The organism is Neobacillus sp. C211 (assembly GCF_051842875.1).
Classification (GTDB): domain Bacteria; phylum Bacillota; class Bacilli; order Bacillales; family Cytobacillaceae; genus Neobacillus.
The window spans coordinates 115344-173014 of record NZ_JBPXRO010000008.1; the positions used below are offsets into that span (position 1 = coordinate 115344).

The 57671-nt window shown below is 40.1% G+C and carries 54 protein-coding genes, 1 pseudogene and 1 riboswitch (1 of these 56 only partly in view); of the genes and pseudogenes, 16 read left to right on the top strand and 39 right to left on the bottom strand.

What is annotated here, in order from left to right; translation table 11 throughout:
- The first annotated feature begins 5 nt into the window (after nucleotides 1-5).
- The gene (locus ACSU6B_RS09900) at nucleotides 6-374 is read left to right on the top strand and encodes an SET domain-containing protein (protein ID WP_410884792.1); all 369 of its coding nucleotides are present in this window, start codon (nucleotides 6-8) and stop codon (nucleotides 372-374) included.
- A gap of 168 nt (nucleotides 375-542) precedes the next feature.
- Here the strand turns inward: ACSU6B_RS09900 and ACSU6B_RS09905 are convergent, their stop codons facing one another.
- The 7 genes and pseudogenes from ACSU6B_RS09905 to ACSU6B_RS09935 form a co-directional block, all read right to left on the bottom strand.
- Entirely contained in the window at nucleotides 543-2789 is a 2247-nt protein-coding gene (locus ACSU6B_RS09905) for an outer membrane protein assembly factor BamB family protein (RefSeq protein WP_410884794.1), read from the bottom strand.
- Between the two features lie 141 nt (nucleotides 2790-2930).
- A complete protein-coding gene (gene metE / locus ACSU6B_RS09910; RefSeq protein WP_410884796.1) occupies nucleotides 2931-5222 on the bottom strand; it encodes a 5-methyltetrahydropteroyltriglutamate--homocysteine S-methyltransferase in 2292 nt (763 codons plus the stop codon).
- A 181-nt stretch (nucleotides 5223-5403) separates the two neighbouring features.
- Nucleotides 5404-5584, bottom strand: a riboswitch (cobalamin riboswitch).
- Nucleotides 5585-5679: 95 nt separating this feature from the next.
- Nucleotides 5680-6075, bottom strand: coding sequence for a VOC family protein (locus ACSU6B_RS09915; protein WP_410884798.1), 396 nt, complete (start codon nucleotides 6073-6075; stop codon nucleotides 5680-5682).
- A 791-nt stretch (nucleotides 6076-6866) separates the two neighbouring features.
- Nucleotides 6867-7196, bottom strand: coding sequence for a hypothetical protein (locus ACSU6B_RS09920; RefSeq protein ID WP_410884800.1), 330 nt, complete (start codon nucleotides 7194-7196; stop codon nucleotides 6867-6869).
- Between the two features lie 480 nt (nucleotides 7197-7676).
- Nucleotides 7677-8639 carry a tRNA dihydrouridine synthase gene (locus ACSU6B_RS09925; protein ID WP_410884802.1) on the bottom strand — a complete coding sequence of 321 codons (963 nt, stop codon included), beginning with the start codon at nucleotides 8637-8639 and terminating at the stop codon, nucleotides 7677-7679.
- Nucleotides 8640-9047: 408 nt separating this feature from the next.
- On the bottom strand, nucleotides 9048-9518 hold the full coding sequence (locus ACSU6B_RS09930) for a hypothetical protein (protein WP_410884803.1): 471 nt from the start codon (nucleotides 9516-9518) through the stop codon (nucleotides 9048-9050).
- Nucleotides 9519-9878: 360 nt separating this feature from the next.
- A pseudogene (locus ACSU6B_RS09935) lies at nucleotides 9879-10137 on the bottom strand (recombinase family protein); the annotation flags it as partial.
- Between the two features lie 145 nt (nucleotides 10138-10282).
- Between ACSU6B_RS09935 and ACSU6B_RS09940 the strand changes: the two are divergent.
- From ACSU6B_RS09940 to ACSU6B_RS09980, 9 genes are all read left to right on the top strand, one after another.
- The gene (locus tag ACSU6B_RS09940) at nucleotides 10283-11398 is read left to right on the top strand and encodes an ABC transporter substrate-binding protein (RefSeq protein ID WP_410884805.1); all 1116 of its coding nucleotides are present in this window, start codon (nucleotides 10283-10285) and stop codon (nucleotides 11396-11398) included.
- Nucleotides 11388-12221, top strand: a complete 834-nt coding sequence (locus ACSU6B_RS09945; protein ID WP_410884807.1) for an alkaline phosphatase family protein — start codon at nucleotides 11388-11390, stop codon at nucleotides 12219-12221. Before ACSU6B_RS09940 ends, ACSU6B_RS09945 begins: the two co-directional genes overlap by 11 nt.
- A 109-nt stretch (nucleotides 12222-12330) precedes the next feature.
- Nucleotides 12331-13185 (top strand): ABC transporter permease, encoded by an 855-nt coding sequence (locus ACSU6B_RS09950; RefSeq protein WP_410884809.1) that lies wholly within the window; start codon nucleotides 12331-12333, stop codon nucleotides 13183-13185.
- Nucleotides 13182-14042 (top strand): ABC transporter permease, encoded by an 861-nt coding sequence (locus ACSU6B_RS09955; RefSeq protein ID WP_410884811.1) that lies wholly within the window; start codon nucleotides 13182-13184, stop codon nucleotides 14040-14042. Before ACSU6B_RS09950 ends, ACSU6B_RS09955 begins: the two co-directional genes overlap by 4 nt.
- The gene (locus ACSU6B_RS09960; protein ID WP_410884813.1) at nucleotides 14039-15058 is read left to right on the top strand and encodes an ABC transporter ATP-binding protein; all 1020 of its coding nucleotides are present in this window, start codon (nucleotides 14039-14041) and stop codon (nucleotides 15056-15058) included. Before ACSU6B_RS09955 ends, ACSU6B_RS09960 begins: the two co-directional genes overlap by 4 nt.
- Nucleotides 15059-15122: 64 nt before the next feature.
- On the top strand, nucleotides 15123-15905 hold the full coding sequence (locus tag ACSU6B_RS09965) for a DeoR/GlpR family DNA-binding transcription regulator (RefSeq protein WP_410884815.1): 783 nt from the start codon (nucleotides 15123-15125) through the stop codon (nucleotides 15903-15905).
- 132 nt (nucleotides 15906-16037) lie between these two features.
- On the top strand, nucleotides 16038-16907 hold the full coding sequence (locus tag ACSU6B_RS09970; protein ID WP_410884817.1) for a Cof-type HAD-IIB family hydrolase: 870 nt from the start codon (nucleotides 16038-16040) through the stop codon (nucleotides 16905-16907).
- A gap of 32 nt (nucleotides 16908-16939) precedes the next feature.
- Nucleotides 16940-17269: a DMT family transporter gene (locus tag ACSU6B_RS09975; RefSeq protein WP_410884818.1), complete on the top strand. Its 330-nt coding sequence runs from the start codon at nucleotides 16940-16942 to the stop codon at nucleotides 17267-17269.
- A 40-nt stretch (nucleotides 17270-17309) separates the two neighbouring features.
- Complete coding sequence (locus ACSU6B_RS09980) at nucleotides 17310-17630, top strand: DMT family transporter (RefSeq protein ID WP_410884820.1); 321 nt, start codon at nucleotides 17310-17312, stop codon at nucleotides 17628-17630.
- Nucleotides 17631-18023: 393 nt separating this feature from the next.
- Here the strand turns inward: ACSU6B_RS09980 and rlmD are convergent, their stop codons facing one another.
- The gene (rlmD, locus tag ACSU6B_RS09985) at nucleotides 18024-19400 is read right to left on the bottom strand and encodes a 23S rRNA (uracil(1939)-C(5))-methyltransferase RlmD (RefSeq protein ID WP_410884822.1); all 1377 of its coding nucleotides are present in this window, start codon (nucleotides 19398-19400) and stop codon (nucleotides 18024-18026) included.
- 190 nt (nucleotides 19401-19590) lie between these two features.
- On the opposite strand from rlmD, the gene ACSU6B_RS09990 reads away from it, so the two are divergent.
- Nucleotides 19591-19908 carry a hypothetical protein gene (locus ACSU6B_RS09990; protein WP_410884824.1) on the top strand — a complete coding sequence of 106 codons (318 nt, stop codon included), beginning with the start codon at nucleotides 19591-19593 and terminating at the stop codon, nucleotides 19906-19908.
- A 219-nt stretch (nucleotides 19909-20127) separates the two neighbouring features.
- On the opposite strand, the gene ACSU6B_RS09995 is transcribed toward ACSU6B_RS09990, so the two are convergent.
- The 9 genes from ACSU6B_RS09995 to ACSU6B_RS10035 form a co-directional block, all read right to left on the bottom strand.
- On the bottom strand, nucleotides 20128-21591 hold the full coding sequence (locus ACSU6B_RS09995; RefSeq protein WP_410884826.1) for a nicotinate phosphoribosyltransferase: 1464 nt from the start codon (nucleotides 21589-21591) through the stop codon (nucleotides 20128-20130).
- 63 nt (nucleotides 21592-21654) lie between these two features.
- Complete coding sequence (locus ACSU6B_RS10000; RefSeq protein WP_214998070.1) at nucleotides 21655-22200, bottom strand: cysteine hydrolase family protein; 546 nt, start codon at nucleotides 22198-22200, stop codon at nucleotides 21655-21657.
- A gap of 108 nt (nucleotides 22201-22308) precedes the next feature.
- Nucleotides 22309-23250 (bottom strand): diacylglycerol kinase, encoded by a 942-nt coding sequence (locus ACSU6B_RS10005; protein WP_214998069.1) that lies wholly within the window; start codon nucleotides 23248-23250, stop codon nucleotides 22309-22311.
- 217 nt (nucleotides 23251-23467) lie between these two features.
- Nucleotides 23468-24388: a hypothetical protein gene (locus tag ACSU6B_RS10010; RefSeq protein WP_410884828.1), complete on the bottom strand. Its 921-nt coding sequence runs from the start codon at nucleotides 24386-24388 to the stop codon at nucleotides 23468-23470.
- Nucleotides 24389-24472: 84 nt separating this feature from the next.
- Nucleotides 24473-25552 carry a DUF6677 family protein gene (locus ACSU6B_RS10015; protein ID WP_410884830.1) on the bottom strand — a complete coding sequence of 360 codons (1080 nt, stop codon included), beginning with the start codon at nucleotides 25550-25552 and terminating at the stop codon, nucleotides 24473-24475.
- Nucleotides 25549-26082, bottom strand: a complete 534-nt coding sequence (locus ACSU6B_RS10020) for an anti-sigma factor family protein (protein WP_410884832.1) — start codon at nucleotides 26080-26082, stop codon at nucleotides 25549-25551. Before ACSU6B_RS10020 ends, ACSU6B_RS10015 begins: the two co-directional genes overlap by 4 nt.
- Nucleotides 26079-26594, bottom strand: coding sequence for a sigma-70 family RNA polymerase sigma factor (locus tag ACSU6B_RS10025; RefSeq protein WP_251033448.1), 516 nt, complete (start codon nucleotides 26592-26594; stop codon nucleotides 26079-26081). The genes ACSU6B_RS10020 and ACSU6B_RS10025 overlap by 4 nt, the downstream gene beginning before the upstream one ends.
- Nucleotides 26595-26814: 220 nt before the next feature.
- Nucleotides 26815-27453: a pentapeptide repeat-containing protein gene (locus tag ACSU6B_RS10030; RefSeq protein ID WP_410884834.1), complete on the bottom strand. Its 639-nt coding sequence runs from the start codon at nucleotides 27451-27453 to the stop codon at nucleotides 26815-26817.
- Between the two features lie 86 nt (nucleotides 27454-27539).
- Nucleotides 27540-28322, bottom strand: coding sequence for a class I SAM-dependent methyltransferase (locus ACSU6B_RS10035; RefSeq protein WP_410884836.1), 783 nt, complete (start codon nucleotides 28320-28322; stop codon nucleotides 27540-27542).
- 120 nt (nucleotides 28323-28442) lie between these two features.
- On the opposite strand from ACSU6B_RS10035, the gene plsY reads away from it, so the two are divergent.
- A complete protein-coding gene (plsY, locus tag ACSU6B_RS10040; RefSeq protein WP_410884838.1) occupies nucleotides 28443-29063 on the top strand; it encodes a glycerol-3-phosphate 1-O-acyltransferase PlsY in 621 nt (206 codons plus the stop codon).
- A 46-nt stretch (nucleotides 29064-29109) separates the two neighbouring features.
- On the opposite strand, the gene ACSU6B_RS10045 is transcribed toward plsY, so the two are convergent.
- Complete coding sequence (locus ACSU6B_RS10045) at nucleotides 29110-29661, bottom strand: thioredoxin family protein (protein WP_410884840.1); 552 nt, start codon at nucleotides 29659-29661, stop codon at nucleotides 29110-29112.
- A 226-nt stretch (nucleotides 29662-29887) separates the two neighbouring features.
- Here ACSU6B_RS10045 and putP point away from each other — a divergent pair, with 226 nt between their 5' ends.
- Complete coding sequence (gene putP, locus ACSU6B_RS10050) at nucleotides 29888-31366, top strand: sodium/proline symporter PutP (RefSeq protein WP_410884842.1); 1479 nt, start codon at nucleotides 29888-29890, stop codon at nucleotides 31364-31366.
- 39 nt (nucleotides 31367-31405) lie between these two features.
- Here the strand turns inward: putP and ACSU6B_RS10055 are convergent, their stop codons facing one another.
- Nucleotides 31406-31945 carry a DUF1697 domain-containing protein gene (locus ACSU6B_RS10055; protein ID WP_410884844.1) on the bottom strand — a complete coding sequence of 180 codons (540 nt, stop codon included), beginning with the start codon at nucleotides 31943-31945 and terminating at the stop codon, nucleotides 31406-31408.
- Nucleotides 31946-32103: 158 nt separating this feature from the next.
- Between ACSU6B_RS10055 and ACSU6B_RS10060 the strand changes: the two genes are divergently transcribed.
- Nucleotides 32104-32535, top strand: coding sequence for a VOC family protein (locus ACSU6B_RS10060; RefSeq protein WP_410884846.1), 432 nt, complete (start codon nucleotides 32104-32106; stop codon nucleotides 32533-32535).
- A gap of 690 nt (nucleotides 32536-33225) precedes the next feature.
- Here ACSU6B_RS10060 and gatB read toward each other — a convergent pair.
- Genes gatB through gatC form a run of 3 tightly spaced genes read right to left on the bottom strand, consistent with a single transcriptional unit; the run spans nucleotide 33226 to nucleotide 36425 of the window.
- A complete protein-coding gene (gene gatB, locus ACSU6B_RS10065) occupies nucleotides 33226-34653 on the bottom strand; it encodes an Asp-tRNA(Asn)/Glu-tRNA(Gln) amidotransferase subunit GatB (RefSeq protein WP_088085177.1) in 1428 nt (475 codons plus the stop codon).
- A 12-nt stretch (nucleotides 34654-34665) separates the two neighbouring features.
- On the bottom strand, nucleotides 34666-36123 hold the full coding sequence (gatA, locus tag ACSU6B_RS10070; protein WP_410884848.1) for an Asp-tRNA(Asn)/Glu-tRNA(Gln) amidotransferase subunit GatA: 1458 nt from the start codon (nucleotides 36121-36123) through the stop codon (nucleotides 34666-34668).
- A 2-nt stretch (nucleotides 36124-36125) separates the two neighbouring features.
- Complete coding sequence (gene gatC / locus ACSU6B_RS10075) at nucleotides 36126-36425, bottom strand: Asp-tRNA(Asn)/Glu-tRNA(Gln) amidotransferase subunit GatC (protein WP_088085175.1); 300 nt, start codon at nucleotides 36423-36425, stop codon at nucleotides 36126-36128.
- 236 nt (nucleotides 36426-36661) lie between these two features.
- On the opposite strand from gatC, the gene ACSU6B_RS10080 reads away from it, so the two are divergent.
- The gene (locus tag ACSU6B_RS10080; RefSeq protein WP_410884851.1) at nucleotides 36662-37318 is read left to right on the top strand and encodes a lysozyme family protein; all 657 of its coding nucleotides are present in this window, start codon (nucleotides 36662-36664) and stop codon (nucleotides 37316-37318) included.
- A 38-nt stretch (nucleotides 37319-37356) separates the two neighbouring features.
- Here the strand turns inward: ACSU6B_RS10080 and ACSU6B_RS10085 are convergent, their stop codons facing one another.
- Nucleotides 37357-37851: a VanZ family protein gene (locus ACSU6B_RS10085; protein ID WP_410884853.1), complete on the bottom strand. Its 495-nt coding sequence runs from the start codon at nucleotides 37849-37851 to the stop codon at nucleotides 37357-37359.
- 88 nt (nucleotides 37852-37939) lie between these two features.
- Here ACSU6B_RS10085 and ACSU6B_RS10090 point away from each other — a divergent pair, with 88 nt between their 5' ends.
- On the top strand, nucleotides 37940-38392 hold the full coding sequence (locus ACSU6B_RS10090) for an OsmC family protein (RefSeq protein WP_410884855.1): 453 nt from the start codon (nucleotides 37940-37942) through the stop codon (nucleotides 38390-38392).
- A gap of 199 nt (nucleotides 38393-38591) precedes the next feature.
- On the opposite strand, the gene ACSU6B_RS10095 is transcribed toward ACSU6B_RS10090, so the two are convergent.
- The 16 genes from ACSU6B_RS10095 to ACSU6B_RS10170 form a co-directional block, all read right to left on the bottom strand.
- The gene (locus ACSU6B_RS10095; RefSeq protein WP_410884857.1) at nucleotides 38592-39026 is read right to left on the bottom strand and encodes a YueI family protein; all 435 of its coding nucleotides are present in this window, start codon (nucleotides 39024-39026) and stop codon (nucleotides 38592-38594) included.
- A 303-nt stretch (nucleotides 39027-39329) separates the two neighbouring features.
- Entirely contained in the window at nucleotides 39330-40613 is a 1284-nt protein-coding gene (gene aceA / locus ACSU6B_RS10100; protein WP_410884859.1) for an isocitrate lyase, read from the bottom strand.
- 49 nt (nucleotides 40614-40662) lie between these two features.
- The gene (gene aceB, locus ACSU6B_RS10105) at nucleotides 40663-42255 is read right to left on the bottom strand and encodes a malate synthase A (RefSeq protein ID WP_410884861.1); all 1593 of its coding nucleotides are present in this window, start codon (nucleotides 42253-42255) and stop codon (nucleotides 40663-40665) included.
- 188 nt (nucleotides 42256-42443) lie between these two features.
- Nucleotides 42444-43076 (bottom strand): NAD(P)-binding protein, encoded by a 633-nt coding sequence (locus ACSU6B_RS10110; RefSeq protein ID WP_410884863.1) that lies wholly within the window; start codon nucleotides 43074-43076, stop codon nucleotides 42444-42446.
- 3 nt (nucleotides 43077-43079) lie between these two features.
- Nucleotides 43080-44528, bottom strand: a complete 1449-nt coding sequence (cobA, locus tag ACSU6B_RS10115; RefSeq protein ID WP_410884865.1) for a uroporphyrinogen-III C-methyltransferase — start codon at nucleotides 44526-44528, stop codon at nucleotides 43080-43082.
- Between the two features lie 27 nt (nucleotides 44529-44555).
- Nucleotides 44556-44876, bottom strand: a complete 321-nt coding sequence (nirD, locus tag ACSU6B_RS10120) for a nitrite reductase small subunit NirD (protein ID WP_410884866.1) — start codon at nucleotides 44874-44876, stop codon at nucleotides 44556-44558.
- Between the two features lie 208 nt (nucleotides 44877-45084).
- Nucleotides 45085-46071: a hypothetical protein gene (locus ACSU6B_RS10125; RefSeq protein ID WP_410884868.1), complete on the bottom strand. Its 987-nt coding sequence runs from the start codon at nucleotides 46069-46071 to the stop codon at nucleotides 45085-45087.
- Between the two features lie 23 nt (nucleotides 46072-46094).
- Nucleotides 46095-46322 carry a hypothetical protein gene (locus tag ACSU6B_RS10130; RefSeq protein ID WP_214998049.1) on the bottom strand — a complete coding sequence of 76 codons (228 nt, stop codon included), beginning with the start codon at nucleotides 46320-46322 and terminating at the stop codon, nucleotides 46095-46097.
- Nucleotides 46323-46587: 265 nt separating this feature from the next.
- Nucleotides 46588-48135, bottom strand: coding sequence for an L-glutamate gamma-semialdehyde dehydrogenase (gene pruA / locus ACSU6B_RS10135; protein ID WP_410884870.1), 1548 nt, complete (start codon nucleotides 48133-48135; stop codon nucleotides 46588-46590).
- A 120-nt stretch (nucleotides 48136-48255) separates the two neighbouring features.
- Complete coding sequence (locus tag ACSU6B_RS10140) at nucleotides 48256-49428, bottom strand: CamS family sex pheromone protein (RefSeq protein WP_410884872.1); 1173 nt, start codon at nucleotides 49426-49428, stop codon at nucleotides 48256-48258.
- 13 nt (nucleotides 49429-49441) lie between these two features.
- A complete protein-coding gene (gene ligA / locus ACSU6B_RS10145; RefSeq protein ID WP_410884874.1) occupies nucleotides 49442-51451 on the bottom strand; it encodes an NAD-dependent DNA ligase LigA in 2010 nt (669 codons plus the stop codon).
- Between the two features lie 76 nt (nucleotides 51452-51527).
- Nucleotides 51528-53795, bottom strand: a complete 2268-nt coding sequence (pcrA, locus tag ACSU6B_RS10150; RefSeq protein ID WP_410884876.1) for a DNA helicase PcrA — start codon at nucleotides 53793-53795, stop codon at nucleotides 51528-51530.
- A 57-nt stretch (nucleotides 53796-53852) separates the two neighbouring features.
- Nucleotides 53853-54548 carry a heptaprenylglyceryl phosphate synthase gene (locus tag ACSU6B_RS10155; protein WP_410884878.1) on the bottom strand — a complete coding sequence of 232 codons (696 nt, stop codon included), beginning with the start codon at nucleotides 54546-54548 and terminating at the stop codon, nucleotides 53853-53855.
- A gap of 150 nt (nucleotides 54549-54698) precedes the next feature.
- Entirely contained in the window at nucleotides 54699-55013 is a 315-nt protein-coding gene (locus ACSU6B_RS10160; protein ID WP_214998043.1) for a YerC/YecD family TrpR-related protein, read from the bottom strand.
- A gap of 26 nt (nucleotides 55014-55039) precedes the next feature.
- Nucleotides 55040-56089 carry a DUF3048 domain-containing protein gene (locus tag ACSU6B_RS10165; RefSeq protein WP_439276868.1) on the bottom strand — a complete coding sequence of 350 codons (1050 nt, stop codon included), beginning with the start codon at nucleotides 56087-56089 and terminating at the stop codon, nucleotides 55040-55042.
- Between the two features lie 75 nt (nucleotides 56090-56164).
- Nucleotides 56165-57671, bottom strand: the 3' portion of a protein-coding gene (locus ACSU6B_RS10170; RefSeq protein WP_410884882.1) for an adenine deaminase C-terminal domain-containing protein. Its footprint extends 239 nt past the window's final position; only the last 1507 of its 1746 coding nucleotides appear in the window; the start codon falls outside the window, past its right edge; it ends in the stop codon at nucleotides 56165-56167.

Sequence of the window (57671 nt, forward strand, 5' to 3'; positions counted from 1 at the left end):
GAAATATGCTGGAGGTTAGGCAATCTCAATACGGGAGAGGGATTTTCGCGACTCGTGATATTATGAAGGATGAACTTCTAGAGGTGTCACCCGTCATTGTATTCCCTAAAGATGAGTATAAGTATTTGAAAAAAACCAAGTTAATAGACTATGTCTTCTGGTGGGGAACAAATTATGATGACTGTGCATTAGCATTAGGAGTCGGGTCATTATTCAATCATTCCAGCGCACCTAATGCCATTTTTAAAAGAAAATTTAAAAAAGGGACAATCAAATTTTATGCCTATACCGACATTAAGGCAGGCGAGGAAATTAAGATAAATTACAATGGAGACCCTGATGATAAGACACCATTATGGTTTGAGGAAGATTAAAACATTGATATTAATTTATGCCCAGTCGTTAGACTGGGCAAATTTATTATATCTTTTAGGCAATTTACTTTTTCATAACCCGCAGACTAAAATTTGGATAAAAAGAAGCGTAAATAAAATTTCATCGAACGAAAAAGAGAGCACGTTTGCCCTCTTTTTTCACAAGTATTATTTAACTATAGTCAGTTTTTGGCCTATATAAAGAGGTTGATTGGGATCGAGGTTGTTGGCTTTGACGATGGAGTCAATCGTTACACCATTCTTCTGGGCAATCTTCCAGAGAGAATCGCCAGCAATAACGGTGTATACATAAGTTGATACAGTTGGAAGGGTAATAGTAAATTTTGCTACATACCCAGAATCCAAAGTCATGCTGTCTTTCTTGTATTCTATTGAATACCAGTCTCCGATTGCGGAATAAATTTTTATATCTGTATTCATCGGGAGCACGATCTTTGTATCATACTGAGTTCCAGGATAGGTTCTAACATTGACGTTTGTCCTTGTCTTAGCATTTTCGATTGCTTGAATCTCCTGATTGGATGGAACTTTGATTAACGGCTTGGAGACATATCCATTTAGCACCGCCGTAACAATCCTGTACTCTACCTGATACCAATCACCAGTCTCCCCTTTTATGATCACTTCTGAACCGGCAGGGATGGTCCGAAGGATTGTACTTTGAGTAGTAGCCGCCGTACGCAGGTTAGAATTTTTTACAGTCAAACCAAAACCTTCTGTAATCTGAATTAATTTATCACGTGCTTCATACACATTCATATTTCCTGCAAGATCTGTGAGTTTTACAATTGGATAGTAATTTCCACGGATGACATTAAAGCCACGGCTATTTTTTCCATCCCAATAAAAATTGGATGTACCCTTCAAGTGGCGTCCCCAACCGATGGTCTGAACTACCAGGCCGCTTTCATCAACAATGGTTACATCCATTTCTGCCGTTTCACTTATTGTAACTGGAATTTTAATTTGATTCTTCCCATCCTGAACAGAAAGCTGGCTGACTGCTGGTAAATCGATCGTTGCCGTTGGCTTTTCTGTATCTAGCTGGCTTATTTTTGGAACAGCGTACGTATAGAGAAATTGATTAGTCTCCGTTACAAAAATAGTATCTTTAATGACGCCGATTGGCCGTAGACCAGATGCGCCTGTAGTAGGTGTAAGCTGAAGAGTTGAATAAATAAGCTGCCCATTTGCTGAATTAAAGAATTTTATCTTGTTGTAATTTCCCAAAATAATTCTGTCTGAGGCTACGACCATACCGCTTGACCCTCTAATGGTCTGTAGTCCCCCGGCAACGAACTGCTCTGCGTACATGGTCTTCCATTTTTGTACTCCAGTATTTTTATCAATCGCCATGATATTGATCTCATCCAGGACAATTAAAGAATCATTCGTTACAGACAGAGGCTGTGTAAACATACCCGTTAGACTAAACTTCCATAATGTTCTTCCGGTTGCAGCATCCAATGCCCAAATGGTTCTAGTTGTTTTTTTCGTTTCGAAGTAAAGCTTCTCTTCTTTATAGACAGGAGCTCCGTAAATAGGCAAGCTTGAATCAAGATCAAATGTCCAGAGAACAGTGCCGGAAGAGGAATCGAATGCATACATTTTGGATGTCATTTGCACTGGATTCCGTATATTTGCATAAAGTCTATTTCCGCCAGCAGCAAAAACTCCTTCGATTTGCTCTTGGAATTTAAGGGGATAACTCCATTTCTTTTGACCCGTTTTTATATCTACTGTACCAATCGCATCCAGACCCTCGGTGGTTCTGGTGTAATAAAACAATGTATTTTGGTCTATTAAAAGCCTGTTCGCAAAGGTATCAACGGTCCAGAGTGTCAGTGGAGCGTTTCCGTTATCCTGAATCGCATAAAGTTTATTCATAGTTGATGCGTAAACCACTCCGTCTCTTGCTATCAAATCAAGAAAGGCATCCTGGTTTTCTGTTGAAAAATCCCATTTCTCTTTATAAGTGTCCAAGTCGATAGCAGAAAGAATTTTATTCGAAATTCGTTCAACCGAGTACAGCTGATTCTGATTCACGCTAAACAGGGAGGAAGCATTATTAAATGGATCTTTCTTTAACGTCAATAACGTCAAATCTACTGGCATTGTAGCAGTTGAATAATTGGTATTACCCTGGTCGGCTAAATGCAATTCCCAGTTTTGGTCATTAGCCCTTAAGCTACGATTCGTTACTAGCGCCGTTAATTCTGTTATCCTCTGCCTTAATTGTTGGTTTTCAACCTTTAATAGATGATAATCACTTGTGATACTAAAAACCTTTTGTTTTTCATCCCAAGTAACCTTTGCTCCTACCCTGCTTAACTCCGATATCGGCACATAAGTATTGTAAGGGTTATTTCTATAGTAATGATTGAAATACATCATATTTGAACATCACACCTCCATTTTCGTGCACTAATCATTTTATGCACATATACCTACGTGGTGATGTTCAGTTAAGTAAACAAACCAAAGAGCCTTTCCAAAAATGGAAAAGCCCCCTTGATTTAATTGTTTAGATTAGATTTAAACAGTTTGTTGTTGCTGTTGGCGTAGCTTCCGAGCGGCTGACACCATATTTTTTAGCGATGCAATGGTTTCTTCTTCATGACGTGTTTTTAAACCACAATCTGGATTCACCCAGAACTGTTCTTTTGAAATAATTTCTAAACTATCGTTTAAAATCGCATTGATTTCTTCTAGACTTGGTACACGTGGACTATGAATATCATACACTCCTAAACCAATACCAAGTTCATATGGATTTTTTTTAAGAGATTGAATCAACTCCCCATGACTTCTAGACGTTTCGATTGAAATCACATCTGCGTCAAGGGCACGAATCGGCTCAATAAAGTCATTAAACTCGCAATAGCACATATGCGTATGGATTTGTGTTTCATTCTTCACACTAGAAGTTGCTAACTTAAAGGCATTTACCCCCCATGCTAAATAATCAGCCCATTTTTCTTTACGTAATGGCAATCCTTCACGTAATGCCGGTTCATCCACTTGAATAATGGCAATGCCTGCATCTTCTAACGCTGCAATCTCTTCTCTTAGTGCTAAGGCTAGTTGGTTGGCTACTTGTTCACGTGAAATATCATCGCGGACAAAAGACCAATTTAAGATTGTAATAGGACCTGTTAACATCCCTTTCACATACTTAGACGTTAATTGCTGTGCCGCTTCTACTTCCTTCACGGTCATTGGGGCTGTCCACTCGACGTCACCATAAATAATTGGTGGTTTGACACAACGTGAACCATAGGATACAACCCATGCTTTTTCTGTAAAGGCAAAACCTTCTAGCTTTTCTCCAAAGTACTCAACCATATCCGTCCGCTCAAATTCACCATGCACTAAAACATCCAGTCCTATTTCTTCTTGAATTTGAATCCAACGGGCTGTTTCACTTTTTAGAAACGCTGCATACTCAGCATCTGTAATTTCCTTTTTACGCCATGCTGTACGTGTCCGTTTTACTTGATCTGACTGAGGGAAGCTGCCAATGGTTGTGGTTGGATAATCTGGTAAATCTAATGCCCTTTTTTGCAAAGGTTGACGTTCTTTAAACGTCATTGAACGAGCAAAATGCTCTTGTGTTACTTGTAATACTAGCTCTTTCACACGTGCATTTTTCCTTGCCTTATGCTGTGCTAATGCTTCAGTTGCTATCATACTTTGTGACACGCTCTTATTCCCTGTCCAAGCCTCGTCACGGACGTAAGATGTAATATGTGATAACTCAATTATTTTCTCATCGGCAAATGACAAAGCATTTGTCAGTATGGCATCCAGCTTTGTTTCTGCCTTCGTCGTCACAGGTACATGCTGTAAACTACATGAAGACTGAATCCAAGCTTCTTTTACACCGCTTAATAATAAAACAGCTTTTGTATTGAATGCTTTTTCAGCCAAATTTGCCCGCCAAATATCCCGTCCATTTACGACACCAATTCCTAATACTTTGTCTTGTGGGAACCCGTGTTTTCGAAGTGAATCCATATTCTCTTCGGCACCATGTATGAAATCAAGACCAATCCCTGCCACAGGTAATTGAGACAGCTCTTCATACGCTGATAGTCCTTCAAAATAGGTTTGTAACATGATTTGTGCAGCCGGTACTTCTTCTGCTAATTGCTTGTAAATTTCCTGCACTAGTTTTACATCATCAGCAGTTAGTGAAAGGGTTAGTGCTGGTTCTTCCACTTGAATCCACTGTGCCCCAGCCTCTACAAGCTGCTGCAATACTTGAGCATATAACGGTAAGAGTTTTAAAATAAACAATGCTTTGGTTTTGGCATCGTATCCTTTCGCTAAGCTAACAAAAGTAAAAGGACCGATCATTGTAGGCTTTGTAATAAGACCTAATTCCTCTTTGGCTTCTACAAAATAATCTAAAATGTAGTTTTTGGTTAATTGTAATGACTTGCCTTCATACTCAGGTACGATGTAGTGATAGTTGGTGTTAAACCACTTTGTCATCTCACAGGCCACAACATGGCTTGCCCCACGGGCCATTTCGTAATAAGTGGTTAGATCGACTTCACTACCTGTCCACTTATAACGATTTGGAACCATTCCGAACATTGCCGCATGGTCAAGCATGCGGTCATAATTGGTAAAATCCCCAACTGTTAGTAACTCTAAGCCTAATGATTGCTGGCGCTTCAAATTATTCAAACGATTCGTTTTCATCTCGAAAATAAATTGCTCCTCTGATATCGCACCCTTCCAAAAAGATTCTATACAACGTTTCCACTCCCGATTATCACCAATGTACGGGTAACCAATGGCAGTACTAACTAAATTCATTTTTCATTCCTCCTTATTTAAATTTACATATTCCCAAATACAAAAAAAGCCATCTCCACAAAATGGGAAATGGCTTTACAATCAAGTTTAAGTTTTGCTAAAAAAACATGCATAAACATAGCTACTCATAACTCGTTTGTCGTACAAATGAATGTCACCACCTATTTCCACGTAGGTATTTGGTGTGTACTGGAAATTGGCAGGTCTCCTGGCTTATCATCATGGCTCCTCACACCTTCCCATCCTAAGACAGTGGTATTTGTGATTCACTCCGATTTACAGTTGCGGGACAGCGACGGAATTACACCGTTCTTCCCTTTTAAGCCAAGCCTTAGCTTGGCACCAATTCTTACACGATATGTAATTTTCACTAACTATAGCATATTAATAATATGAAGTACATAATTTTCTGAAAAGTAGTCAGTATGATGAGAGTTCTCTCGCTCACCTTAGGATTCTATTTTGCATTCGCATCGGGTTGATGAATTCCGAATATATTGCCTTCGGTATCAATATAGTATCCTTGCCACGCCATTCCAGGCAGGGCATATTTGGCCATTACGACCTTGCCGCCATTCTCAATAATTTTAGCTTCCGTTACATCGTAATTTTCCACTCCCATTGTACAAGCAAATGCATTCAAAGCTTGGTTTGCTTCCGGTGGAGCACTTTGCCGCTGCATCAAAGCACCATTGATCCCAGGTTCATTCTCATCGCCAGTCACTGCTCCAAAGTAAGGCATTCCTGCATACTCACTCCAATCTTGAAATGACCATCCGAATACCTCTCCATAAAACTTCTTTGCCCGTTCCATGTCATTGACATGAATTTCGAAATGAACTAATCTTCCCATGATTGCCTCCTAATTAAAAAAGTAATTATATTCTCTTCTAGCAAGTCAGTACTTATGTATATCTTGAAGTTATGATGCTTCATATTATGTTAGCAAAACTAAGGATGAAGCCAACTTTTCAATTTGAGCCAAAGCCTAATATATTTCCTCTTTATTATAGGATAATTATTGGAATATATTCAATTTTTATAAAAATTAAATAATTTTACTTATTAGTTCCTGTTTAATATTCTTGTCATTTATTGGACGATCTACGACTGATACATAACGTCCACCTTCTTATTATCGGTCACTCTTGGATTAATCTTTTTAAAATTGGACCTGTCATTGGTTATGGTCATATCAAGATGTTGCTGGGTTATACATCCTTTATCTTTCTTTTGGTCACTTTGTTTGCTGGGTACTTACGCAACAAGAAAGCATCAGGATTTCGAAATAAGTCCCACCGAATCATGGCAATGATCTTTACGATTTTTTTCTAGTCCATATGCTTATTCCTATAAAGTAACTTGCTCACATGGACAGCCAGGACATTCAAATACTACTTTAAAACGAATCTCTCTTATCTTTTTAATTAGACGACCAACGACAGAGGAAGATTAGTAATATTAAATAGGATACATGGATTGGTTTTGTCGATAAGATAATAAATGTGTTTTTTAGGGGATAAAAGAAATTCATAAGATTATCTGGAGATGGAATGCAAATTGTTACATATGAAGGTAATTGCTACTATAGAGTTATTTGGATACGGAGCGAAATTGAAGAATTTAGCAAATAATCTTTAAACATTAGCCAAAATACACTCTTACACTCCCTTCTATTTTTGCTGTTCCTAAACAATTCTGTATAAAATTCAGGATTTGTTTTTGATCCCAAGTTAAGAAATCACTTTCTGACAGAGAATTACCATTTTTGTAAAATTGCTTGTAGACATTCATAGCCTTTTCAATTTGTTGTATCGAGAAGATAGAACTGTCGCCTGATCCACTTACTCCTGCATAGTAATTATTTGCATCAAGTAAATTATACAGTATGGTAGCATTATAATTCCCCATGCTAAAACGAGCGTAAGCAATTTCTTTTCCTGCTTTATTGTATCCTGATATATCGTGACCCATTAATTATCCTCCTTCAGATATAAATTTACTTACCAGAAATAATTAGTCTTAGGAAACTTATAATGATAATATGCCTACATGGTTTACCTATCCATTTTGATACCTCCTTCAGATAAAATAATATCACATTAGAATTCATATAAATTTAGTCTTTTCAAAAGCTTTTCTACAATTATGTGAACATAATAGTAAATCATTAAAGTACCTTTAAAAGGCAACACCCAAAGGGTTAGTTGCCTTCTTTTAATATGAGGTGCGCCACATACTCCACATGTATTGAGTGTATGTGGCAACACAAGGGTGGTGGTGGGTTTATTACATTTTTAAGACCTTTTTCTTTCAGAAAACAGACTTTATCAAAACAAAAGTTGCCGGCTGTAACGGAACTTCAAACTGAATAAAAAAAGTACACATGAGTTGATGTGATTCATTTTTTCTCTAACTTTTTGAGAGTTACATCATTTCACTGTCCGCGTCCCATCAACAATCTTTTCCAAAGTTATCAAGTAATGCACGCACTTCATCTGTTGATTTCGTGTTCATCAATTGATTTCTTAATTCACCAGCTCCACGGAATCCTTTGACATAAATTTTAAAAAAGCGATGAAGCCCTGTGATTGAACGTGGCAGTACTTCCGCATATTGATCTTGAAGATCAAGCTGCAGTCTTAAAAGATCAAGGTATTCTTTACTGCTATGGTCTTTTGGCTCTTTTTCAAAAGCAAAAGGATTTTTAAAAATACCTCGCCCGATCATAACGCCATCAATACCATATTGATCAGCAAGCTGCAGCCCAGTTTGACGGTCAGGAATGTCTCCATTGATTGTTAGTAGCGTATTTGGTGCGATACGGTCACGTAATTTTTTGATTTCCGGAATTAGCTCCCAATGCGCATCTACTTGGCTCATTTCCTTTCTTGTACGTAAATGAATAGAAAGGTTCGCAATATCCTGTTTTAAAATATGCGTTAGCCACTCCTCCCACTCATTTACATCCTTATTGCCAAGTCGTGTTTTCACGCTGACAGGCAGTCCGCCCGCTTTTGCTGCTTGAATAAGTTCTGCCGCAACGTCTGGACGCAGAATAAGGCCACTACCCTTCCCTCTCGATGCCACATTCGGTACAGGGCAGCCCATATTAATATCAATGCCTTTAAATCCTAGCTCTGCCATGCCAATACTCATTTGACGGAAATATTCGGGATTATCCCCCCAAATATGTGCCACCATTGGCTGTTCATCTTCTGTAAAAATCAAACGGCCACGCACACTTTTCATGCCCTCTGGATGACAATAGCTATCCGAGTTTGTAAACTCTGTGAAAAATACATCCGGTCGACCGGCTTCACTTACTACGTGACGAAAAACAACATCTGTCACATCTTCCATTGGTGCAAGTACAAAAAATGGTCGTGGTAAATCACGCCAAAAATTATCTATCATTTCAAACTCAAATCCTCTCACTATGGATACAACTTCAAACTCTCGGTCAAAAAATATAAAGCCAAATGTTCCACTTCTTTTATACTTATATCATGCTTAATAACTTCTTATCAAACACAATTACTTCATTCTCTGGTTGAGAAAACCACTTGTAATCACGATGGCACTGTCCATATTCAATACAGTTTTGTTAATCCGTACAAGAAACGTAAAAAGGCAACACCCAAATGGGTTAGTTGCCTTCTCTTAAAATGAGTTGCGACACACACTCCACATGTATGGACTGCTGACTGTAGAAACCGAAATTTATTGACGGATGTAGCTTTGTTCACCTTTTATAAGCGTATTTTATACGTTCTTTAATTTATATATTTAATAGGAAGAAATATAAAACAATACAGTTTCTTATTAAATGCAAGTAAACGATTGAATTTGTCGTAAACTTATTCCCATATAAACCCATCTAAATCCAGTCCAACGCCACCCTGAGACAGAGGTTCGGCCAACGAAGGTTGGATAAAACCAAAATTGCTGAAATCCTCTTAGCCATACATACGTAAATCTGAATAAACATCTTCTGATACTGCCTGGATCAACTGCAAATTGTTCTACTTGTTGTGTTTGTGCGGGAACATAGGATGGCGGCGGTGAAGTTGGCGCTCCAGCCCCTGGCCCTTGACCCGGCGGTGCAAACGGAGGTTGACCGCCAAATTGTCTTTCATCGAGGGCTGCATAGTAATAATTCTCCTCTTGGAATGGAGTTGAATATAAATAAGCTGGCTCACTATATGGATTGCTATAATACAGAGGTATAGGACTAGGATACATAAAATGAACTCCTTTACTTTTTAATCTCACATCATCATATTCTTTAGTCATTGACCTATCAGCTCGTTCTCTCAAAAATGTGTATTTACCTATAAATCTAATTATTTCTTAGTAATAACCCCTCTAGAACAAGCAAAATTGTTAGCTCTTGCATGGTTGTTATCTAAAACTCCATAAGTTTCATTATTAAATCCCTTTACTCATTACATTATATGTAGATAACCAATTTATCTTTGAACGAAATGATGGCGGTGTAGGAGTAAAAGAGATTAAAAAGAGTTTAGGACATACAGACATTAATACAACAATGAACATTTACGCTCATATGACTGCAAATATGTAAGAAAAGGCCTCCACCAGTTCATTAAACTGATGATAGATCCTCTCTAATAAAATGAGCTTTTAGTTATGCTACTCAATTCCATTGTTCTTTTGAATATTACGATACAAAGTCATGCAAGAAATACCAGCCTTCTCGTCAGCATCCGTACGACTCAACCCTTGGTCTATAAGATACAAGGCATACTTAACCTTTTCCTCATCGGTTTTCGGTCTTCCAGGATATTTTCCTCTTTTCCCTGCAGCCAGACTCCCTTCCTTTGTCCCGTTCAGAAGTTAAATCTCTCTCAAATTGAGCAATACCCGCAAAGATAGTAAACAACATTTTCCCAAAGCTGATGATTTGGAGAAATAAAGAGCTGATTTACAAAATCTTTACGTTGGATTTATGTGGAATTAACATTGTTTGATTATGATAAATCCGTAACAAACATTAATAAACATCAAAAATTCCACACTAAATGGAGGCACTTTTTATGAATTACACATTCAAGAAGAATTGTTACAAGTCGATTCAAGCTGTGATGTTAGGAGTGAGTGTACTAGGATTAGCTGCTTGTGGAACGACAAAAGAGCCAACTGCTACAGTTGTTAAGGATCCCAACTCATTATCCTTGAAAGAAATTGAAACAAAAGCCAAAAAAGAGGGCGAAGTGAATAGTGCCGGTATGCCTGATTCATGGGCAAACTGGGGAGAAACATGGGATGAAGTGACGAAAAAATATACATTGAAACACACGGATACAGATTTATCCAGCGCCGAAGAAATTTCTAAAATGGAAGCTGAAAAAGAGAATGCCACTGCGGATATCGGTGATGTAGGGATTTCCTTCGGACCTATCGCCGAACAGAAAAAATTAACCCTCCCTTATAAAACGTCATATTGGAACGATGTACCTGAGTGGGCAAAAGATGACAACGGGGATTGGGTTGTCGGCTACCAAGGAACGATTGCCTTCTTAACGAATAAAGAATTAGTGAAGAATCCGCCAAAATCTTGGGCTGATTTATTAAAAGGAAATTATAAAGTAACCATTGGGGATGTTCAGCGTGGTACACAGAACCAAATGGCCGTTCTCGCTGCTGCAATGGCTTACGGCGGTGACGAAAAACATCTTCAACCAGGAATTGACTTTTTTGCTAAGCTTGCCAAGCAAGGACGTCTTGGCTTAACGGATGCCAAGACGGCAAACATCGAAAAAGGGGAAGTGGAAGTGGCCATTGTTTGGGATTTCAATGCCCTTGGTTATGCTGAACAAATCAATCGTAAACAGTTCGATGCCACCATTCCAAAGGAAGGTTCGGTCGTAAGCGGCTATACCACGATTATTAACAAATATGCGAAGCATCCGTATGCCGCAATGGCCACTAGAGAATATATCTTAAGCGACGAGGGACAAATTAACTTAGCTAAAGGGTTTGCCCGTCCTATTCGCGATAATGTGGAACTTCCGAAAGAAGTAGCGGATAAAATGATTCCAAAAGAAGAGTACAAGAATGCAAAACCAATTAAAGATTACAAAGCCTGGGAAGAAACAGCTAAAACGTTGCCACAGCTTTGGCAAGAAGAGGTGGTAGTCCATGTCAAATAAAGTAATCGCTATTGTTGTCGATGGGATGAGATACGATAAAGCCTGTGAAGCTCTCGGATATATTCAACATCTTGTGGAAACCAATCAGGCAGCACTTTACAAGGTTAAATCGGAGCTGCCAAGTCTTTCCCGTCCACTATATGAAGTGTTGCTTACTGGTACACCGGCATCTGTCAACGGCATTACATCCAATCAAGCTGTTCAACTATCTACCGAGAAAAGTCTCTTTCATCTGACGAAAGAGAACGGTTTAAGGAACGGAACGGTATCGTATTACTGGGTAAGCGAACTTTATAATCGGGCGCCATTCCATTTTATTGAAGATCGTGAGCAAGAGGATGAGTCTAAGCCGATTCAATATGGAAAATTCTATTGGGACGACGACTATCCAGACAGTCATGTGTTAATGGACGCAGAAGCCTTGCGCAGAAAGTATGACCCACACTTTTTATATATCCATCCGCTCGGTGTAGATGTAAAAGGAGAAATTTTCGGTTCAGAATCGAAAGAATATCGTGAACAAATCTTAAAAATTGGAAGCTTGTTGGCACAACTTTTGCCAATTTGGATCAAAGAAGGTTACCACATTTTAATTACATCTGATCATGGAATGAGTGAATATGGCAACCATGGCGGCACAACTGATGGTGAGCGTAATGTACCGCTCTTTATCATTAGTCCAAAAGTTGAGCCTGGCGTCTACAGTGATGTGGTTCCGCAATTAGCTTTTGCACCACTAGTTTGTGAACTTTTAAATATTGAGCCGTCCAATAAAATGATTTCATATCAATTGCCGGGTCTGAAGGGAAAAATTTCCATTTAAAAAAGATACCCTCTTCTACATTAGAATGAAGGTTGACTGGAATTGGTTTAACGAACGTATTGTTAGACCAATTCCCAAATTGTTAGAGAACATAGAGGAGCGAGAAGTCATGCGAAAAATAAAAAAACAAAAAATTTACTTATTAGCTCTTTTACTGCCATTTATTATATTTGTGATTGGATTTGAACTGGGGCCATTAGTGGCAATGATTAAAAATAGTTTTTATGCAGACGATGGAATTCAAGTTACGATTAATCAATATACAACCATATTTAAAAGTAAATTTTACTTACAAGCCATTCAAAATAGCCTTGTCATTTCCTTATTTTCTGCTGTAACTTCTGTGATTATAGCAGTCATTGCAGCCTATTCGTTTACAAAGTTCTCACAAAAAATACAAAATCGCTTACTGATGATTGCCAATATGACCTCAAACTTTGAAGGAATTCCGCTTTCTTTTTCCTATATTATTTTACTTGGAAACAACGGATTGTTTACGCTGCTTTTTTCTAAGATTGGTTTGGATATATTTGCAGACTTTAATTTATATTCTTGGACAGGTCTCATTCTGGTTTATATTTATTTCCAGATTCCGCTTGCTGTTATGCTTATTTACCCATCCTATCAGGGAATTAAAAAACAATGGAAAGAAGCTTCTTCCTTATTAGGTGGAACGAACTTATCCTTTTGGCGCCACATCGGGATCCCGGTTCTTTTACCTAGTATTGCCGGTACATTTAGTATTTTGTTTGCGAATGCGATGGGAGCTTATGCGACAGCCTATGCACTTGTCGGAAGCAACTATAATTTATTTTCCTTGCAAATTGCCTCTTTAGTATCGAGTGACGTTTCCTTAAAGCCTCAGTTGGGCAGTGCGATGGGTGTTCTTCTAGCAGTGACCATGATCGGGGCGATGTGGTTCAATGAACGAATGATGCGTCGCATTAGGAGGGATTTACGATGAAGTCTTCATTAGTGTTTCATAAAGTGATCGTGGGATTGCTTGTTATCTATTTATTAATCCCGCTAGTAGGAACGTTTTTATTCTCGATGGCTGGAAAATGGGATCATACGATTCTACCAGAGAGTTATACGGTGAAATGGTATATCGAATTATTTCAAGATGAACGGTTTTATCAGGCTTTACAACATACCCTGTTTTTAATTGTCGTGACGGTTGGTCTAAGTGTGGTAATTATGCTCCCAACGATTTTTATCATCACTGTCTATTTCGGTAAATGGGAAAAATGGCTTCAAGCAGCCGCTATGCTTCCTTATGGCATACCACCTATTGTTGGAGCTGTAGGATTAATCAAAGTATATTCAGATGGACCGATTCAAATAGCCGGAACACCATGGATTTTAATTGGTGCTTATTTCATAACCATTCTGCCATTTATGTACCAAGGTATTCGCAACAGCCTTCGTACGGTGAATGCGGTCCAGCTTGTCGATGCGGCCGAATTACTTGGGGCCACAAAATTCCAAGCGTTTCGTACAGTTGTGTTTCCCAATATTATCTCTGGTATTTTAGTGTCTACCTTATTATCCGTTGCGCTTTTATTTAGTGAGTTTGCGTTTGCCAATTTGCTTGTCGGGGGCCGATTTGAAACGATTCAAATTTATCTTGCCGATAAACTCAACAGCAGTGGTCACTTAACAAGTGCCATTGTGATTACGTATTACTCTATCATTTTACTTTTAACGGGGACTGTATTAAAACTTACGTTTAGAAAAGAGAAAGCTCCTGTCTTTTCTAATAAGAAACGTTCTCATTCATACCGTCAAAAAAATACAGCTTTAGAAGGTGAAAATTCATGAGCTTTGTAACGATTGATCACGTGACGAAGGGTTATAATCATCAAGTCGTGCTAGAAAATATTTCATTGACATTAAAAAAGGGAGAATTTGCGACTCTTCTGGGACCAAGCGGGTGCGGAAAAAGCACCTTATTACGATCCATTGCCGGACTTGAAGATGCGGATACAGGAAGCATCTTCATTGATGGAAAAGATATTACTCATTTATCACCGCGTAACCGTGAAGTAGGAATGGTGTTTCAATCGTATGCATTATTCCCGAATATGAACGTTTTTGAAAATATCTCTTACGGTCTTAAAATGAAGAAGGCAAAGAATATTAAACCAAGAGTAACCAAGATGATTGAAATGGTGGATTTGATTGGAAAAGAACAGTCCTATCCTCATCAATTATCTGGCGGTCAACAACAAAGGGTGGCACTTGCACGCGCACTTGTTATGGAACCAAAGGTCCTGCTATTGGATGAGCCGTTAAGTGCATTAGATGCAAAAATCAGAAAAAACTTACAAAAGGAATTGAAGAGAATCCAGAAAGAATTAGATATTACCACAATTTTTGTGACCCATGATCAGGAAGAAGCCATGACAATGTCGGATCGGATTTTTGTTATGAATAAAGGAAAAATTGTCCAATCCGGTTCTCCAACAGAAATTTATACCTTGCCAGCCAATACATTTGTGGCGAAATTTATCGGAAATTACAATGTTTTAAATATTGACGTTTTCCGTAAACTTGTTCAAAGTACAGAGTTAGTCGGGAATGAGGTAGCCATTCGTCCTGAAGTTTTACAATTAGTTTCTGCTGGTAAAGATCATTTGGATTTACAAGCGAACTGGGGTATTAAAGGGTTTATTAAAGATGTTACCATGACAGGAAATGTTTTAAGATATGAAGTAGAAACAGCAGCGTCCGCTTTCATTGTAGATGATCTTCATCACCAAGGGAAAATGTTTGAACAAGGAGCACAGGTCCACATTCTTGTACCCAAGAAAGAATGCATTATGTTAGCCAATTAGAATGCGCTTGTACATGTCGCCCCTAGGCGGAAGATTAAGCTTTTCTTAATAGGAGGAAGAAATTATGTCTGTTTTGCCAGAAGAAAGAAAGAATGAAATTTTAAAAGAACTGAACAAAATGGGAAAAGTAAAAGTTATGGAATTAGTTGATCAATTTTATGTTTCAGAGGAAACGATTCGACGCGATTTGATGATATTAGAGGAAAAAGGACTTTTAAAGAGGGTTTACGGTGGAGCGATTAAAAAAGTCTTTGAATTTGAGGAACCTCCATTCACACAGCGTACAACGGTGAATCAAGAAGAGAAAGTTAAGGTTGGGAAAAAAGCAGTAGAACTCATTTCTAACGGAGATGTGATTGTCATTGATGTAGGGACAACCATGCTTGAATTTGCGCAGTGTATTGAAAATATAAAAGACATTACTATTTTAACCAATTCTCTTCCTGTGTCGTCTGTGTTGACCGAATCGCTCAATCAAAATAAGTTTACAGGACAAATTCTATTACTAGGTGGTCAAATTGATCCAATGCAGCAATCTATATGCGGCGGTCTCACTGAACAAATGTTAAATCAATTTAATATTGATAAAGCGTTCATTTCAGCTGGTGGTGTTTCTATTCAAAGTGGGGTTAGTAATTATCATTTACATGAAACATTAGTTTCACGCAAGATGGTCGAGGTATCAAAGCAAGTTGTATTGCTAACGGATTACTCTAAAATTGGTGTCGATACATTTTGTAAAGTTTGTCCTCTAGAAAAAGTCGATGTGATTGTCTGCGAGCAACCATTTCCAGAGGAATGGAGAAATCATTCAAAATTAGAGGAAATCAATTGGATTCAAGCATAGTCAATCCATAAAAGGACATATCGAGACGAAAGAGGGAGTTCTCTCTCTTTTTTGATTAGATTTTTATTAATAACAGGTAAAAAAGCTAGAAAGAAAATTTAATAGATAGAATGAGAAAAGGAGCTATATAGCATGAGTTTCATTGCGATAGATTTAGACGGAACATTATTAAACGACCAGAATGAAATTAGTGAAGAAAATATAAAGGCGATTCAATATGCCCAAGATAGAGGCTTTGAAGTAGTTATTTCAACAGGACGGGCTTATTTTGACGTTCAAACAATTTGTGAAAAAGCCGGGATTTCCCCATTTGTAATCGGGACAAATGGTGCAACCATTCATTCAAAAAGCGGAAAGTGCATTTCTTCTATTACGATTACTAAAGATCGTGTCGAATCTATTCTCCAATGGTTAGATGAACGGAATTATTATTACGAAGTGTTTACTGATAAAGCCATTTATACTCTTGAAAAGGGAAGAGAACATTTCCATAATGAGATTCAAAGATTGAAAAGCGCAGATTTGAATTCAGATATGAAAGAATTAGTTGAAGTAGCGGAAAGGCAATTTGACCAGTTTGGATATGTTTTAGTTGAAAACTATCATGATATCTTAAAACAGGAGGAAGAATTCTATAACATTTTAGCATGTTCTTTTGATAAAAATAAATTAGAGGAAGCATGGAACCAATTCAAAAAGTTTGATGAGTTGATGGTTGTTTCATCTGCTGATCATAACATTGAAATTACTAGTAAAAGAGCTTCAAAAGGGATGGCCCTTGAAAAATTGGTTTTCTCGATGAATGGCTTCTTAGATCAGGCTATGGCAATCGGGGACAGCAACAATGATTTATCCATGTTCCAGAAAGTTGGATACAGTGTAGCGATGGGAAATGCGAAAGATGTCATAAAAGCTGTTTGTACAACGACAACCCTTAAAAATGATGAGAATGGGGTAGCTTATGCGATTTATCGATATATGGAGAACTTCGTGGTTCAATAATAAGTGTCAATGTCGAAGGAGAGAGCGATAAAATGGCATGGATCTATATCATAATGGCAGGACTTTTGGAAATTGTCTGGGTGATCGGTCTTAAATATTCACACGGATTCACCAAAATTATACCTAGTATAGTAACTGTAGTTATTATACTCTTTAGTTTCTTTTTACTTTCAAAAGCTTTACATTCAATTCCCTTAGGAACTGGTTATGCCCTTTTTACTGGATTAGGAACGGTGGGAACAGTAGTAACTGGGATGCTTTTTTGGGGAGAGACCATTAATCCACTGAAAGTATTTTTTGTGGCTTTAATGATATTAGGAATAATTGGAATAAAAATTAGTCCAGCACAACCTAAACATTAAAGAAAATGAATTGATTTATACAAGGTTAGGGGATGATTCAATGGCTTGGTTTTTTCTTCTTATTGCCGGATTTGCCGAGATTGGTAGTGTTATAAGCCTGAAACGTGCAGACGGGTTTAAAAAATTACTCCCCTCTGTAGCGTGTCTTTTTTTTGGGAGTTTAAGCTTTTATTTTCTTTCTTTGTCATTAACTTCTCTTCCAGTGGGGACTGCCTATGCAATATGGACCGGTATCGGCTCTGTTGGAAGTGTTTTAGCAGGAATGATCTTCTTTAATGAACCTAGAAGTTTAAGAACAATCCTATTGATTATGTGTATTATTACAGGGGCTGCAGGTATTAAAATAACTTCTGGACATTAAGATCAAGGTTTTAAGTGTCAATACGTAGATACAGAAAAAAGGTACGATCCTTATGGAGGAGAGCCGGGACCCAGCTTCATTATGGCCTAGAAGGGCAGTCCCGGATTAACAAAAACGCCCTTCCAATTGGAAAGACGCTACGGCCTCATGCAAATTTTACGAACTCACCTTAAATCAACATGGCGTTTCTTTCGCTTAATATTTAACTCACCCATTAGTAACACCATCCCCACTGTCATATTTCCATTAAGAGAACGCATGTTCCTATTTTTATTTTATCACACGAGCACATAAAAATCTTTCTGACTGAATAAAGACAAATAACCATTAAAGAAAAAATAGAAGCCTCCCTGAAAATCAGAGAGACTTTTTTACACACACGGCCACATTCATTTATTTGTCTTTCAATACCAGTAGTGAACAGCACTCCACATGCGTCGTCATCGGAAACATATCAACCGGCTGCACTTCGACCGTTTTGTATCCTCCGTCTTCCAATATCCGTAAATCCCTCGCTAGGGTAGCAGGATTACAGGATACATAAACGACCTTTTTCGGTTTCATCTCAATAATGGTCTGCAGCAAGGCCTCGTCACAGCCTTTGCGCGGCGGGTCAACAACCAAGACATCAGCGACATTACCTTCCTTATACCACTTCGGTATAACAACCTCCGCTTCCCCTGCAGCAAACTCTGTATTCGTCATCTCATTTAACGCTGCATTCCGCTTAGCATCCTCTATTGCCTCTGGAACAACTTCTACGCCGAATACCTTTCTTGCTTTTTGTGCTAAAAATAGAGAAATCGTTCCGATTCCACAGTAAGCATCAATGACGCTTTCTTCACCGCTAAGGTCCGCATATTCAAGCGCCTTCTCATATAACACCTTTGTTTGAACGGGGTTTACCTGGTAAAAGGACAGTGCAGAAATGGCAAATTTCACATCCCCAATATAGTCATAGATGACTTCATTCCCCCACAAAACGCTCGTTTTTTCCCCCATGATGACGTTTGTGCGCTTCGAATTGACATTATGGACGATTGACTTTACCTTTGGCAGCCTCGCAACAATTTGCTCAACCAGCATATTTTGCTGAGGAAGATCCGCCGTCCTCGTGATAATTACTACCATGAGCTCTCCCGTCCGCTGACCATAACGGGCCATAATGTGTCTGAGTACACCTTTATGAGATTCCTCGTGATACGCACGAATCCCTAGCTCGCTGCATATTTCCTTTACCGTCTGGACCGCTTCATTAATTTCAGGCAATTGAATGACACTCTCATTCGTATCAACAATTTCATGGCTCCTTGGTTTAAAGAAGCCAGCAATCAATTTGCCATCCTTCTCCCCAACAGGTACCTGTGCTTTGTTGCGGTAATGCAAGGGATGGTCCATCCCTAGAATGGGATGAACAACAACATCCTCCAGTTTACCGATTCGTGTGAGCACCTGACGGACCTGGTTTTCTTTATATTTCAGCTGACCTTCATAGCTGATGTGCTCGAGCTGGCAGCCACCATATTTTTGGATATCACCGCTCTCAATATCGACTCGGAACGGACTTTTTTCATAAAGCTCGACCAATCGCCCAAAGCCGTACCCTTTGCCTGTCTTAATCACCTTCACTTTTGCCTTTTCGCCCGGCAGTCCGTTCGGGACAAATAACGGGTACCCATCAACCTTGGCCACACCCGCTCCGTCATGGGTTAAATCTTCAAAAACTACATCTATGTAATCATTTTTATTAACTGGTACTATTCTGCTCATACGTTTCTTCCTTTGCTCGTTTTGACTGCTAAGATTGTAACACAAAGCATGACTGATTGCGAAACCTGTTAATGGACAAAAGCCTTTTTTTCAATAAGACCACGAAAATTGTCAGAATATTTTTGTTTCCAAATATAATAAAAGTGTATATGATTAAAACAATCTCATTATAAGGAAGGAGAGGATATTGATGAAGATGCTAAAAAACCTTTCCATTCCGTTACTCCTTGCCTTCCTTACTTTCACCTTTAGCCACTTTTCATATACACTTTCACACTCTCATCCTGATATCAAAGCAATCATCAACGTAGATGATGGCAAAGTGAAAGATCAATGGGGTGATGAAAAAAAGCTGCCCGTTGTGATACAAACTCACTTTATCCTTACGACCATCCTTTCAGCAGCACTAACTCCACTCATTTATTTGTTCATAAGTTTTCACAAAAGCTTTATTTTTCTTATTCCCATCTTTCATCAATCAAACTATGTGATCCACCCTCCCGAATAATAAGCTAACACCATAATAAGGGAGGAAATTAATATGTGGATCCGCTTTGTAATCATTGGCTTCTTTTCAGTATCAGCCGCAAGTATGCTTACCTACCAGGGTATCGAAATTTTCCATGCCTTTGTCGATTTCTTTAAACAAAAATAAACGAAGGGCAGACTCAAAAGGGAAATAAACCCCCTTAAGTCTGCCCTTTCTTATCAAAAGAACGCATGATTGTTACCTTTTCATTGCCTCTACCTTGTCCTTAACCTCTTCAATATTCCTCATCTTGTTATCCCAGCATTTCTGACTCAAATCAACTGGATAACCTTCTGGATTCGTAATCCGCTGATACTCGCCCCAAAGTGCATCAAGGTTTTGCTTCAAATAATCACGGGATTCTTCCAAGCAAGGCATTTCATAAACAAGCTCACCTTTAGAAAAGATTTCTTCATGTAATTCTTTTGCTGTAAAGTTGGTAACCACCTTATTCAAATACGTGTGGGTTGGATGGAACATCCGCAGCCGTTTTTCAGGCAGCTTTTCGTCCGCTAACGCAATATAATCACCTTCAGCATGGTGGTTTGTATTATTGATGATTCGATAAACCCTCTTCAATCCTGGGGTTGTAACCTTTTCCGGATTGGATGAGATCTTGATCGTATCTTCCATTTTTCCGGTTTCATCCTCAATAGACACAATTTTATAAACTGCACCCAGTGCAGCTTGGTCGTAAGCTGTAATCAGCTTTGTACCAACTCCCCAGCTGTCGATTTTGGCGCCTTGTGATTTCAAGCTCATTATTGTATATTCATCTAAATCACTTGAGGCAACTATCTTTGCATTGGTGAATCCTGCCTCATCGAGCATTTTGCGCGCTTCCTTTGAAAGGTAAGCAAGGTCGCCGCTATCAAGACGAATTCCGATAAAATTAATCTTATCGCCTAACTCTTTCGCTACTTTGATCGCATTAGGAACACCGAGGCGGAGTGTATCATATGTATCAACCAAAAAGACACAATCCTTGTGTGATTCTGCATATTTAATGAAAGCCGTATATTCGTCTTTATATGCTTGGACCATCGAATGGGCATGTGTTCCAGATACAGGAATGCCAAACAGCTTTCCCGCTCTTACATTGCTTGTTGATTCAAAACCGGCAAGATAGGCTGCTCTTGTTCCCCAAATCGCAGCATCCATTTCCTGGGCCCGTCTTGTCCCAAATTCCATCGCCACTTCATCACCCACGACTTGCTTGATACGAGATGCCTTCGTCGCAATTAATGTTTGATAGTTCACAATGTTAAGCAGCGCCGTTTCAATCAATTGGGCTTCACAAAGCGGAGCCTCCACACGTAAGATCGGTTCATTGCCAAAAACAAGCTCTCCTTCTTTCATCGCACAGATTGTTCCGGTGAAACGAATTTCTCTAAGATATTGGATAAAATCTTCCTTGTAACCTACTTCATTTTGCAAATACTCGAGGTCTTCCTCACTAAAGCGGAAGCCTTGAATAAACTGGATTACCTTCTCCAATCCAGCGAATACTGCATAGCCGTTCCCGAACGGAAGCTTGCGGAAAAATAGTTCGAAGACCGCGCTTTTATTATGTATCCCATCTCTCCAATACGTTTCTACCATATTGATCTGATATAGATCGGTATGCAGAGTTAAACTATCATCGTGATAAAAGTGTTTCATAATCAGACCTCCGAAATACTATTTCAGCTTTACCTCATTATAACCAATATTACCCTTAAAAGTCTATTTAACTATTGCTCCAAGGGATTGTTCAAAATGTCCGAGGGCCCATTCATGACCCGCCTGATTAAAAGAAGCCACGGCATCCTTATATACCACAATCTTAAATCCTTTATTGTAAGCATCTACTGCTGTATGAAGAACACAAATATCGGTGCAGACGCCAACCAAATGAACTTCAGTAATTCCGCGCTCTCGTAATTTTATTTCAAGGTCTGTTCCCGCGAAAGCAGAGTATCTTGTTTTATCCATAAAGGTAACATTCTCACGTTGTTCATTCATTTCAAACACTTCCTTCAGCGCGCCAAACAAGTCTCTTCCTGACGTCCCGCGAAGGTTATGCGGCGGAAACAATTTCGTTTCTGGATGGTATTCGTCACCCTGATCATGGACATCAATGGCAAATACAACATAATCACCCTTCGTAACAAACTCATTTGTCAGTTCAACCATCCTTCCTTCGATTTTTTGTCCAGGCTCACCGCATGTTAACGCCCCATCAACCGCCACAAAATCATAAGTATAATCGATATTTATTAACGCCTTCAATTCACAACGCCCCTTCTCATTTCATTACAGACATTATTCTAGGACTATTACACAATTCCCTTTTTCACCTGTAAAAAAAGCCCGCTCCGATTGGAACGAACTTTTCTCTTAGCTATATCTTTTCCCCGATTCCCAGTCAGTGGGGCGATCATTCGGGCGAATATCGTCAAGAGGAACAAACACCTCTAAATGACGGTACAAGTTTTCAAACTCGGCTGGAAGCAAGCCGCCAAACTCCCCATCCAAATTCAACTGGACTTTATCTACTGCCTGGACTTTAATCCGGTTGGCCTGAGTGTAGATGACATTTGGATCATTTACATGCTCACCGCGAAGAGCCAACGTAGCAATCCGGATAAATTCAGCAAGATTCGTCTTTTTCAATATTAATAATGAAAAGAGTCCATCGTTAATAGAAGAATCCGGTGCCAGCTTTTCAAAGCCGCCAATCGAATTTGTAAGCCCGACAAGAAAGAGCATCGCTTCACCCTCAAATAGTTTCCCATCATACTCAATCGAAACTTCTGAAGGTTTAATAGAAGGCAGCATTTCCATCCCTTTTAAGTAGTAGGCTAGTTGGCCGAGCATCGTTTTCAATTTGCTTGGTACTTCATATGTAAGCTCGGTTAGTCTACCGCCGCCCGCAATATTAATAAAATATCGATCATTGATACGTCCAATATCGACGGGAATCAATTCACCTTTAGTGATAATATCTACAGCTGGTCCAATATCTCTGGGGATATGGAGGGCTCGGGCAAAGTCATTCGTGGTTCCTGCTGGAATAATCCCTAATTTAGGACGGTAATCTTGTTCCGCAAGTCCATTGACCACTTCATGAATCGTACCATCTCCACCCGCTGCAATGACGATATCATACTGACGCTCTACAGCTAAGCGTGCTGCTTCGGTCGCATCGCCTGCACCAGTGGTTGCGTGGCATGAAGCTTCATACCCAGCAATCTCAAGCTTTTGAAGAATTTCTGGAAGATTCCGCTTTAGAATTTCACGTCCTGAGGTAGGATTGTAAATCAGTCTTGCTCTTTTCATCGTTTTCATCATCCTATTTTTGAAATCAACAATCGGCATTGTTATCTGCTCAATTCAATATTCTACCAATTATTATCCTAGCTTACAAACTTATTACCAAGCCGATAAACTATTTTTTCTTCAAACATCCAACTCCTATCATAACGTTTTTTTATTTTTTTGCAAAAAACTAGACAAGTGGATTTAGCCATGTATGCCTAATCACTTGTCTATATATTTATTTATTCGTAGTAAGACTAACATCATAGGCATTGGCAATATTGATATGGTATTTTCCTTCACCAGATTGAAAAACTGCATTTTTCCTGCCATTGTCGATGCCATTTAAATCCTTTTCCGTTGACACCTTCCAGTCGCCATCTTTCCCTCTTACCTCTTGGGCACCTACTGCAGCAACCTTCAAATTTCTAGCTGCGGCCACATCGACAACGACCGATCCGACACTTTCAATACTCCAGTCGTTCACAAGCGAGCGCGGCTTTAAGGTTAACGCATTATCATTGCCAATCACCTCAAGCTTCACATGATTCGGAACCAAAAGTGTCGCCGCTACTTCCCCAGCTGCATTAAACGGACTCATTTCGTTTGGCAGTGACTTCATGTTTAAATAGAGCGTATCACCCTTTTGGTTTGCTGAAATCACATCATCCGCACTTTGGAGTAACTTCTCTTTTTTGGCTGTTTGTACCCGGTATGTACCGAACAATGATACCTCCTTTTCCTCCGTTGACTCCACCGTCATCTGATGGCCCACCGTCCTGACCACCACCCGTTTGATGCTGTCATCCATTTGGTAGGAAAAAGCAGGCAGTTCAAACGAGCGCTCTTCCCTCGCCATCACTTCTTCCACCTTCCCCATAATCCCCGTTGTGCTTAAAATTGCAAACACAATTCCCGCAGTTCCCATTAATCCTACAAAGAAAATACTAAGAAAATCATATTTTAAGACCGGCTTTTCCTGTCGTGACAAAAACAAATAAAGGAGAATTTCAATTCCAAGAACAACCAATAAAAGCGGCCACCAAGCCGTCATAACTTGTACAAGGTCTAACCCCAAAAACTTTGAAAAAAAGAGGAAGAGGCCAAGGAAAACGAGTGAGGCCCCCATCGAAAACGTCCCAACACGCCAAGTTCTCATGCTTCTTCTCCTCCCTTTCTTTTTCTAAAAAGGAACCCAATCCCGAATCCGATTATAGCTGCCCCTGCAATTGTTTTTCCCCACTTACTCATGCTTCTCAGCCCCTTGCTTTTGTTTACTTCCAGATAGAAGTTTAATTCCCCCGCCAATCAACAGCAGACAAACAAGTCCCGTTTGAAAATAACCTTGAACCCAATACATCACATCGATATCAATTAGCCTGCTTAACATCGGTGAAAAAGCTGGAAGCAGGACGTTCATCATTAGATAGTAGAGTCCCATCAAAACAAGTCCAATGCCGACCCATTTCTGATGATTAAGGAAATAAGCAATAATCGGAACATCCTCCACCGTTTCTTCCCCGTACTTTGAAACCTTTTGCATGGCATCGAAAAAGCTGTAAAACCAAATGATTGGGATTAAGAACAAGAAGATTCCAAGCCGTAAGATATCTAAAATATAGATAGAAAAAAGAAACGCTGCCATTAACTGGATGCCCCGGCGCTGTAAGCCTAAGTAGAGGTGGCCTGCCCCTGGGAAGATCGAAAGAAAGGTAGCAATCGACTTACTCTTTTTCCCGTCCTCGCGGCGCATTTCAAAGTCTTCAAAAATCGTTCTGTCGACAAGCTCCTCACCGCGCTGCTTTTTATTTACCTGTTGAACCGCATCAAAGAATCCGTAGACCCAGATAATCGGCAGGGCTGCCATAAAGACCATAAATTCGCCGCGGTTGGAAAGTGCAGTTACAAATGTAACCATGACCCCAAGCCCCAAAAACGTTGCCAAAAGTGTTAAACCCCTGTTCATCAATCCAATTTGGAAGTGCCCAAGGCCCGGAATAAATGACAAAACGATAGTATAGAAGCGTTCTGAATCTTGGGAAGCCTGTTGCTGCGGTTCATCTGGGTTCGCTGTCTTCTGCGCTTTTTTATGTTTAGAAACCTGCACACCCATATCGATAAAACTGATTAGGTAAATGAATAGTCCTAACATAAAAGTAACAATGCCAACTTCCTCATTATTCGTTACTAACCCAATAACAGTGACGAACGCCAACCCCATTACGGTCAGTAGATATAGTACTCCGCGAAACATGTTGCCGAAATATATATGACCAAGTCCTGGAAATAAGGATAAGGTCAATGCTTTTGTCGGATTTTTCATTTCTTAACTGCCTCCTTTTTTTCTAGTGAATCCATCCATGCAAAAGTTTTATTAATAACACCCTCTGTGACCGAATGCTTCTTTTTCTGAACCTGTGGTTGCGGGCTTTCTAACGTATTTGCATACGTAGCGAGCGACTGAAAAGCACCCGTGAAGGTCAACAGAATCGTCGCCGCTGCAGCTAGAAGATAATGGAATGCCGCTTGCTGATAAAAAGGTTTTTTCTCCATTTTGGTTTTGGTGTCATTTTTGGTGTCAGGCACCGAAGGAACCATTAACATAGGGTTAAGGTTTCTAACGGTGTCAGGCACCACGATTTTTTGTTTCGATACCTCTGCCATGACCAAATCGGTAAACTCGCTCATGTCGGATAGAATTGGAAGCGATGATTCATTTGCTTCCATTGCCATTAAGTAATGGTTGAGACATTGGTCGCACGAGTATAAATGGTCTTCTAATTCCTGCCTTGAATTCTCATTGATTTCGTCATTAACGTATTGCAACCACTCATCATAAGTGTAATGCTTCATGAAAAATCGTCCTCCTTCCAATTCTTTTTCATCCAATGGCGAGCCCGGTACAGCTTTGTTTCAATCGTTTTCACCTGTACATTTTGTTCTTCTGCCATTTGCTGATAGCTTTTTTCCGCTATGTAAAATCCATAAATCACATCACGGTAATTTTCGGGCAGTTCATCAAGCTTCTTCCTGACGAGCCTTCTTCGGTCAATTTCCATTATCTCTTTTTCAACACTATCCTTCGGTGTCCCTACTAACTGCAGCTCGAGTTCCTCCGCCACTTCCTCTCTTCGTCTCACTTGTTTTCTTTTGATATCTATCGCATGATTAACAGCTATTCGCGTCATCCACGTTTTGAAACCTTGATTTTGGTATTGGGGGAGAGAAGTATAGATTTTCATAAATACTTCCTGTGCTGCGTCTTCTGCTTCCTTTTGGTCGCGAAGAACAGCAAAGATGGTCCGGAACACATCATTGCGGTACTTCTCAACCAAAAGGCGAAAGGCGTGATCATTGCCTTCCAACACATTTTCTATTAAGGCTGTATCGGTAATTGTTCTCTCCCCCTTTCTTTGTTGTTACTCACTTTAATAGACGACAGGTTATTGAAAAAACCCTACACTAATTTAAAAAATATTTTTTCGAATCCTTTTTATCATACCATGCTAATTTTCATGGCAGAAAAATTTCACAAGAAAAAACCGTGCGAAGGCGGCCGCACGGTTTTAGCAGATATATCGTAGATTATTCTTTAATTTCCAATCCTAATAGCCTCGCAAATCCTAGCGCCTGGTCTGCAGAAACCGTGCACCCTGCAACACTATCAAGCGAGAGATTTAAGCGGTTAAATTTACAGGTGCTGAGGTCCACTCCTTTAAGAGTGGTTCCCGTAAAATTCGCATCATCAAGATCACAATTTTTAAATTCAATTTTTTTAAACTTGGCATCATAGTAATCAGCATTGCGAAGGGAACAATTTTCAAATCTCATTTCCTTCAAATCAGCATATCCAAACGAGCCCATATTCAGATTACAGCTCTCAAACAAGACATTACGAAGGGTAGCATCTGCAAGATTTAACCCTAAAAGTTTTGAATCGCGAAACTCGACACGGTGGATAATTCCATCGGTAAAATCCACATTGGATAGATCGCACCGATCAAATAAAACATCAGTTAATTGAATATAGCGAAACGATCCATCGAGAAAGGTTACATTTCTAAAAACAACCTCTTCAAAACTTAGCTTTTCAATTTCCTCTTGTGATATCGAGCAGTCGCTGATAATTGCCATGTTAATGTAAGAATCTTCTCTATCGTTAAAGTCTAATGGTGTTAGACTTGATGGAATTTTAGGCTGTTGAATTTTTAGCTTCTGACTCAAATTGATCATCCTTTTCATAAGGCGATGTTGATTCATCATGTGATGAGTTTATCTTTTAAGTTATTATAACGTAAATAGTAGAAGGTCTACTCACCAATTCTTAAAATACAAACATTACATTCATGTGGAATGACAAAGGATTCTTGATCAGGGATTGAACTGGCTAACTCCTCCAATGCCGCTTTTCGAACTGTTACATCTATTCCTGCCAGCCATGAAATCGACTCCATTCGCTCGATCCATTCCTGCTTTGTATAGTTGACCCTGTAATTTAACTTATAAAAATCTCTTAGTTCGAAACCATTTGTCTGCCATTCAGCAAACCACTCGACGGGAAATCCGTTCATCCGCATCTGGGACTCTGCTTTCGAACCTGCTGGCAATAAGCCGCCTTCAACGTATTTTGCTAGCACTGCAAAGGTTTTTTCAACGGCAGGCGTGCCTGATAGAAAACCAGAATCAATAACAATTAACGTCCCGTTTGCTTTTAATATCCTTTTCATTTCTTGGATTGCCTTAGGACGATCAAACCAATGCCATGCCCTTATTACTGTGACAATATCAAACTGTGAATCTTTTAGACCTGTATCCTCTGCACTGCCCAGTTGATACGGAATGGTAAAATTCTTCGTAAGATTGAAAGCCTTTGCCTGTTCTAGCATTTCCTTTGATGGCTCAATGCCAATAACATCCGCTTTTCGTAAGGCCACTTTTCTTGTTAACACACCAGTTCCCGAGCCGATATCAGCGACTTTTTTTCCTTCAAAAAAAATATTGCGGAGATGGAGGCTATCCATCAAGGTTACGGGAATATCTTCTCTTGCGCATGCATAGCTATTAGCAACTTGACCAAAATCAATTTGTCTCATGTTGAGCGCTCCCTTTTCTTACTAATAGTGAGAATTCAACAAAATAATACCACTGAAGTGTGATAGAATCTATAAATAATGTGAGAATTTATTTAAATAATATATGAGGGAATGATGCTTATGTTCTGGCTGTTGCTTCTAGCTTCCTACTTAATTGGAAGCGTTCCCACCGCCTTAATTGTAGGCAGGTTGGTCTTTGGTGTAGACATCCGGGATCATGGCAGCAAAAATCCTGGTGCAACCAACACATTGAGGGTTCTTGGTAAAAAGTCAGCTATTTTCGTCCTGATTATTGATCTTGCGAAGGGCGCTTTGGCATCCTACATGCCAATTTACTTCAATCTTGAGGCGGAACCCCTTTACTTTGGATTCGCTGCTGTTGTTGGACACTGCTTTCCAATTTTTGCAGGCTTTAGAGGGGGAAAGGCGATTGCTACAACTGCCGGAGCACTGTTGATTGCCAATTTTCCTTTATTAGTGATTGCCTATATTACCTTCTTTTTGGTTATTTTTTTAACAAAGTATGTATTCTTCGGCTCCATCACCGTTGGTCTAAGTATGCTCGTATATGCCTTTGTTTCTCCTAATTTTGAGTTAGAACTTATCTCTTTTTTATTTACCTTTTTCTTAATTTATTTGCACCGGTCGAACATCCGTAATTTCATTCTTGGAATTGAGCCAAAAATCAGTGATAAAAGTTTGCAGAACGACCGCATCCCTCCAAAGAACAGCAGTATTTAATATGGACGAGAAAAGGATCCCCTTGCCAAGGGGATTCTCTTTGTTATTATAACAGTGTCGATAAGATACTATTGGCAACGGTTTGCCAAATATCAGCATCTGTTTGATAGGTTTCTTTAAAGCTCTTAAACATTGCCATTTGTTTCTCTTGGAAATCCTCAGCGTCTTTATCTGGCAAGGCAGCACGCTTTTCCATTACAAATGCCTGTATTTCAGGTGCTCTTGGTCCCCATACGCCTACTTCATTGCCTTCTTCATTGATAAAAATAAAAATTGGAATGGCTCTCGACGTACCATTGGTTAAATATTGGTCCATTAACTCCAGATTTGAATCGCGGAGCACGAAACGGACTTCCATCCCGGCGGCCTTAGCTATTCTCAGCAAAATTGGGTTATTCAGCATCGCATCCCCACACCAATCCTCTGAGAGGACAATCGCTCGTAATTTTTGCGGTCTTAATGCCTCAAGTTTATTTCTGTCTTGGTCCGTTAAGGTAAATTGCTTATAGATTGTAAGCATTTCATCTTTATTCGTGGTCATCGCGTTTATGTACCCATCGACAGTTAATCCTTTTTGAAACCATTGATTTAAATCCATTTACACAGCACCCTTTCCATTTGCTTCTATAATAGTCGTTTCAAGTAAACGTTACAATCGAACTGCTTAAGCAGATTCGCCAATGTTATACTACAAGTATTTTTCCCTACTTTATAAAAACATATTTTTACACTAGTAATAGAGTTTTAAAGTTGATAGAATATTTTTTATATAGGAAATATTATTAAAAGTATTTTCTACGATAACAAAACAGGGGAGGAAATATATGTCTAACGAATCACTACAACTACTCTCGATTGGAATCTATATTGCCGCTATGCTCTTTATCGGTTGGTATTCTTATCGAAAGACTAGCAATCTTACGGATTACATGCTTGGGGGAAGATCTTTAGGACCTGCTGTAACCGCTTTAAGTGCAGGGGCTGCTGATATGAGCGGCTGGCTCTTAATGGGCTTACCTGGGGGAATTTATGTAACCGGTTTGGCAGATGCGTGGATCGCGGTCGGTTTAACGATTGGAGCCTATCTTAACTGGTTGCTAGTTGCACCTCGCTTACGTTCTTATACTCAAGTTGCTAACGATTCCATCACGATTCCTAGCTATCTTGAAAACCGTTTTAAAGACAACACCAAACTACTCCGTATTGTTTCAGGTATTGTTATTCTTATATTCTTTACTTTCTATGTTTCTTCCGGAATGGTTTCTGGGGCTGTCTTTTTTGAGAGCTCGTTTGGCACGAGTTACCATACTGGGCTCTTGATTGTTGGCGGTGTTGTGGTTGCCTACACCTTATTTGGTGGGTTCTTGGCTGTAAGTTATACAGACTTTATTCAAGGTTTAATGATGTTGATTGCCCTAGCACTTGTTCCTGCAATCGGAATCTTTCACACGGGTGGCCCCGCTGAAACGTTTGAAACGATTCGAGCGATTGATCCTACTAGACTTGACTTATTAAAAGGGACAACCTTTTTAGGTATTGTTTCAGCTATGGCATGGGGCTTAGGTTACTTTGGACAGCCGCATATTATTGTAAGATTTATGGCAATCAAAACGATCAAAGAAACAAAAAGCGCTCGTCGAATTGGTATGGGCTGGATGATTATCTCACTTATCGGTACAATTTTTACAGGATTTATTGGGATTGCATTTTTCCATGATCATCCTGAGCATGTATTAAAGAATCCGGAAGCGGTATTTATTGAATTAAGCCAGATTTTATTCCACCCTCTATTCGCCGGATTTGCTTTAGCTGCCATTCTTGCGGCGATTATGAGCACGATTTCTTCCCAATTAATCGTGACTTCAAGTGCGCTTGTAGAAGATTTATACAAAATGGTAATGAACAAAAATGCTAAGGATAAACAACTCGTCTTCCTAGGAAGAATGGCGGTTCTTCTTGTTGCTGTGATTGCTGCTGCACTAGCTTTCAAGCAAAATAGCACCATTTTAGACCTTGTTGCCTATGCATGGGCAGGCTTCGGCGCTTCTTTCGGTCCTGTTATCCTGCTAAGTTTATTCTGGAAAAGAATTACGAATTGGGGAGCCCTTTTCGGGATGATCGTCGGTGCTGTTACCGTTATCGTTTGGAAAAATGTTGGACTTGGTGACACGCTTTATGAAATAGTTCCAGGCTTTGTCTTCAATCTAATTGTAGCGGTGGTTGTCAGCTTGATCACTTATAAGAAAAATGATGCGATTGAAAAGGAATTTAATGAAAGCGTTCGTTTATTAAAAAACGAATAACATGATTAACGCTCGGATCCAATCGATCCGAGCGCTTTTTTATTTCAAAGCTTCTACCATCGTCGATAGTTTGATGACAGTCTTCCAGTTACGTACTGTCGCTGGAACACCTAGTTTCGTGAGCTGTGATGCTAGTTTTGAATCTAGGATGCTCTGCCGTAAAAAAAGGTAGACTTCTTCCCCTTTTATAAAACATTCGTCCGGCTCGCTTTCGAAGCTGCGTAAAATTTCCGTTTTCGCTTGGGAGGGTTCCTCCGCCAAAAAGGCTAGTTGGATACTCTCGCCTTCCTTAAGCGAATCGAGAGAATAGGGGCAATCACGGATAATCTGTTCGTATTCCTCAGCTGTTCTTAAAATAACAGGGACTGGAAAACCAAATGACTTATTTATTTCACCCTCTAATCGTTGGCTAAGTAGTTCCGCCTCGTCTTTTGCTTCGAATAAAACATTTCCACTTTGAATATATGTTTTCACCTTGGTTAGGCCCATTGTTTCTAATAGACTTTTTAAATCTGCCATTTTGATCCGGTGATGCTTGCCAACATTAATTCCTCGTAACAGCGCAATATAAATGGTCATCCGTGCACCTCGCTTTATTTTTAACATCACTTTGTTTAAATCTTACCATTTATTTGCTGATTTAAACTACGAAAATCTATTATCCGTAAGTTAGGGAGGAGAATAGAAATTTTTTGGAGAACAGTAATACATAATAATTTATATGGAGGGATTTAATCATGGTTCCACAAAGAGTTAGTTTGCTTACGATCGGTGCCTACGATTTACCGGTCCTTAGGAAATTTTATCAAGCTCTGGGATGGGTGGAGACAGAATTAAGCTCAGATCAATACGCTGTCTTTAAAACGGCTGGGGTCCTGCTTTCGTTATTTCCGATTGCTGAGTTAGCAAAGGATGCCGGCATTGAATTTACACAATCTCCTGGGGGCTTTCATGGTGTGACCTTTGCAATTAACGTGGATCAGCCAGAACAAGTTGACACAACGATTGAAAGCATTCGCAGTGCAGGGGCAAAAATACTGAGAGAACCAAGTGATGCCTTCTGGGGCGGACGGACAGCCTATTTTGCCGATCCCGAAAATAACCTTTGGGAAGTCGCTTGGAATCCCTCAGCCATTTTTGATGACCGCGGTGCGATGATAAACTTTTAAATACAAAGGGGGTATCTAAGAAAGCTTTAGATACTCTCTTTGTATTTTGAATTTACCTATTTTTCAAAAAGGATACTAGCCTGTGTTCATTTCCATACCTCGACTATTTTCCCACAAATATAGAACTAACCAAACGTTTGATTAAAACGGGTATCAGCCCCGGTAAATCAAAGTTTCTCTCGGGAATCATATAAGTAGTTTGTCGATAACTGGGACAGCTAAGCCTTCCATTCACCTTATTTCCCTATAAATTTACACCCTTCGACCAACAGTAAACTAATCAAACGTTTAATTAAATAGGTTGTATAGCCCTCCCTTTCAACCTTTTACTCCTAAATCCGGAAAAAAGGTTGTTGAATTTACACACTTCAAAAAAACTAACCAAACGTTTGATTAGTTAGATAGGAAGCCATATAAATAAAGGGTTTCCGCCACTTATTGTGAAAACCCTTTGTCGACCCGAGCGATAATTTATCTCTAATAAAATAAGAAACGAGTCGATATTAGGGTTATCTTAGGGAAACTCTTATGCTTCGACACGATACCTGATCATTCCTTACTAACCAAACGTTTGATTAGTTGCGGGATAAACCCTTTTAAGAAAAGGACTTTTTCCCGGGAAATGGAGAAAAGAATGTCGAAACACGCAAACCATAAAAAAACTGGCAGAATAGACTCTGCCAGCTTCGTTTAACGTTTTTGTAATTCTTGCTGCAATAACTGATTGACCATCTGCGGATTGGCCTGACCCTTAGTTGCTTTCATTAACTGCCCAACTAAGAAGCCCACCGCTTTATTTTTCCCATTCTTAAAATCTTCAATCGATTGCGGATTCGCATCTAACACCTCAGAAATAATTTTAAGAAGTGTTCCCTCATCGGAAATCTGGACAAGCCCCTTGTCCTTCACAATTTTCTCGGCATCGCCGCCATTTTCAATTAACTCTTTAAAAACGGTTTTCGCGATTTTCGAAGAAATTGTTCCGTTTTCGATTAGCTTAATCATGCTTGCTAGACCTTCCGGTGTTAAGGCTACTTGATGAAGCTCTTTTTGCTCAGCATTCAAGTAGGCGGAAACATCCCCCATGATCCAATTCGAGGCAAGCTTCGCATCCGCACCGCCATTAACTGTCTCCTCGAAGAAATCAGCCATTTCTTTGGTTACAGTTAACACCTTCGCGTCGTAAACGGGTAAGCCAAGCTCCTCTACATAACGCTTTTGACGCTGGTCTGGCAGTTCAGGGATTTCGGCACGAACTCTTGCTTTCCAGTCCTCATCAATGTACAAGTCCATTAAATCCGGCTCTGGGAAGTAACGATAATCATCGGAGCCTTCTTTGACCCTCATCAGCAAGGTTGCCCCAGTGGCTTCATCAAAGCGGCGTGTTTCTTGATCAATCGTTCCACCAGCAGACACCACTTCGCGTTGACGCTTCTCTTCGTATTCAAGCCCTTTGCGGACAAAATTGAATGAGTTCAGGTTTTTCAATTCTGTTTTCGTTCCGAATTCTTCTTGTCCAACGGGACGAATCGAAATATTTGCGTCACAACGAAGTGAGCCCTCTTCCATTTTACAATCGGAAACGCCTGTATATTGGATAATTGATTTTAATTTTTCAAGATAGGCATATGCCTCATCAGGAGTGCGAATATCCGGTTCAGAAACGATTTCAACAAGCGGAGTGCCCTGACGATTATAATCGCATAAAGAATACCCTTTGCCATGGTTCAGCTTTCCTGCATCTTCTTCCAAATGAATTCTCGTAATCCCAATCCGCTTCGTATAGCCATTTACCTCGATATCAATCCAGCCATGTTCCCCAATTGGCTTGTCAAACTGGGAAATCTGATAGGCCTTGGGATTATCCGGGTAAAAGTAGTTTTTGCGGTCAAACTTTGTATGGGTAGCAACCTCGCAATTAATGGCCATGGCAGCTTTTATCCCAAATTCTACCGCCTTTTTATTAAGGACAGGTAAAACTCCTGGGTAGCCCAGGTCAATCACACTTGTATTTGTATTCGGTTCAGCTCCAAAATGATTGGGGCTCGCCGAGAAAATTTTTGAATCTGTTTTTAACTCAACATGGACTTCAAGTCCAATCACTGTTTCAAATTCCACGGTCTTCACCCCCTATAATCCAGGTTTCTGTTTATGATAGTCTGTTGCCTGTTCAAATGCATGTGCTGTCCGATAAATTGTTGCTTCATCAAAATACTTGCCGATGATTTGTAAGCCTAGCGGCAGCCCGCCATCAAAGCCACACGGAACTGAAATTCCTGGTAAGCCTGCAAGGTTCAAAGGAATCGTTAAAATATCATTAGCATACATCGTTAACGGATCCTCGATTTTTTCACCAATTTTAAAAGCCGGCGTTGGTGTAGTCGGGCCGATAATCACATCATACTTGGCAAAAACATTCTCATAGTCTTGCTTGATTAATGTCCGAACCTGCTGTGCCTTTTTGTAATAAGCATCATAGTAACCTGAGCTTAGTGCAAACGTTCCAAGCATGATCCGTCGCTTTACTTCATCACCGAAACCTTCTGCTCGTGTTTTTTTGTATAAATCAATTAACGTTTCCGCATCCTTTGTACGATAGCCGTAACGGACTCCGTCGAAACGGGCGAGGTTCGCTGAGGCTTCTGATGACGAAAGCAAATAGTAAGCGGCAAGTGCATACTTCGAGTGCGGCAGGGAAACTTCTTCCCAAACGGCGCCAAGACCCTCGAGCACCTTTAATGCATTTAAGACAGATTGGCGGACGGATTCGCTGACACCTTCACCAAGATACTCTTTTGGTACTGCGATTCTAAGACCCTTTACGTCACCAGTTAAGGCACTAGCAAAGTCGGGTACGTCCACATTTGCTGAGGTTGAATCCATTGGATCCAGGCCGGATATCGCTTGAAGCAGGTAGGCATTATCCTCAACGGTTCTTGTAATCGGTCCAATTTGATCAAGTGATGACGCAAAGGCTACAAGGCCAAAGCGGGAAACACGACCATAGGTTGGCTTTAATCCGACGACACCACAAAAAGAAGCTGGCTGACGGATTGAACCGCCCGTATCAGAACCTAGGGAAAATAGGACTTCACCTGCTGCAACAGATGCTGCTGAACCGCCTGATGAACCACCTGGAACCGTCTCAAGATTCCATGGATTCCGTGTCGTTTGATAATGGGAATTTTCGTTTGAAGACCCCATTGCAAATTCATCCATATTTAACTTCCCAATCGTTACCGTTTCTGCCTGCTGCAGTTTCTGAACGACGGTGGCATCATAAATTGGATCAAAGTTTTCGAGAATTTTACTCGCACAGGTTGTCCGCAGTCCTTTTGTAACCATGTTATCTTTTAAGCCAATCGGCATCCCGAATAGCAAACCTTTTGCCGCATCCGTGTTAAGTTTCTCATCTAATGCTTTTGCTGATTGACGGGCACGCTCTTCATTTAATGTTAAAAATGCCTGAACTTTGTCCTCGACCTGTCCGATTCTCTTGTATGATTCTTCAACAAGATCGGATACATTTAGTTCCTTTTTATGTAGCAGCTCATGTAGATCTGCAACTTTATAATCAAATAAACTCAAAATTAATCCTCCTTCCCCATAATCGATGGTACTTTAATCTGTCCATCCTGATGTTCCGGCGCATTTTTTAGTACCTCTTCAAGCGCCAATCCTTGTTTGGATTTATCTTCACGTAAAACATTTTTCATATCCAGCACATGGTATGTAGGTTCTACATTTTCCGTGTCCAATTCATTTAACTGCTCAGCAAAGGTAATAATCGCATCCAGCTGCTTTGTAAACTTTTCTGTTTCTTCCTCTGTTATCGCCAAGCGTGCCAAGTTGGCTACATGCTTAACCTGCTCATTTGAAATTCGTGACATATCATAACCCCCAATCCCATTTGTCTTGTCATATCAATACTAATGATGATACCAAACTTTTCCGCATTACCGCAATGATTCAACTATCAGTATTGGCAAGCAAATCAATTTTTGTTCAAACTTTTAAAAATTTAATTCTATTTTTCTCTTAATAAAGCAAATATTTTTCAGATAAGTTCATCACAGACATTCTTGGCATCTTCCCTTATAATGGTCATGGATGGGAGGGCTTCTGAATGAAAAAACGAAGACGGAAGAAATTTAAACTCTTTTTGATGCTGTTTATGCTTTTTTGTGGATTGGCCATGTTTCAAAATTATTTTCAACAACCAGGTTCCCTTCAACTTGAAAAATCTGATCCATTTGCTGATGTAATAAAATATCGTCCCTTAATACATGATGAATTAGCGAAATATAATCTCGAAACTCATACGACAGTACTAGTAGCCTTAATGCAGCAGGAAAGCCGCGGCAAAGGCGGGGATCCTATGCAATCGTCGGAATCGGCTGGTTTGGCAAGAAATACAATTACAGATCCGAAAAAAAGTATTCAGGTTGGGGTTAAACATTTTCAGCGCGTTCTTTCTTATGGGAATCAGAAAAAGGTCGATTTTCAGACTATTATCCAGTCCTACAACATGGGAATTGGTTACATTGACTTTGTGGCGCAACACGGCGGAAAGCATAGTGAAGCATTGGCGAAGGAATTCTCATTGCAGCGGGTAAAAGAAAAGCCAACCATTTATACATGTGGCGGCAATAAAGATAATTTCCGCTATCCATACTGTTATGGTGATTTTACCTATAGCACAAAGGTAACGAATAATATCCAATTGTTAGCAGATACCGTTCCAGTAAACGGCACTGAAAAAACCACCAGTGGATCTTTTTGAAGATTCATCGGTGGTTTTTGTTTACTTGAAACTGCCACCTAAAATTGCGTTGTTTTTATGTTTTTCTTTTTCAAATGGGTGATCAGAAAAACGAACTTAATAGGCAGATAACCAAGAATTCCACCAGCCGTATTTAAAATTAAGTCGTCCACATCAAAGCTGCCAAATTCAAATACGAGCTGCAACAGTTCGAACGTTAGACTTAAGCTAAAGGTAGAAAAGGTGACAGCGCTGATTTTTTGAAACTTTTTTGCCAGCAATGGTAAGATAAATCCGAACGGCATAAAACCGATGACATTCCCTGCTAAGTTCTCAATTCGAATACTTAGATTGATATCTGCTAAAAACAGATAAAATTTAATGGTTTTAAAGGGGACGAAATTATTCGACCGCCAGTGGTATTCATCATAGGTAAAGTTAAAATGATTAATAATCTCGGTTAACGGGATATATTTAAACAAAATTAATTTTGAAAGAATCGCTAAATATAAACAAAGAATTAGGAAAAGGGTAATTTTAAAAATAATTTTCATTATCACTGCTCCATTTTTACATATCTAAATAACCATACCATATTTTCAAAATTACGTGGGAGCAAAACTCAAATTGGAGGAATTTAGAATGGCTGAACATATTTTTCATTTAAAGGCGAACTGGCCGGGATTACGGAATGATGTTGGAGAGATTGAGACAGGGAATTTAATAACAAAGGTCTCCATCCCACCAGGAATGGATGGGCCGGGTGTCGGCACTAATCCAGATGAGATGCTGCTTGGGGCTGCCGCGACGTGCTATATTATCACACTTGCAGCGATGATGGAACGTAGCCATTTGCAGAAGGAGACTCTAATGATGGAGTCTGAAGGAATTGTGGATGTCACCAATGGGGTTTTTACATATAAAAAAATTATCCACCGACCACATGTAGTCTTGAAACCAGGTGCAACCGAAAAAGAAGTGGCGATGGCTAAGAGACTCGCAAAAAAAGCGGAGACTTCTTGCATGATCAGTCGCGCCATTCAGGGAAATGTTGAAATAGAGCTTCAGGCAACGGTTGAAGTGGCAGTTGGGTGAAAATCAGAGGAGTTTAGAGTGTCTTAAAGACAGTTGAAGGTTTTCCATGAGGTATTTGTCCTTATGATCTTCTCATAAGGACAGGTTGGGCTCTGGCTTGATGATTTTTGTCCTTATGAACCTCCCATATGGACAGGTTTGGGCTCAGGCTTGATGATTTCCGGTGTTAAAGGCGTATGTTCTCTGAAATCACATCTGCTTATTTTTTAAAGATTTTTGAAAAAAAGCCCTTGCTCTTTTTAACTTCCTGCAGCGGGGCAGGTACCTTCTTGGTTATATAGATATCTTCCTTATCAATTGCATGATCCATAGCTAACACCAAGCCGATTTCCGTGTCGTGCTCTTTATTGGTCACAATAGTATGTTCAATCTTATATTTTGTGGCCAGCTTTACATATTTGGAAAGGGCCTCGTAGTTCATGTTTCCATTTAAGAAAAGATGGGACTGGGGCTTTTTCTTCATATGCTGCTCCACTTGGGGATATACTGTTGATTCTCCTACTTGGCTTTTCGTAAGAGCCAACACAATCCGCTCTCTCAAAGTTCCTAAGAATTTCCGCCGCTCATCTGGTTTTGTTTCAAGTGGTCCATAGATACCTTGCTGTAAGACCTCGTCAACGGTTGTCTTTTTCAACTCAATCAACTCCATATAAAGGCTATTATTATCTATGATAATACCCTAAAAAACGTTCCGTTCCAAAAAGTGCTGGAGAAGTAAGTTTGTGGGCTGAAGGAATTAGTTATTCGAGAGTAATCTTGCCTTATCTGAGGGTAAACTCATTCCATACGACAGTAAACTCACCTTATCCGCCAGTAACCCATCCCATAGGACAGTAATCCCACCTTATCCGCCAGTAAACCACTAATTTATTTATATACCCACCATCAAAAAATCCCTCCCTCCAATAGGAGAGAAGGATTCGCGCCCTGCTGATACCTAGTTTTTTCCTGTAAATTGTTCTGCCTCAGTCGAACCTTTTAATGCGGTTGTTGATGATGTTCCACCGGTAATGACCATAGATACTTGGTCAAAGTAACCTGTACCAACCTCACGCTGGTGACGTGTGGCTGTGTAGCCGTATTGCTCGCTGTCGAATTCCGCTTGCTGCAATTCGGAGTAAGCTGCCATGCCGCGCTCTTTATAGCCGCGAGCAAGTTCGAACATGCCATGGTTTAGGGCGTGGAAGCCAGCAAGAGTAACGAATTGGAACTTGTAGCCCATTTTTCCAAGTTCGACTTGGAATTTCGCAATTGTTTCTTGATCCAATTTCTTTTTCCAGTTGAAAGATGGCGAACAGTTGTATGCGAGCAACTTGCCTGGGAATTGCTCATGGATCGCTTCTGCAAATTGTCTTGCTTCCTCGAGATTCGGTTCAGAGGTTTCACACCAAACAAGATCTGCATAGGGTGCATATGCTAGACCGCGAGCAATCGCCTGGTCAATCCCCGCCTTAACACGATAGAATCCTTCTCCAGTACGTTCACCAGTAATAAAAGGTGCATCATTCATATCGATATCACTTGTAATTAAATCAGCCGCGTTGGCATCGGTGCGAGCAACTAGTAACGTAGGAACACCCATAACGTCAGCAGCTAAACGAGCGGCAATCAAGTTGCGAACCGCCGTTTGGGTTGGCAGCAATACTTTACCCCCTAAATGGCCACACTTTTTCTCGGAAGAAAGCTGATCTTCAAAGTGGACACCTGAAGCACCGGCTTCAATCATGCCTTTCATTAGTTCGAAACAGTTTAATTGGCCGCCAAAACCGGCTTCAGCATCAGCGATAATTGGAGCAAACCAATCAATTGAGTTGTCGCCCTCTGAATGGGTAATCTGGTCTGCACGTTGAAGCGCTTGATTAATCCTTTTGACAACACTTGGTACACTATTTGCTGGGTATAAGCTTTGGTCAGGGTACATATGTCCGGACAGATTCGCATCAGCTGCTACCTGCCAGCCGCTTAAGTAGATCGCTTTTAACCCTGCTTTAACTTGCTGGACTGCTTGATTTCCTGTTAATGCACCAAGGGCATTTACATAGTCTTCCTCATTTAATAGCTTCCAAAGCTTTTCAGACCCTTTTCGAGCCAACGTATGCTCAATATCAATGGATCCGCGTAGCTTGATAACATCCTCGGCAGTGTATGGTCTTGTAATCCCTTTCCAACGGCTATCCATTTCCCAGCTTTCTTGTAATTGTGCTACTCTTGAATTTGTCATTTTTATATTCCTCCTATTAATCTATTAAGTATTTTTTTATTTAAAAAATCTAGATAAGCTCATATCCCGGCAGGGTTAAAAATTCAGCAAAATCATCATTTAAGATCAAACGGTCAAACAGTTCAACGGCTTCATCGAATCGGCCGCCTGCAAATGCCTGCGCCCCAATTTCCTGTTTAATTTTTTCTAATTCCTCCACCTTATATTGCTCATACATTTCCACAGTGATTTTCCGTCCGTCGTTCAGCATCCCTTTAGGGTGACGAATCCACTGCCACAGCTGGGCGCGTGAAATTTCTGCAGTTGCAGCGTCCTCCATCAAGTTGTGAATAGGGGCGGCTCCATTGCCTTTTAGCCAGGAAGCCACATATTGAATCCCAACATTTATGTTCAAACGAACGCCCTCTTCTGTAATCGTTCCACCTGGTGATTCAAGCAAATCTTGGGCAGTCACACTGATTTTCTGTTGCTTAAGTGTATGAATTTGGTTTGCAATCGGCATTTCACGGTTGAAAACTTCCAGGGCTACCGGAACAAGACCTGGGTGTGCCACCCATGTTCCATCATGACCATCACGGGCTTCACGCTCTTTATCGGCACGAACCTTTGCAAAAGCCTCCTCATTTGCAGCCGGATTATTTCGAATTGGAATTTGGGCTGCCATTCCTCCGATTGCCGGTGCCTTGCGGCGGTGACAGGTTTGAATCGTTAGTAACGAATACGAACGCATGAATGGTACTGTCATCGTTACCTGAGATCGATCCGGTAAAATGACATCCTTGTGGTTACGCAGCTTTTTTAAGTAACTGAAGATATAATCCCATCTTCCACAATTCAATCCTGCAGAGTGTTCCTTTAGCTCAAATAAAATCTCATTCATTTCAAATGCGCCCATGATGGTTTCTAGTAAGACAGTCGCTTTAATGGTTCCATTCGGAATCCCAAGCTTCTCTTGCGCAAATACAAATACATCATTCCAAAGCCTTGCCTCCAGGTGACTTTCCAGCTTCGGCAGATAAAAATATGGACCTGTTCCCCTCTCAAGTAACTGGTTCACATTATGGAAAAAGTACATCCCAAAGTCGAAGAAACTTCCTGAAATAGACTTGCCATCTAGTAAAATATGTTTTTCTTCTAAATGCAGGCCGCGTGGTCTAACAAACAAAACAGCTGTTTTTTCATGTAGTTCATATTTTTTACCGTTAGGATTTTCAAAGGAAATCGTCCGATTTACTGCATCTCTTAAGTTGATTTGTCCTTCGATGATGTTTTCCCATGTCGGTGAAGTGGCGTCTTCACAATCAGCCATAAAAACCTTTGCACCAGAGTTTAAAGCGTTGATGACCATTTTTCGATCGGTCGGGCCTGTAATTTCTACCCTGCGATCTTGCAGGTCATCCGGCAGCGGAGCAATGGTCCAATTATCATTCCGAATATGTTTTGTCTCAGGAAGGAAGTCTGGCAATTTCCCATCATTAATTTCAGCTTGCCGTTTTTGCCTGTACTGTAACAGTTCAATTCTTCTTTCGCCAAATTTTCGTTCTAGCTCTTCAATAAAATTTAATGCCTCTGGTGTTAAAATCTCATTGTACTGGGCTTTTATTGCCCCAACCACTTCAATACCTGTCGTTTGCGTCGACATGAACTACATCACCTCTTTGTTATAATACAGTAACTATCTACGTTTTGTATTATATAACACTGATTTTAAAAATGGAACTACTTTTCAGAAAATTTTATAAAAATAGGTAAAAACTCCCTGTCCTCTGATTTTTCAAAAGGAAAAGTCCATAAAAAAAAGGACGTCATCGACATCCTTTTTTGTAGTCATTATTGGCCCGTTTCGTTAAGAAGCGTTTCATATAATCTAATAAAATCATCTTCCCGATTATCACTAGTTAAGAACTCCGAACTTACAATGGTTTTTAATAGTTTCCTCTTCAAAGAAGCATTTTCCACTTCCTTCAAAATCCATTTTCGTTTTGAAGATAGAAAGTCGAGGTAGCCCTCGTAAGAATCATCAAACTGCTCCTCGAGCTGCCCCCGAATTTTGCTTGCGAGGGTTGGACTCGCACCTCCTGTTGAAACGGCAATGCTCAACAGGCCACGTTGAACATGGGCTGGGACGTGGAAATTGGAGCGATCTGGATCGTCTGCAATCGTTACAAGCTGATGGGGTGCTGCTGAACTTCTAATCAACTGATTTATTTCTCGAATATTCGTCGCAGCAAAAATCATGAATGCATCCTTTATGTCGCTCGCAAAAAAAGACTTTTGCTTCCACACAATTTTCCCCTCACGATGAAGCCTTTGGATTTCATCCGTTACATCCGGGCTGACGATTACGATTTCTGCACCCGTACCAAGCAGTCCCGTCACCTTTCGTTCGGCAACTTTCCCGCCCCCAACAATGACAACTGTTTTACCATCTAACCTTAGGTTTACAGGATAGCCTGAATTCATCCTCTACACTTCCTCGACAGGACGGACCGCTAAATATTCAACCAAGGCTTCTTTCGTTGCGCTGGCAGGCATTCCATGCGACGTAAAGCCGGCTTTTCCAACCGCAGCTGCTGTTTGTTTTCCCATGCTAACCACATGCAACCCTTGCAACAGTTCAACCGCATTCAAGTCACATTCACATAACGCTTGTACAAACGATTCAACGGACGCACTACTTGGGAATACCATGGTATTCACGTCAGCCTCATCTAACATTCTTTTAAAAAGAGGCATGAACTGGTGATCTATTTCTTTTCTGCTAGTCACCATGATGTCTGCCTGATCATACTCTTTTTTCAAGATGCTATCTTCCCCAACAATGAGCAAGGCTCCGGTCTTATGCAATTCATCAGCATGTGCAGCAATAAATCCACGATTATTTAATGCTTTGATTGATTTAATTGAAGCGCCAAAGAAATCGGCACGGATTTTTCGAATATCCATTCCACTTTCCATCACCGCTGTGAAAAATTCATCTACACTTTCAGGTGAAGTAAAAAATATTTTTTCATAGGAAGTTACTTTTGTCAGATCAACAGGCTGTGCCGTCTTTTTCCATTTTGGAAATTCAATCACATCGGCGCCTTGATCCATTAATTCCTTTGCTAATTCACTTTGACCCTCACTCGTCCGGGCAAGCAGTATTTGCCGTCCATACAGCGGCATTTTCTCGAACCAGCTGATTTTTTCACGCAGAGAAATGACACTCCCTACTAAAATAATCGATGGGTTGCTAAACTTTGCCTCCAAGACCTTCTCGGAAATATCAGCAAGTGTCCCTTGCAATGTTTTTTGGCGGCCAAATGTACCCCATTGAATCAAAATAACCGGGGTCGACGCTGGTTTGCCATAGTTAAGGAGATTTTCGCAAATAAACGGTAAATTGCCGACTCCCATGTAAAAGGCAATAGTATCAACACCACGAGCCAGTCCTTCCCAATCAAGTACTGGTTTGCCCTCTTGCGATTTGTCATGGGCAGTAACGACTGCAAATGACTCTGCATACTCTCGGTGGGTAACAGGAATTCCTGCATAAAGGGGGGCTGCAATCCCCGATGAAATGCCAGGAACGATTTCAAATGGAATTTGATATTCGGCCAGGGATGACGCTTCTTCGCCAACTCTGCCAAACACGCCTGGGTCTCCGCCTTTTAAACGGACAACCCGCTTGCCTTCAAGAGCCTTCTCAACCAAAAGCTCGTTGATATTCCCTTGGCGTAAAATATGGCGGTTCGGTAATTTTCCGCAATAAATCAGTTCACAATCCGCTGGAGCAAACTCTAAAAGTTTGGGATTGGCAAGCCGGTCATATAAAATCACTTCGGCTTGCTTTATAGCCTCCAGTCCTTTTACGGTGATTAAACGAACATCTCCGGGTCCTGCTCCTACTAAAAATACTTTCCCATTTATCATTCTGCAGCCATCCTTCCCATTTCGCTCTTATCTGACAATAAAAACGATATCGTCCTCTAATTCAACCTTAAATGTCCGTACTTGACCTACATCCGGTGACTGTACTTTACCATCTTTTAAGGATATTTTCCAATCATAAACGGGGCAATATACATACTCGCTACTGACAAGGCCTTCTGAAAGGACGCCTCCTTTTGGATGGGGACTGCGGTTTTCAATCGCATAAACCTCTCCGCTTGTTAATTTAAATAGGGCAATTTCTTTATTATCGATTTTAATCGTATACCCAGATCGAACTCTTAAATTAGAATAGTTTGCCACTGGAATTCTTGTTATTGTTTGAAGCATATTGAATCACTCCCCAGCCTTAATTATGTTAAATCGTTATTATTAAGATAAGTAAGGTTTTCTTTATAATAAAATTGTAAATGCTAGCGTCGATAAAATTTATGAAGTACGTCACTATCCAAACAATATATGTGAACATTTTCACATAATTGTCATAGTATATTTGGGCAACAAAAAATAGCACACAAAAAATGCATGCTACCTAACTCTAAACCACCTTTTTTTCAGTTTTCCTTATTTTAAAAAGTTTTACCATTGAATGAATCATCGGAACAAGCACACCAATTACTACAACAGGGGCAAGTTCCCATAATACCAAGGGTGGAGTGATGAGAATACCTGTTTTATGGATTGCAAACAAGGCAAGAAAATATGCTAGGCTGCCTGCCAGACCAGCTAACCGGGAGTTTTTTCTAAACAATAAATAGCATAAAGGAATGAATAAAAGCGTTATCGGTACATAAGAGGTTGGATAACCAACTGCAGCAAAAATAGCTTTGCCTACAAACCTTAACAGGATATAAAGTGCCGTCGCCATCACAGGTATGGAATAACTGCGGCAATATCGGATGATTAGAATTGTTAGGAGAGCGACCATTAGGATTGAATAGATAGGATAGACCCATTCCGGAATGCCGCCAAAAATCTGTGAGGCAGGATCTGAGATTAGATCAAGGATTTGCTTTGAGGCAATCGATTTTCCATGAATGTATTGATCATATGAAATGGCCCCATTTTCCTGTTGCATATTCGGAAACATCAAGCATTCAAGGAGATACATGGCAAACCAAGTATGAATTGACCACCATGACGGTTGAATATCTCTCGTATATTGAAGGTAACCGCGCCAGACCCCAAAAATCATAATTGCTGTACCAATATAATAAATAAAATGGGTTGGACTCCATGTGGTTAAATCAATTCCATACGCAATATGATAGGTGAAATCTAGTGGGATCCCAATTAGGAATATAACGTAGCCTATTGTAATCAGGTTTCTAGAAAATCGGTCCAGATAATGTAAACGCCGCCACTCTTGAATTAACAAATATGCGCCTAAAGCAAAACCGATGGTATTAACAATATGGGGAATGGAGTATTCCTCAAATAAATATTTAAAATGATAAGAAGCATCCCATGCTGAACCAATAAATTTTAATAGAAAGGCAAGTACCCATAAACGATAATATTTCAACGATATCATCTCCTCTCTAGCGCTTATCCAAGTAAATCAAATATATCCCCAAAGATGGCAATAAGAATATAATTCACAGCTAACGCAATCGCAAACGTAATTCCAGCCCCTCGAACATTTTTCTGTCGAAATAATTTATACATAAACGTAAGTCCTGCTGTGACAACAAAAATATTACAGATTAAAAATGTCCAAAGTAAATTTTCACTATGTTGGACTGATGTGACGTGAAATAGATATAATGGAATCAATTTTACAATCCCCCACTTTTAGTTCCTTACTGCCTTTTCTCTATATTATCATTATTTTTAATATAGGTAACTTTTTAAATTACATAAAATCCTTTCATTGGTTGAATTAGGTAATGTATTTTATCGAAAGTAGGTTTTCTATATAAGGAGGAAATTTCAACCTGAAAAAACTTTTTTAGTCTACGCCCCCGAATAAAGTGACTTACATTATTATTCTTTACAAAAAAACCTCTTTCCACGTGTGGAAAGAGGTTTTTCTTTTATATTAGTACATTTCTGAAGTTGTTTTTGCCTGCATATGAAGCAGCAAGTAGTCAGGACCGCCTGCTTTGGAGTCGGTTCCGGACATATTGAAGCCGCCAAATGGCTGATAACCAACGATGGCTCCAGTACATGAACGGTTAAAGTACAGGTTTCCAACATGGAAGTCTTCACGAGCTTGTTCCATGTGGGCACGGTTTGTAGTAATAACTGCGCCAGTTAAGCCGTATTCTGTGTTGTTCGCAATTTCAAGCGCCTCATCGAAGTTCTTTGCCTTTGTGAAACCAACAACAGGGCCGAAAATTTCTTCCTGCATAATACGTGCTTTTGGAGCAAGATCCCCAATAACCGTTGGTTTAATGAAATAACCTTTAGAATTATCTCCTTCGCCGCCAGCCATTAACTTGCCTTCTTGTTTGCCGATTTCAATGTATTCCATGATTTTTTTGAACGCATTATTGTCGTTAACAGGACCCATGAACGTAGCTTGTTCAGTTGGATCTCCAACCGTTAACTCATTAGTTAATTCAACGACACGATTCAATACTTGATCGTAAACACTTTCTACGATTACCGCACGTGAACACGCAGAACATTTTTGACCTGAGAAGCCAAACGCACCTGCAACAATTGATTGAGCAGCAAGCTCTAGATCTGCTTCACTATCAACCACAATGGTATCTTTACCGCCCATTTCAGCAATCAAACGTTTCATCCATACTTGTCCTGGGTTCACTTTCGAAGAACGCTCGAAAATTCGAAGTCCAACATCACGGGAACCAGTAAAGCTGATAAAGCGAGTATCTTTATGGTCCACTAAATAGTCGCCCACTTCAGCACCGCTTCCTGGTACGAAGTTAAGAACACCTTTAGGCAGGCCTGCTTCTTCCATGACTTCAACAAACTTCGCTGCAATCACAGGAGTAGTTGAAGCGGGTTTTAATAGAACCGGGTTACCAGAAACAATAGCTGCTACTGTAGTTCCTGCCATGATCGCAAATGGGAAATTCCATGGCGAGATAATAACACCAACACCAAGGGGAATATATGAATAACGATTAAATTCATTTGGACGGCTTTGAACGGGTACACCATCTTTAAGTGCTAGCATTTGGCGTGCATAGTATTCAAGGAAATCAATTCCTTCAGCGGTATCTGCATCCGCTTCTCTCCATGGTTTACCTGCTTCTTTCGTCATTAGAGCAGAAAACTCATGCTTGCGGCGGCGAATAATGGCTGCAGCTTTAAATAAAACATCCGCGCGGACTTCAGGTTTGACCTTTTTCCAAGTTTTAAATGCTTCGACTGCTGCTTGCATTGCTTTTTCAGCTAGGTCTTGGCTAGCTTTTGAAACACGGCCAATTACTTCTTCCTTATTGGAAGGATTATAAGAAACAATTTTATCTTCTGTTGCAATTCTTTCTCCATCAATAACTAAGTCGTAATCCTGACCTAAGTAACCTTCAACTGTTTTTAACGCCTTTAGATAGGCCTGACGGTTCTCTTCAATCGTAAAATCTGTAAATGGTTCGTGCTTGTAAGGTTGTACCATTTGTTAAACCCTCCTATGTATTAAAAACGTTTACACTCCACTGTTCATTCTAACATGTTTCATTTAAAGGCCGCAATAATTGTCGGGTCCCACAAAAAAAGACCCAGCATTAGCCAGATCTTATTGATAAATATAGACAAAAGGTTCTTCTTCATTAGCCTTTCGGACAATCAGTGCTTCAGGACCATCCACAGATGTAACACTTACCGAGACAGACAAATACTTAGGAAAATGTTCCATGACAAGGCCGGTTACATACTGCGTAAAACCTATTCCTTCTGTTTTTCCATAGAATTGAATTGGAATGTTAATATTTAAATCCTGCAGTTGGTCTCCAATGTAAAAGGCTCTGCCAATCACACCATTATAGTTAGGAAAATACTCCTCCACATCCTGCTTAAAATTTAAAAACGCAGTGACATCATCACGATGTTCTTCCTGTGCATCTGCGGAAGGGAAAAGAAAGTACTTTTCATTTACATTTTCCCAGCTATTTAAAGTTGTACTGCCATTGTCGACAGTGGAATAGGTAATGAAGTTACCAGGAACGACGGAAGACTTGCTTGCTTGCTCAAACAAGGCAATCGTAATTGGAACGTCCTTTAAAGACTTTATGCTCCTCATACGCTTTATCACTTCTGCAGCTATTTTCTTCCCTTCACTGATCACTTCTGAATGCGGGACTTTTTCCTCAAGGGTATCGCCGTCTGATGTCTGTTTATAGTAGTAAACTGAATTTAAGGCAAGGCCAATCGTAACACCTCCGAGTGTTACATTCCCCTTTTCATTTTTTATTAAGTAGTCGTGTTCTAAAATATGAGCTAAATAGATTGGCGAACTCGGTTCACCCTTGCTTCCAGTATCCACAGGATTTAGCCCAATATTATCAGCATCTTTTAGTGTTGGATCTACTTTTTTCTTTTCCTTGAACTGCTCTTTCGTGTATTTACGGTTTAACCAAAGTCTTATTGTCTCTTCTTTGATTTCCTGTCCTTCACGAAATAAATATTTTTCTGTATCAAAAGAATTTTGGGCAATTCTCATTAAGCCCATTTCAAATTCGTTTAAGTCATATCTTGTATTGATATTATTGACAACCAATCCGCGTGCTTCCCCTGGTTCAAATGGCAAAATTGTCCGGTAATAGCTGTCCGAAATATTATACTTTGGAATAATTGCCTTCCCTTTCACTTTCTCCTTCGTTTGCACAACCTCATTTTGCTTCTCAAAGTTTGGTGCACAGGCACTCAGCAAAAAGACAAGGGAGAGAGCGAGCAATGAGATCTTTCTCACGTCGATACACCTCTTATTTATTTAATTCAACTAGGAGTTTCTCCTCGTCCCACACTTCAATTCCTAGTTCTTGTGCCTTGGTTAGTTTTGAACCCGCCTCAACACCTGCAATGACAAGGTGTGTTTTTTTGCTGACACTTCCAGCCACATTCCCGCCCAGCGCTTCGATTTTATCCTTTGCTTCATTCCTGGATAAACGTTCCAACTTCCCTGTAAGAACAACGGTCTTTCCTGCAAAAATGGAATCGGAATTTTCTGCAGAAACTGGTCTGGAACCCTTATATTCCATATTAACACCAGCAATAACTAATTCGTTGATTAACTCCACAGCCTCTTCTTTTTCAAAATAGGCGACGATAGAATCCGCCATTTTATCACCAATTTCATTAACCGCGATTAAATCTTCCTTGGTGGCCGCTGCGAGTTTGTCCATCGTACCAAATTGTTGGGCTAACGTCTTTGCTGCTTTGGCACCAACATGACGGATCCCTAGTCCAAATAAAAGCTTTTCAAGTGAATTATCTTTCGATATCTCAATGGCTTTAATAAGATTAGTAGCTGATTTCTCACCCATTCTTTCAAGGGTTAGAAGCTGTTCACGAGTAAGCTTATAAATATCGGCAACATCGGCAATTAATTTTTCAGCAAAAAGCTGGCTGATCACCTTTTCCCCAAGACCCTCGATGTTCATCGCGACCCTTGAAACAAAATGAATTAAGCCTTCCCGAAGCTGTGCAGGACATTTAGGGTTAATACAACGTAAAGCCACTTCACCTTCAAAACGCACGAGCTCACTTTCACACTCGGGACAATGAGTCGGCATGTGGAATTCCACTTCTTCCCCTGTCCGCTGGTCAGCCAAAACATTGACCACCTCTGGAATAATATCCCCTGCCTTTTTGATAACGACTTTGTCACCAAGCTTGATATCCTTTTCCCGGATTAAATCCTCATTATGCAAGGATGCACGCTGTACAGTTGTTCCTGCTACTTTGACTGGCTCAAGAATGGCCGTGGGGGTAATCACACCTGTTCTACCAACACTTAACTCAATATCTAAAAGAGTTGTGACCACTTCTTCTGCAGGGAACTTGTAAGCAATGGCCCAGCGCGGACTTTTTGCTGTCGTTCCGAGTGCTGCCTGGTGGGCATAGGAATCTACTTTAATGACAATTCCATCAATCTCATAGGGAAGGTGCGGGCGCTTTTCGACCCAGCTATTGACATATTCGATCACTTCGTCAACCGATGCACACTTGTTCCGCTCATGATTTGTTTTAAAGCCGAGTCGATCCAAGTAATCAAGGCCTTCACTATGTGACTCTATCCCACTGCTTTCACTGATATTTCCAATTCCATATAAAAAGACATCCAGCCTTCTAGAAGCAGCTATTTTCGGATCAAGCTGTCTTAGCGATCCTGCTGCTGCATTTCTAGGGTTCGCAAATAGCTCCTCGCCGCGTTCTTCCCTTGTTTGATTCAAGGCCTCAAACGAGCGCTTGGGCATATAAGCTTCGCCGCGAACCTCCAAGGAAACATTTTCGCGGAGACGGAGCGGGACGGATTTGATGGTTTTTATATTAGCGGTAATATCTTCACCAATGGTCCCATCTCCACGGGTAGCGCCTTGTGCAAATAGACCATCCTCATATCGTAACGATACAGCCAGGCCGTCAATTTTCAACTCGCATACATAAGAAATATCGTCCCCGACAGCTTGACGGATGCGACGGTCAAAATCCCTTAAATCTTGCTCGTTAAAAGCATTGCCAAGACTAAGCATCGGTGTACGATGCACTACCTTTTCAAACAGATCGAGCACGGTGCTGCCAACCCTCACTGACGGCGAATCTGCTGTTTTTAATTGCGGAAATTTCTCCTCAAGTTCCAACAGTTCATGCATTAATTTGTCATATTCAGCATCTGGTACAGATGGTTTGTCTAAAACATAGTATTCATAGCCATAGTGATTTAATAGGCTGCTTATTTCATTGATTCTCTTTTCTGCATTTTGAAGGTCCATAAATCCAGTCCTTTCACCCGAAAACTTTCATGAGTAACTGGCCAGCCACTCATGAAAATTTTCGTTAATCTATCATTTACGCTTTATTAATCGGAGCAAATTTAGCTAACAGGCGTTTGATTCCAACCGGACTTGGAAAGGCAATATCTAACTCCGTTCCTTCCCCTTGGCCTTTTACACTTACAACGGTTCCGATCCCCCATTTACCATGTTGGGCTTTATCGCCAACCTTCCAGCCAGCCTCATCCCCAGAAGGAGCTGAAACTGGGCGCATGACTGGTTTTCTGGCTGCAGCCGGTGTACCAAATGACGTTTTCGGCGTTCCGAACGATGTGCTGCGTCCTGAGCCAAATGATTTTCCAGTCGATCCAAATGGTGAATTCACTTTTTTCTCCGCTGGTTCGACTCCTTCGATCAGGTCTTCAGGGATTTCTTTTATAAAGCGAGAAGGTGGATTCATATTGGTTCTCCCAAACAATGTTCTCATTTGGGCGTTTGACAGGAACAGTGTTTGCTCCGCTCTAGTAATTCCTACATAGGCTAGACGGCGCTCTTCTTCCATTTCTACTTCTTCCATCAAAGATCGGCTATGAGGGAATACACCTTCTTCCATACCAATCAAGAAGACAACCGGGAATTCCAGCCCTTTAGCTGAGTGCAAGGTCATGAGCGTAATTGAATCTGCCTTTTCACCATCGTCATCAAGCGAATCAATATCAGCTACCAGGGCCAAATCAGTTAAAAAGGCAACAAGACTCCTATCTTCACTTGAATCTTCAAAGCTTTTCGTCACAGATAATAATTCCTCAAGGTTCTCAAGACGGCTTTGAGCTTCCAGCGATTTTTCCGCTTTGAGCATTTCACGGTACCCAGATTTTTCCAATATTTCTTCAACTAGTTCTGTAACAGACAGAAACTCTTGCATATTGGTATAATTTCCGATTAAATCGCGGAATTCTCTAGCTGCTTTGGTGATTTTCGGACTCAAGCCCAATAGTTCCACTGACTCAAGAGCTTGGAAAAGGGATAAATCATGCATGTCGGCAAAATCGGCGATTTTATCGACGGAGCTTGACCCAATTCCTCGCTTCGGAACATTGATGACACGGCGTAAGCTAATATCATCATCAGGATTGGAGATTAGGCGTAAATAAGCTAACATATCCTTAATTTCTTTCCTGTCATAGAACTTTGTTCCGCCGACGATTGAGTATTCGATATTCGATTTTAGAAGTACTTCCTCCATGACACGGGATTGAGCGTTCGTGCGATAAAGGATGGCAATGTCGGTTAATTTGTTCTGATGATTACGGGTTAATTCTTTAATTTTTCCAGCAACGAATTGTGCTTCCCCCTGCTCACTATCCGCACGGTAATAAACAAGTTTGTTGCCTTCAGGGTTTTCGGTCCATAGGTTCTTCGCTTTACGGTTTAGATTGTTTTGGATGACCTTATTGGCAGCTAGAAGAATCCTTTTTGTTGAACGGTAGTTTTGCTCTAGCAAAATAACGGTTGCGTTCGGATAGTCTTTTTCAAACGAAAGGATATTTGCGATATCCGCTCCGCGCCATCGATAAATGGATTGGTCAGAATCCCCTACCACGCATAAATTCTTGAAACGACTTGCAAGTAACTTTACTAACAGATACTGTGCTTTGTTCGTATCCTGATACTCATCGACATGAATATATTGAAATTTGCGCTGATAATATCCGAGGACATCAGGAACCCGTCTAAATAATTGAATCGTCAGCATAATGAGATCATCAAAGTCCAGTGCTTGATTCTTTCGTAATCGCTTCTGGTATTCTTCGTAGACATTACCTACGACGTCTTCAAAATAGCCTCCACCTGTTTTCTTATATTCGTCAGGTTCGATTAACTCATTTTTCGCTGAGCTGATGGCTCCTAATATAGCACGTGGATCAAATTTCTTCGGATCAATATTTTTTTCCTTAAGAATTCCTTTGACCACGGATAGCTGATCAGTTGAATCAAGAATCGTAAAATTACGATTAAAGCCGATTCGGTCAATATCTCTGCGTAAAATCCTTACACACATCGAGTGAAAGGTGGAAATCCAAATTTCTTCGGCAGCCCCGCCCATCATTTTTCCGATCCGATCTCTCATCTCTCGTGCGGCTTTATTTGTAAACGTAATCGCTAAAATATTATAAGGATTTACTCTTTTTTCTACGATCAAATAGCCAATTCGATGTGTCAGAACTCTTGTCTTACCACTTCCGGCACCAGCCATTAGTAACAGCGGTCCATCGGTTGCCTTAACGGCACTTTGCTGCTCCGGATTCAGTCCGTTTAATAGCTTATCAGTTAAATATTGCATTTAATATCCACCACCATTACAAACATTTGTTCTTATTTTTATCTTAACTCTATTTTTCTACTTTAGCAATGATCGGTCAATCTTTACTGTTTCCAAGGCAAGGTCAAAATTTTCATAAATGGCGTTTCCGACCACAATGACATCTGCATGCTTGGCCATTTCTGCGGCATGTTCAATGGTTGTTATTCCTCCGCCATAAAAAAGGATTGTATTTTCAAGCGACTTTTTTACGTTCGCAACCAGTTCAACATCACCATATTTACCGCTATATTCTACATAAAAAATCGGCAGCTGAAACATTTTTTCAGCCATTACCGCGTAAGCAATTACCTCTTCATTGGTTATGTTTGTTTTCGCATTTGTCAGTTTCGCAGCTTTGCAGTCCTCGTTTAAAATGCAATAGCCTTCCATGATAATTTCTTCCCAATCCATGATTTCACCAAATTCCTTAACCGCTTGGTGGTGAAGTCCCGTAATCCATTTGGTATCGCTGCTATTTAAAATGGTTGGAATAAAATAAAGGTCGAATCCTGGTGTAACCGTCTCAATCGTTGATACTTCAAGGACACATGGGACCGAAAACCTACGAATTCTTGCCATCAAATCGAGGACTTTTTCTAATGTAATCCCATCTGACCCACCTACGATAATGGCATCGGTTCCTGATTCACAGATTTTTTCTAAACGGTCTTCCGCTATTTCTTTATTTGGGTCGAGTTTAAACACATGCCGCCACTCGCGAAAATCATACATCAAAAAGATCCTCCCATATCATTAATTCCATTTCACCATTATAGCACTAGCCGATTCGATAAAAAAAGAAAACACTAAATCTAAATATAGAAATCATAACCAATTTTAAAGGTGAAAAAGAAAAACCGAAGAGCAATTTCTCCGGTTTGTTTATTCTTGTTCAGTTGCAGTCTTTTCGCCCTTAACTCGTTCAAGGACCATTTCATACGTATCGTTTCCATAGTTCAAGCAGCGTTTCACCCGTGAAATGGTGGCTGTGCTCGCTCCGGTTTCCGTTTCAATTTTGTGATACGTATTCCCTTCGCGTAGCATTCTTGCTACATCCAGACGCTGTGCTAATGATTGAATTTCATTAATTGTGCATAAATCGTCAAAAAAGCGATAGCACTCTTCAAGATCATTTAAGGAAAGAACGGCTTGAAACAATTGATCAAGCTCCTTACCCCGTAATTTATTAATTTGCATATTGTTTACCCCTTTAAAATGTCTATTTAGTTTACATCAAACGTGGCAATATTCTGAAGACCAGGTTTGGTTGGTACAACATTGACCCATGTTTTTCCTTGGACGAGTGGAACCTCTTCACCATTTTTGACTGGAACAATTTCACCGTTATTATTCATCCACTCCACTTGGTTGACCTTACCCTTTTGAAGCAAATAGGCTTTTCCGCCAGACTTAAAATCGATATCTCGGCGCCCATAGGAATCGATAAACTGATGCTCAGCTTCGATAATAAAAATATTATCCAACAAAACAGGCTCTTTTGTATCTAAATCAATGGTTTGCTCGTTGCCTGAAAAACGAATATATTTACCGATCGTATCGTCAAATTTAAAGACTGAATTGGAAATTCCACTCTTAGAATAAGTAATCTTTACAGATTTAGCATCCTTACCCGTAATATTTTTACTTTCTTCTTTTGTGAAAAATTTAAATGGTGCTGGACTTTTTTCCATTGAGTATTTCTTCTGCTTAGCACCTTTTAAAATGTTTTCATACGTAATATAGGAGTTATGGGGTGCTTTTCGGGTTTTAGAGCGTTTAAATAGTGTACCATCATAGACCATCCCATTTAAATTATCAATATAGTTACCATTTAGGAGTTTCTTTGCTTCCGGGCTATAGCCATGGGCAATATAAAGAGCATTAAGTCCTTTTGCCAAGTATATATAATAGTCCCTTGCACTCCTTACCGGACCAATATTTGTCGGCTTTTCACTTTGAAATACTGCCAAGAAGCGAGTGATATCACCCTCTGCTAGAATTTCATAGACGATATCTGCCTTGTTCAGGCCCGATTGGGGTCTTGCTTTTGGGTGATTATTAATCATTACAGCTACCGCTCTTCCATCTGTGCTGGTTTCAGAGCCAATCCCTGTTAATGGATAAGAATACGGGTCAACTTGTTTCTCTTCTGGTTTATTCTCTGTTTGAGTTACAGGTTTTTCCTTCTTTACTGTTTCCATAACCTTTTCCTTATCACTACACCCAGAAAGTAGTAACAAGAAAGCCATCACGAAAACAACCCATTTTTTCATTTTCATGAACACACCCCTATTTACTTTCAATAAAGAAAAACACTTTCACGCTTTAAAACTTTACTCACTTACAGTTTAACGCATTATTGACGGAAAGAGTACTGTTTTATTCATTACATCGTACATTCCCTGTGGGGTAATCCGAATGTAAGGCAAATGTGTTGCAGAAAAGAAGGCAAGACTGTATATAGGATCTGAAAATGAATAGCCTCGTTCTCTTAACTCGGTAAGCAGCCTTTTTTCATGACTGATTAATTCTTCGATTGGAAGGTTTGACATGATTCCACCTAAAGTTAATGGTAACTCGCACACGACCTGATTGTCCTCAACCATCACAATGCCGCCGCCTAATTCTTTCATTCTAGTAAAAGCGTGGAGCATATCTTGTTTATTTTTTCCTATTAAAATAATATCTCCGGTATTTGAATACGAACTGGCCAACGCTGATAATGTAGTCGCAAATCCCTTTAATAACGTATTAATTCGCCATTTCCCATTGCGGTCAATCAATGTAAAAAAGCATTCATCATGATGTGATGGCAGTTCATCTCCTGAAGCATCAATAGAAATGGAATATGGCTTGGTGATGACGGCATTTTCCATCTTGATCCCAAACGGCATGGAAAACTGCATATCATCTACTGACAAATCCCAATCCAACTCCATCGGCTTTAGTCCATATTCGTTCCAAGTAATTGGCGGGTAGGCATCGGCCACTCGCTGTCCATCCCGTTTGACCCATTTTCCTTTCGCTAAAACGGAAACAGGTGTTGGATTTTCAATACTGGATAAGAAGTTTATATTGGCTACCCTGCCAGTGGCAATATTACCATGGAGATGGTCAATATTGTAATAGCGGGCAATGTTTACTGTTGCCATGTTATAGGCATCAATAACCGGAACACCTTTTTCAATGGCAATGCGAATCATTGCATCAGTGACTCCTTGCTCGTAAAAGGTTGAGGATGAGCCATCAGTATTAAATATTAATCTATCATATGCCTCTATGCCTAGTCGCTTCATATCATCCAATATGTTCGGAAGATCAGGTCGAATCGATGAATACCTTAAAGACACCATATACCCTTGCATTAATCGGTTATATACTTCTTCACCTGTCATCGCTTCATGGTCAGAGTCCGCACCAAGCAGCATCATTTTTGCCAATGTTTTTTCCGAAGCTCCTGGAAAGTGGCCTTCAATTTGCTTGCGCATCCGTTTTGCTTCTTGAATCCAATGGAGCATCATATCATCGCCATCAAGCAGTTTGGGCCATCCTGTCAATTCCCCGCCCTGAAGAACTGCATCGTGCTCAAGCCATGATTTAACATTACTATGTGAAAAAATTTCTTCTTCATGCAGAATTTCTGTTTGTGAATCAAAACGGCTCCACCAAAACATCGTTGTTGGAATAGAACGAAGATCCTTTAATAATGTAAACGCTTCCCCTTTTTCCAAATGTAAAACAAGGGCCATATTGTCATTAATTAATGTCGTTGTCCCGAACTGGGATGCATACGCAGCCAGTGTTTGGGGATTATATAATTGAAACGGATGGGCATGTGGTTCAATGTATCCCGGA

Excerpts from the sequence above, each read along its gene's own strand:
- putP (WP_410884842.1), top strand. The coding sequence starts at position 29,888 with ATGTCTAACGAATCACTACAACTACTCTCGATTGGAATCTATATTGCC.
- ACSU6B_RS10015 (WP_410884830.1), bottom strand. The coding sequence starts at position 25,552 with ATGAAAAATCCGACAAAAGCATTGACCTTATCCTTATTTCCAGGACTT.
- nirD (WP_410884866.1), bottom strand. The coding sequence starts at position 44,876 with ATGCTTCAAACAATAACAAGAATTCCAGTGGCAAACTATTCTAATTTA.
- ACSU6B_RS10085 (WP_410884853.1), bottom strand. The coding sequence starts at position 37,851 with ATGAAAATTATTTTTAAAATTACCCTTTTCCTAATTCTTTGTTTATAT.
- ACSU6B_RS09970 (WP_410884817.1), top strand. The coding sequence starts at position 16,038 with ATGAGTTTCATTGCGATAGATTTAGACGGAACATTATTAAACGACCAG.
- ACSU6B_RS09955 (WP_410884811.1), top strand. The coding sequence starts at position 13,182 with ATGAAGTCTTCATTAGTGTTTCATAAAGTGATCGTGGGATTGCTTGTT.
- plsY (WP_410884838.1), top strand. The coding sequence starts at position 28,443 with ATGTTCTGGCTGTTGCTTCTAGCTTCCTACTTAATTGGAAGCGTTCCC.
- aceA (WP_410884859.1), bottom strand. The coding sequence starts at position 40,613 with ATGACAAATTCAAGAGTAGCACAATTACAAGAAAGCTGGGAAATGGAT.
- ACSU6B_RS10020 (WP_410884832.1), bottom strand. The coding sequence starts at position 26,082 with ATGAAGCATTACACTTATGATGAGTGGTTGCAATACGTTAATGACGAA.
- ACSU6B_RS09930 (WP_410884803.1), bottom strand. The coding sequence starts at position 9,518 with ATGACTAAAGAATATGATGATGTGAGATTAAAAAGTAAAGGAGTTCAT.
- ACSU6B_RS09995 (WP_410884826.1), bottom strand. The coding sequence starts at position 21,591 with ATGAAACACTTTTATCACGATGATAGTTTAACTCTGCATACCGATCTA.
- cobA (WP_410884865.1), bottom strand. The coding sequence starts at position 44,528 with ATGATAAATGGGAAAGTATTTTTAGTAGGAGCAGGACCCGGAGATGTT.
- pcrA (WP_410884876.1), bottom strand. The coding sequence starts at position 53,795 with ATGCAATATTTAACTGATAAGCTATTAAACGGACTGAATCCGGAGCAG.
- ACSU6B_RS10160 (WP_214998043.1), bottom strand. The coding sequence starts at position 55,013 with ATGCAAATTAATAAATTACGGGGTAAGGAGCTTGATCAATTGTTTCAA.
- ACSU6B_RS09945 (WP_410884807.1), top strand. The coding sequence starts at position 11,388 with ATGTCAAATAAAGTAATCGCTATTGTTGTCGATGGGATGAGATACGAT.
- ACSU6B_RS09975 (WP_410884818.1), top strand. The coding sequence starts at position 16,940 with ATGGCATGGATCTATATCATAATGGCAGGACTTTTGGAAATTGTCTGG.
- metE (WP_410884796.1), bottom strand. The coding sequence starts at position 5,222 with ATGAATTTAGTTAGTACTGCCATTGGTTACCCGTACATTGGTGATAAT.
- rlmD (WP_410884822.1), bottom strand. The coding sequence starts at position 19,400 with ATGAGCAGAATAGTACCAGTTAATAAAAATGATTACATAGATGTAGTT.
- ACSU6B_RS10005 (WP_214998069.1), bottom strand. The coding sequence starts at position 23,250 with ATGAAAAGAGCAAGACTGATTTACAATCCTACCTCAGGACGTGAAATT.
- ACSU6B_RS10155 (WP_410884878.1), bottom strand. The coding sequence starts at position 54,548 with ATGTATGATTTTCGCGAGTGGCGGCATGTGTTTAAACTCGACCCAAAT.
- ACSU6B_RS10010 (WP_410884828.1), bottom strand. The coding sequence starts at position 24,388 with ATGAGAACTTGGCGTGTTGGGACGTTTTCGATGGGGGCCTCACTCGTT.
- ACSU6B_RS10055 (WP_410884844.1), bottom strand. The coding sequence starts at position 31,945 with ATGACCATTTATATTGCGCTGTTACGAGGAATTAATGTTGGCAAGCAT.
- ACSU6B_RS09990 (WP_410884824.1), top strand. The coding sequence starts at position 19,591 with ATGAAGATGCTAAAAAACCTTTCCATTCCGTTACTCCTTGCCTTCCTT.
- ACSU6B_RS10165 (WP_439276868.1), bottom strand. The coding sequence starts at position 56,089 with ATGAAAAAATGGGTTGTTTTCGTGATGGCTTTCTTGTTACTACTTTCT.
- aceB (WP_410884861.1), bottom strand. The coding sequence starts at position 42,255 with ATGTCGACGCAAACGACAGGTATTGAAGTGGTTGGGGCAATAAAAGCC.
- gatC (WP_088085175.1), bottom strand. The coding sequence starts at position 36,425 with ATGTCACGAATTTCAAATGAGCAGGTTAAGCATGTAGCCAACTTGGCA.
- ACSU6B_RS10090 (WP_410884855.1), top strand. The coding sequence starts at position 37,940 with ATGGCTGAACATATTTTTCATTTAAAGGCGAACTGGCCGGGATTACGG.
- ACSU6B_RS09905 (WP_410884794.1), bottom strand. The coding sequence starts at position 2,789 with ATGATGTATTTCAATCATTACTATAGAAATAACCCTTACAATACTTAT.
- ACSU6B_RS09920 (WP_410884800.1), bottom strand. The coding sequence starts at position 7,196 with ATGGGTCACGATATATCAGGATACAATAAAGCAGGAAAAGAAATTGCT.
- ACSU6B_RS10045 (WP_410884840.1), bottom strand. The coding sequence starts at position 29,661 with ATGGATTTAAATCAATGGTTTCAAAAAGGATTAACTGTCGATGGGTAC.
- ACSU6B_RS10110 (WP_410884863.1), bottom strand. The coding sequence starts at position 43,076 with ATGAATTCAGGCTATCCTGTAAACCTAAGGTTAGATGGTAAAACAGTT.
- ACSU6B_RS10060 (WP_410884846.1), top strand. The coding sequence starts at position 32,104 with ATGGTTCCACAAAGAGTTAGTTTGCTTACGATCGGTGCCTACGATTTA.
- ACSU6B_RS10080 (WP_410884851.1), top strand. The coding sequence starts at position 36,662 with ATGAAAAAACGAAGACGGAAGAAATTTAAACTCTTTTTGATGCTGTTT.
- ACSU6B_RS09915 (WP_410884798.1), bottom strand. The coding sequence starts at position 6,075 with ATGGGAAGATTAGTTCATTTCGAAATTCATGTCAATGACATGGAACGG.
- ACSU6B_RS09965 (WP_410884815.1), top strand. The coding sequence starts at position 15,123 with ATGTCTGTTTTGCCAGAAGAAAGAAAGAATGAAATTTTAAAAGAACTG.
- ligA (WP_410884874.1), bottom strand. The coding sequence starts at position 51,451 with ATGGACCTTCAAAATGCAGAAAAGAGAATCAATGAAATAAGCAGCCTA.
- pruA (WP_410884870.1), bottom strand. The coding sequence starts at position 48,135 with ATGGTACAACCTTACAAGCACGAACCATTTACAGATTTTACGATTGAA.
- ACSU6B_RS09900 (WP_410884792.1), top strand. The coding sequence starts at position 6 with ATGCTGGAGGTTAGGCAATCTCAATACGGGAGAGGGATTTTCGCGACT.
- ACSU6B_RS09940 (WP_410884805.1), top strand. The coding sequence starts at position 10,283 with ATGAATTACACATTCAAGAAGAATTGTTACAAGTCGATTCAAGCTGTG.
- ACSU6B_RS09925 (WP_410884802.1), bottom strand. The coding sequence starts at position 8,639 with ATGATAGATAATTTTTGGCGTGATTTACCACGACCATTTTTTGTACTT.
- ACSU6B_RS09950 (WP_410884809.1), top strand. The coding sequence starts at position 12,331 with ATGCGAAAAATAAAAAAACAAAAAATTTACTTATTAGCTCTTTTACTG.
- ACSU6B_RS09960 (WP_410884813.1), top strand. The coding sequence starts at position 14,039 with ATGAGCTTTGTAACGATTGATCACGTGACGAAGGGTTATAATCATCAA.
- ACSU6B_RS09980 (WP_410884820.1), top strand. The coding sequence starts at position 17,310 with ATGGCTTGGTTTTTTCTTCTTATTGCCGGATTTGCCGAGATTGGTAGT.
- ACSU6B_RS10035 (WP_410884836.1), bottom strand. The coding sequence starts at position 28,322 with ATGAGACAAATTGATTTTGGTCAAGTTGCTAATAGCTATGCATGCGCA.